This is a genomic window from Caballeronia sordidicola (genome assembly GCF_001544455.2).
GTDB lineage: Bacteria > Pseudomonadota > Gammaproteobacteria > Burkholderiales > Burkholderiaceae > Caballeronia > Caballeronia sordidicola.
In genome coordinates this window covers 1-57,671 of the sequence record NZ_FCOC02000012.1, presented here as the reverse complement: position 1 = coordinate 57,671, position 57,671 = coordinate 1, and the positions used below count along the sequence as shown (strand labels likewise).

General features: G+C 60.3%; 49 protein-coding genes and 1 riboswitch (1 of these 50 running past the window's edge). Of the genes, 27 read left to right on the top strand and 22 right to left on the bottom strand.

Annotation, left to right across the window (positions count from 1 at the left end; genetic code table 11):
• The 3 genes from AWB64_RS18945 to AWB64_RS18935 all read left to right on the top strand — a co-directional run.
• Nucleotides 1-11: the 3' portion of a c-type cytochrome gene (locus AWB64_RS18945; protein WP_060856971.1), read on the top strand. Its footprint begins 1,288 nt before the window's first position; the window shows 11 of its 1,299 coding nt (coding positions 1,289-1,299); its start codon lies beyond the left edge, outside the window; its stop codon occupies nt 9-11.
• 246 nt (nt 12-257) lie between these two features.
• Nucleotides 258-878, top strand: a complete 621-nt coding sequence (trhA, locus tag AWB64_RS18940) for a PAQR family membrane homeostasis protein TrhA (protein WP_060856970.1) — start codon at nt 258-260, stop codon at nt 876-878.
• A gap of 273 nt (nt 879-1,151) precedes the next feature.
• Entirely contained in the window at nt 1,152-2,618 is a 1,467-nt protein-coding gene (locus tag AWB64_RS18935; RefSeq protein WP_060856969.1) for a DEAD/DEAH box helicase, read from the top strand.
• A 54-nt stretch (nt 2,619-2,672) separates the two neighbouring features.
• Here the strand turns inward: AWB64_RS18935 and AWB64_RS18930 are convergent, their stop codons facing one another.
• Together AWB64_RS18930 and AWB64_RS18925 are read right to left on the bottom strand one after the other, a co-directional pair.
• Nucleotides 2,673-3,188, bottom strand: coding sequence for a hypothetical protein (locus AWB64_RS18930; RefSeq protein WP_060856968.1), 516 nt, complete (start codon nt 3,186-3,188; stop codon nt 2,673-2,675).
• Between the two features lie 76 nt (nt 3,189-3,264).
• Complete coding sequence (locus AWB64_RS18925; RefSeq protein WP_060856967.1) at nt 3,265-4,092, bottom strand: ferritin-like domain-containing protein; 828 nt, start codon at nt 4,090-4,092, stop codon at nt 3,265-3,267.
• Between the two features lie 512 nt (nt 4,093-4,604).
• On the opposite strand from AWB64_RS18925, the gene AWB64_RS18920 reads away from it, so the two are divergent.
• Together AWB64_RS18920 and AWB64_RS18915 are read left to right on the top strand one after the other, a co-directional pair.
• Nucleotides 4,605-5,384, top strand: a complete 780-nt coding sequence (locus AWB64_RS18920) for a DeoR/GlpR family DNA-binding transcription regulator (RefSeq protein WP_060856966.1) — start codon at nt 4,605-4,607, stop codon at nt 5,382-5,384.
• Nucleotides 5,385-5,701: 317 nt separating this feature from the next.
• Nucleotides 5,702-5,899 carry a hypothetical protein gene (locus tag AWB64_RS18915; protein WP_060857059.1) on the top strand — a complete coding sequence of 66 codons (198 nt, stop codon included), beginning with the start codon at nt 5,702-5,704 and terminating at the stop codon, nt 5,897-5,899.
• Nucleotides 5,900-5,947: 48 nt separating this feature from the next.
• On the opposite strand, the gene AWB64_RS18910 is transcribed toward AWB64_RS18915, so the two are convergent.
• Nucleotides 5,948-6,328, bottom strand: coding sequence for a hypothetical protein (locus AWB64_RS18910; RefSeq protein ID WP_060856965.1), 381 nt, complete (start codon nt 6,326-6,328; stop codon nt 5,948-5,950).
• Between the two features lie 255 nt (nt 6,329-6,583).
• Here AWB64_RS18910 and glpD point away from each other — a divergent pair, with 255 nt between their 5' ends.
• The 3 genes from glpD (at nt 6,584) to ribB (ending at nt 10,190) form a co-directional block, all read left to right on the top strand.
• Nucleotides 6,584-8,131 (top strand): glycerol-3-phosphate dehydrogenase, encoded by a 1,548-nt coding sequence (glpD, locus tag AWB64_RS18905; protein WP_060856964.1) that lies wholly within the window; start codon nt 6,584-6,586, stop codon nt 8,129-8,131.
• A gap of 127 nt (nt 8,132-8,258) precedes the next feature.
• Entirely contained in the window at nt 8,259-9,017 is a 759-nt protein-coding gene (locus tag AWB64_RS18900) for a helix-turn-helix domain-containing protein (RefSeq protein WP_082850543.1), read from the top strand.
• A gap of 103 nt (nt 9,018-9,120) precedes the next feature.
• Nucleotides 9,121-9,310: riboswitch (FMN riboswitch) on the top strand.
• Nucleotides 9,311-9,443: 133 nt separating this feature from the next.
• Nucleotides 9,444-10,190, top strand: coding sequence for a 3,4-dihydroxy-2-butanone-4-phosphate synthase (gene ribB, locus AWB64_RS18895; protein ID WP_060856963.1), 747 nt, complete (start codon nt 9,444-9,446; stop codon nt 10,188-10,190).
• Between the two features lie 58 nt (nt 10,191-10,248).
• On the opposite strand, the gene AWB64_RS18890 is transcribed toward ribB, so the two are convergent.
• The 3 genes from AWB64_RS18890 to AWB64_RS18880 form a co-directional block, all read right to left on the bottom strand.
• Complete coding sequence (locus AWB64_RS18890) at nt 10,249-11,097, bottom strand: hypothetical protein (protein WP_060856962.1); 849 nt, start codon at nt 11,095-11,097, stop codon at nt 10,249-10,251.
• A gap of 124 nt (nt 11,098-11,221) precedes the next feature.
• Nucleotides 11,222-12,400 (bottom strand): MFS transporter, encoded by a 1,179-nt coding sequence (locus tag AWB64_RS18885; protein ID WP_060856961.1) that lies wholly within the window; start codon nt 12,398-12,400, stop codon nt 11,222-11,224.
• Nucleotides 12,401-12,440: 40 nt separating this feature from the next.
• Complete coding sequence (locus AWB64_RS18880; protein ID WP_060856960.1) at nt 12,441-12,824, bottom strand: VOC family protein; 384 nt, start codon at nt 12,822-12,824, stop codon at nt 12,441-12,443.
• A gap of 102 nt (nt 12,825-12,926) precedes the next feature.
• Here AWB64_RS18880 and AWB64_RS18875 point away from each other — a divergent pair, with 102 nt between their 5' ends.
• The 15 genes from AWB64_RS18875 (at nt 12,927) to AWB64_RS18805 (ending at nt 28,302) form a co-directional block, all read left to right on the top strand.
• Nucleotides 12,927-13,892, top strand: a complete 966-nt coding sequence (locus tag AWB64_RS18875; RefSeq protein ID WP_060856959.1) for a LysR family transcriptional regulator — start codon at nt 12,927-12,929, stop codon at nt 13,890-13,892.
• A 124-nt stretch (nt 13,893-14,016) separates the two neighbouring features.
• Entirely contained in the window at nt 14,017-15,378 is a 1,362-nt protein-coding gene (miaB, locus tag AWB64_RS18870) for a tRNA (N6-isopentenyl adenosine(37)-C2)-methylthiotransferase MiaB (protein ID WP_060856958.1), read from the top strand.
• A 31-nt stretch (nt 15,379-15,409) separates the two neighbouring features.
• A complete protein-coding gene (locus tag AWB64_RS18865; RefSeq protein WP_060856957.1) occupies nt 15,410-16,486 on the top strand; it encodes a PhoH family protein in 1,077 nt (358 codons plus the stop codon).
• 13 nt (nt 16,487-16,499) lie between these two features.
• On the top strand, nt 16,500-16,964 hold the full coding sequence (gene ybeY / locus AWB64_RS18860) for an rRNA maturation RNase YbeY (RefSeq protein ID WP_060856956.1): 465 nt from the start codon (nt 16,500-16,502) through the stop codon (nt 16,962-16,964).
• Nucleotides 16,965-16,967: 3 nt separating this feature from the next.
• On the top strand, nt 16,968-17,642 hold the full coding sequence (locus AWB64_RS18855) for a gamma-glutamylcyclotransferase (RefSeq protein ID WP_060856955.1): 675 nt from the start codon (nt 16,968-16,970) through the stop codon (nt 17,640-17,642).
• 188 nt (nt 17,643-17,830) lie between these two features.
• Nucleotides 17,831-18,742 carry a CorC family transporter gene (locus AWB64_RS18850; protein WP_060856954.1) on the top strand — a complete coding sequence of 304 codons (912 nt, stop codon included), beginning with the start codon at nt 17,831-17,833 and terminating at the stop codon, nt 18,740-18,742.
• Nucleotides 18,743-18,869: 127 nt separating this feature from the next.
• Complete coding sequence (gene lnt, locus AWB64_RS18845) at nt 18,870-20,513, top strand: apolipoprotein N-acyltransferase (RefSeq protein ID WP_060856953.1); 1,644 nt, start codon at nt 18,870-18,872, stop codon at nt 20,511-20,513.
• Between the two features lie 8 nt (nt 20,514-20,521).
• Complete coding sequence (locus tag AWB64_RS18840) at nt 20,522-21,004, top strand: GNAT family N-acetyltransferase (RefSeq protein WP_060856952.1); 483 nt, start codon at nt 20,522-20,524, stop codon at nt 21,002-21,004.
• 150 nt (nt 21,005-21,154) lie between these two features.
• Entirely contained in the window at nt 21,155-22,162 is a 1,008-nt protein-coding gene (gene glyQ, locus AWB64_RS18835) for a glycine--tRNA ligase subunit alpha (protein ID WP_075643310.1), read from the top strand.
• 18 nt (nt 22,163-22,180) lie between these two features.
• On the top strand, nt 22,181-24,280 hold the full coding sequence (gene glyS, locus AWB64_RS18830) for a glycine--tRNA ligase subunit beta (RefSeq protein WP_060856951.1): 2,100 nt from the start codon (nt 22,181-22,183) through the stop codon (nt 24,278-24,280).
• An 11-nt stretch (nt 24,281-24,291) separates the two neighbouring features.
• Nucleotides 24,292-24,855, top strand: coding sequence for a D-glycero-beta-D-manno-heptose 1,7-bisphosphate 7-phosphatase (gene gmhB, locus AWB64_RS18825; protein ID WP_060857057.1), 564 nt, complete (start codon nt 24,292-24,294; stop codon nt 24,853-24,855).
• 41 nt (nt 24,856-24,896) lie between these two features.
• Nucleotides 24,897-25,670 (top strand): lysophospholipid acyltransferase family protein, encoded by a 774-nt coding sequence (locus AWB64_RS18820; RefSeq protein WP_060856950.1) that lies wholly within the window; start codon nt 24,897-24,899, stop codon nt 25,668-25,670.
• Between the two features lie 86 nt (nt 25,671-25,756).
• A complete protein-coding gene (locus tag AWB64_RS18815) occupies nt 25,757-26,713 on the top strand; it encodes a M48 family metallopeptidase (protein ID WP_060857056.1) in 957 nt (318 codons plus the stop codon).
• Between the two features lie 147 nt (nt 26,714-26,860).
• Complete coding sequence (gloA, locus tag AWB64_RS18810; RefSeq protein WP_060856949.1) at nt 26,861-27,247, top strand: lactoylglutathione lyase; 387 nt, start codon at nt 26,861-26,863, stop codon at nt 27,245-27,247.
• 122 nt (nt 27,248-27,369) lie between these two features.
• Nucleotides 27,370-28,302 (top strand): DMT family transporter, encoded by a 933-nt coding sequence (locus tag AWB64_RS18805; RefSeq protein WP_060856948.1) that lies wholly within the window; start codon nt 27,370-27,372, stop codon nt 28,300-28,302.
• A 3-nt stretch (nt 28,303-28,305) separates the two neighbouring features.
• On the opposite strand, the gene AWB64_RS18800 is transcribed toward AWB64_RS18805, so the two are convergent.
• The 6 genes from AWB64_RS18800 to AWB64_RS18775 form a co-directional block, all read right to left on the bottom strand.
• A complete protein-coding gene (locus AWB64_RS18800; protein WP_060856947.1) occupies nt 28,306-29,277 on the bottom strand; it encodes a LysR family transcriptional regulator in 972 nt (323 codons plus the stop codon).
• A 124-nt stretch (nt 29,278-29,401) separates the two neighbouring features.
• On the bottom strand, nt 29,402-30,565 hold the full coding sequence (locus AWB64_RS18795) for a porin (RefSeq protein ID WP_082850542.1): 1,164 nt from the start codon (nt 30,563-30,565) through the stop codon (nt 29,402-29,404).
• 260 nt (nt 30,566-30,825) lie between these two features.
• Nucleotides 30,826-31,638 (bottom strand): 16S rRNA (adenine(1518)-N(6)/adenine(1519)-N(6))-dimethyltransferase RsmA, encoded by an 813-nt coding sequence (gene rsmA, locus AWB64_RS18790; RefSeq protein WP_060856946.1) that lies wholly within the window; start codon nt 31,636-31,638, stop codon nt 30,826-30,828.
• A 32-nt stretch (nt 31,639-31,670) separates the two neighbouring features.
• Complete coding sequence (pdxA, locus tag AWB64_RS18785) at nt 31,671-32,654, bottom strand: 4-hydroxythreonine-4-phosphate dehydrogenase PdxA (RefSeq protein ID WP_060856945.1); 984 nt, start codon at nt 32,652-32,654, stop codon at nt 31,671-31,673.
• 11 nt (nt 32,655-32,665) lie between these two features.
• The gene (locus AWB64_RS18780; protein ID WP_082850541.1) at nt 32,666-34,027 is read right to left on the bottom strand and encodes a peptidylprolyl isomerase; all 1,362 of its coding nucleotides are present in this window, start codon (nt 34,025-34,027) and stop codon (nt 32,666-32,668) included.
• Between the two features lie 168 nt (nt 34,028-34,195).
• Nucleotides 34,196-36,583: an LPS-assembly protein LptD gene (locus tag AWB64_RS18775; protein ID WP_060856943.1), complete on the bottom strand. Its 2,388-nt coding sequence runs from the start codon at nt 36,581-36,583 to the stop codon at nt 34,196-34,198.
• A 282-nt stretch (nt 36,584-36,865) separates the two neighbouring features.
• Here AWB64_RS18775 and AWB64_RS18770 point away from each other — a divergent pair, with 282 nt between their 5' ends.
• Together AWB64_RS18770 and murU are read left to right on the top strand one after the other, a co-directional pair.
• Entirely contained in the window at nt 36,866-37,891 is a 1,026-nt protein-coding gene (locus tag AWB64_RS18770) for an aminoglycoside phosphotransferase family protein (protein ID WP_060856942.1), read from the top strand.
• A complete protein-coding gene (gene murU, locus AWB64_RS18765; protein ID WP_374728634.1) occupies nt 37,891-38,604 on the top strand; it encodes an N-acetylmuramate alpha-1-phosphate uridylyltransferase MurU in 714 nt (237 codons plus the stop codon). The genes AWB64_RS18770 and murU overlap by 1 nt, the downstream gene beginning before the upstream one ends.
• Nucleotides 38,605-38,633: 29 nt before the next feature.
• On the opposite strand, the gene AWB64_RS18760 is transcribed toward murU, so the two are convergent.
• The gene (locus AWB64_RS18760; protein ID WP_060856941.1) at nt 38,634-39,056 is read right to left on the bottom strand and encodes a type II toxin-antitoxin system VapC family toxin; all 423 of its coding nucleotides are present in this window, start codon (nt 39,054-39,056) and stop codon (nt 38,634-38,636) included.
• Nucleotides 39,053-39,307: a FitA-like ribbon-helix-helix domain-containing protein gene (locus AWB64_RS18755; RefSeq protein WP_060856940.1), complete on the bottom strand. Its 255-nt coding sequence runs from the start codon at nt 39,305-39,307 to the stop codon at nt 39,053-39,055. Before AWB64_RS18755 ends, AWB64_RS18760 begins: the two co-directional genes overlap by 4 nt.
• Nucleotides 39,308-39,460: 153 nt before the next feature.
• On the opposite strand from AWB64_RS18755, the gene purB reads away from it, so the two are divergent.
• Entirely contained in the window at nt 39,461-40,849 is a 1,389-nt protein-coding gene (purB, locus tag AWB64_RS18750) for an adenylosuccinate lyase (protein ID WP_060856939.1), read from the top strand.
• 96 nt (nt 40,850-40,945) lie between these two features.
• Here purB and AWB64_RS18745 read toward each other — a convergent pair whose 3' ends face one another.
• The 7 genes from AWB64_RS18745 to edd form a co-directional block, all read right to left on the bottom strand.
• Nucleotides 40,946-41,383 carry an Ig-like domain-containing protein gene (locus AWB64_RS18745; protein WP_157766659.1) on the bottom strand — a complete coding sequence of 146 codons (438 nt, stop codon included), beginning with the start codon at nt 41,381-41,383 and terminating at the stop codon, nt 40,946-40,948.
• Between the two features lie 339 nt (nt 41,384-41,722).
• The gene (locus tag AWB64_RS18740) at nt 41,723-44,422 is read right to left on the bottom strand and encodes an Ig-like domain-containing protein (protein WP_157766658.1); all 2,700 of its coding nucleotides are present in this window, start codon (nt 44,420-44,422) and stop codon (nt 41,723-41,725) included.
• A gap of 517 nt (nt 44,423-44,939) precedes the next feature.
• Nucleotides 44,940-48,491 (bottom strand): Ig-like domain-containing protein, encoded by a 3,552-nt coding sequence (locus tag AWB64_RS31625; protein ID WP_157766657.1) that lies wholly within the window; start codon nt 48,489-48,491, stop codon nt 44,940-44,942.
• Between the two features lie 653 nt (nt 48,492-49,144).
• Nucleotides 49,145-49,639 (bottom strand): gluconokinase, encoded by a 495-nt coding sequence (locus tag AWB64_RS18730; protein ID WP_060856935.1) that lies wholly within the window; start codon nt 49,637-49,639, stop codon nt 49,145-49,147.
• Nucleotides 49,640-49,649: 10 nt separating this feature from the next.
• Entirely contained in the window at nt 49,650-51,011 is a 1,362-nt protein-coding gene (locus AWB64_RS18725; RefSeq protein ID WP_060856934.1) for a GntP family permease, read from the bottom strand.
• A 189-nt stretch (nt 51,012-51,200) separates the two neighbouring features.
• Nucleotides 51,201-51,833 (bottom strand): bifunctional 4-hydroxy-2-oxoglutarate aldolase/2-dehydro-3-deoxy-phosphogluconate aldolase, encoded by a 633-nt coding sequence (gene eda / locus AWB64_RS18720; RefSeq protein WP_060856933.1) that lies wholly within the window; start codon nt 51,831-51,833, stop codon nt 51,201-51,203.
• Nucleotides 51,830-53,713 carry a phosphogluconate dehydratase gene (edd, locus tag AWB64_RS18715; protein WP_060856932.1) on the bottom strand — a complete coding sequence of 628 codons (1,884 nt, stop codon included), beginning with the start codon at nt 53,711-53,713 and terminating at the stop codon, nt 51,830-51,832. The genes eda and edd overlap by 4 nt, the downstream gene beginning before the upstream one ends.
• 257 nt (nt 53,714-53,970) lie before the next feature.
• On the opposite strand from edd, the gene AWB64_RS18710 reads away from it, so the two are divergent.
• Nucleotides 53,971-54,822, top strand: coding sequence for a MurR/RpiR family transcriptional regulator (locus AWB64_RS18710; RefSeq protein WP_060856931.1), 852 nt, complete (start codon nt 53,971-53,973; stop codon nt 54,820-54,822).
• Nucleotides 54,823-54,959: 137 nt separating this feature from the next.
• On the opposite strand, the gene AWB64_RS18705 is transcribed toward AWB64_RS18710, so the two are convergent.
• The coding region (locus tag AWB64_RS18705; protein ID WP_060856930.1) for a YadA-like family protein at nt 54,960-57,671 on the bottom strand (2,712 nt) is incomplete at its 5' end.

Sequence of the window (57,671 nt, the reverse complement as noted above, 5' to 3'; positions counted from 1 at the left end):
CGCTCGACTGATTGAAGAAGCAGGGCCGGCAGTAGCGTAAAATGCAGTGAAGGGCGCGGGCCTCGCATTCGGGGCGGCGCCCTTCTTCTTTTCATGCTGGCCTTTTTGTGTTGGCCATTGTGCTCAATCAAGCGGATCGGGATTGGCGAAACCTGCAACCGGTCTCGCGGTAAAATGCCGGTGATTTCGTGAATTCACAAAGCGGGTAAGCGCGGCGTTGCATGCGGGAAACGCAACGTGGTTGAGGATGTTTTTCGATGCACGTTGGTGAGCGGTTCAATAGCGTTACCCATCTTGTCGGCACTGTACTGTCGGTGGCGGGACTGGCAACGCTTGTGACCATGGCGTCGCTGGAACGCGATCCGTACAAGATCGTGAGCTTTGCTGTGTATGGCGCAATGCTGCTCGCCCTGTACACAATCTCGACGCTCTACCACTCCATCCGAAACCCGCGCGCCAAGGCGATATTGCAGAAATGCGATCATTCGGCCATTTATTTGCTGATCGCGGGAAGCTACACGCCGTTCACGCTCGTCACGCTTCGCGGCCCGTGGGGCTGGTCGCTATTCGGGGTAAGCTGGGGGCTGGCTGCGCTTGGCATTGTTCAGGAACTCACGCTCGGGCGCCGAACCCGCAGTGTATCGATGGTGATTTACGTGATGATGGGCTGGCTCGCGCTCGTAGCCATCCGTCCTCTCGTTACAGCATTACCGCCCGCCGGCACGGCGTGGCTGCTGGCAGGCGGCTTGATCTACAGCGCCGGCATTTACTTTTTCATCAACGACGAGCGCATCCGGCACGGCCATGGCATCTGGCACCTGTTCGTGTTGGGCGGCAGCTTGTGTCAATTCATCAGCATTGCACGCTACGTTGCGTGAGCCTGTCCTGATCGACACTCAATGCCTGATGATTTGAGGCGTGCGCGCTTCAAATGCAACTTAACGCCAGTCAGCGTGTCTTGATAGCGCGTTGATCTTCGCGGCAACTTTCCCGGCGCCCTGCTCTTTTCTTCGAGCGAGCGCCCCGATTGTCATGCCGCCCGATTTCCTCGATCGTCGTGCGTGCGCACCTCTTCCTGCGAGCCGCTTCCCTGGGCTTTGTTCGAGGCTCATGCGACAACGCCGGTCGGCATACAGAATCCGTGAACACTTATGTCTTTTGATTCCCTCGGCTTGTCCGAACCCTTGCTTCGCGCAGTCATCGAACAAGGCTACACAACTCCCACGCCTATCCAGTCGCAGGCCATCCCTGCCGTGCTGAACGGCGGCGACCTGCTTGCAGGCGCGCAAACCGGCACTGGCAAGACCGCGGGTTTTACGCTGCCGATCCTGCAACGCCTGTCCGAAACGCCGGCGCCCGCAGCAGGCGCGAAGCGCCCGGTTCGCGCGCTGATCCTCACGCCCACGCGCGAACTCGCGGCGCAGGTCGAAGAGAGCGTGCGCACCTATGGCAAATACCTGAAGCTGAAATCAACGGTAATGTTCGGCGGCGTTGGCATCAATCCGCAAATCGACGCGTTGCGGCGCGGCGTGGATATTGTCGTGGCTACGCCCGGACGATTGCTCGATCACATGCAGCAGAAGACCATCGACTTGTCGAAGCTCGAAATCCTCGTGCTCGATGAAGCCGACCGCATGCTCGACATGGGCTTCATTCACGACATCAAGCGCGTGCTCGCCAAGCTGCCGCCGAAGCGTCAGAACCTTCTGTTCTCGGCGACTTTCTCCGACGAAATCAAGACCCTCGCCGACAGTCTGCTCGACAAGCCGGCGCTGATCGAAGTGGCGCGCCGCAATTCGACCGTTGAAGCGATCGCGCAAAAGATCCATCCGGTCGATCGCGATAAGAAGCGCGAATTGCTTACGCACCTGATCCGGCAGAACAACTGGTTTCAAGTGCTGGTTTTTTCGCGCACGAAGCATGGCGCGAACCGGCTGGCCGAACAGTTGACGAAGGACGGCATCAGCGCGCTCGCCATTCATGGCAACAAGAGCCAGTCGGCTCGCACGCGTGCCCTGGCCGAGTTCAAGGACAACACGTTGCAGGTGCTCGTGGCGACGGATATTGCGGCGCGCGGTATCGATATTGATCAGTTGCCGCACGTGGTCAACTTCGATCTGCCGAACGTGCCGGAGGACTATGTTCACCGGATCGGACGCACGGGGCGTGCTGGGGCAACGGGCGAGGCGGTATCGCTGGTTTGCGTCGATGAACATCAGTTGCTGAAGGACATCGAACGGCTGATCAAGCGCCCGATTCCACAGGAAGTGATCGCGGGATTCGAGCCGGACCCGACTCAGAAACCCGAACCCATTCTTCGACGCAGCCAGGGCGGCGGCGGTGCGCGTCAAGGTGCGCCACGTCAGGGCGCGCCGAAGCAGGCAAATGGCGGTGGCCGTGGACCGGCGAAGCCGGCGCATGGCGGCAATGGCGGCGGCGGAGGCAATGGTTCGCGTTCGCCCAAACCCGTTGCGGCCAAGACGGGCGGCAATGGCGCCGCGCCGCGCAAGCCTGAAGGCGCGCGGCCAGCCGGCGCATTGCTCGGTGGCAAGCCTCGTAGTGAAGGCGGCGGTGCTGGCCGACGTGATACGCCGCGTACCGGGCAACGCGGACGTTGATTGAACTGCGGTAAGGTTTCAGGCAGCGGAGCTTACAGCTCCGCTGTTTTTGTTTCAGGGCGCCACGCTCGCGGCCCGCTTCAGTCCTTCCACTTGTAGACGCCAGCGTTCCAGCACGGCGTTCTCCTGACCTTCGGCAAAAGCAAATCCAATTCCTTGCACGAGCCGGGCATAAGCCACTTTCTGCCACTCGCCGCTTTCGATCGTCGCGATAAAGCACGTCACCGGCGAGTCCGCAAGCGGCACGGCCTTCGCCTGAAGCTGCACTTGGAAAAACGCTTCATCGAAGACGAAAGTCAGCGTCGCCAAGCCCGTCTTCGATATCACCCGCGCCGCCCTGGACTGCGGCCACAGCGAAAAACACAAGCTCCCCGGATCGGGCGCGAACAGTTCGCCCACGCTCAGCAGTGACGTCCGGATCCGGCCTTCGTCGGCGGCGAGCAGCGATGCGGTGAAACCGGTTTTTGTCTCGATCGACGTGCCGTCGAACAGCGCGCGCAGCGGCAACGGCCATTCGTCGAACGTACTGTGCTCGATGTTGCGTGGACCCGATGCAGGGGAATCGTTCATTGGGAACTCCGTGAAGGACGATGGCCCGCGAAAGCGGGCCATCGATCAAAGTGTCATGCCGGAACCGCGCAAGCGTTCAGCGGAAGAAGACATGCTGCGTGATCTTCGCGATCGGATAATGAACGCTCGGCTGGATGCGCGCGGGCAGATCAAGCGGTTTGAGCAGCATCTTGACGCACATATCCGCCGACAAATTGCGGCGCACCAACGCGTTCACCCGCGCCGCCAGTTCGCGATTGTGCGCTGTGTCGTTGGCGCGATCCGGATAACGTATGGCGAAAACATGGCGCAGCGCGATCTCGGAATCTTCGTTCTTGATTTCCATCACGCGTCGTAAAAGCGCGCCCAGCACGGCGAAGCGGCCGTTGCCCTCGATCTTGTTGTACTTCTTGAAGAAGCGGAAGAAATGCTTGTAGTGCCGGACTTCGTCAGTACGGATGTTGTCGGTGAGCTGCTTCAGGACCGGTTCGTCCGAGCATTCATTGATGGCCCGGTACAAGGTCGCGGTGCCGGTTTCCACCACGCATCGCGCGACCATTTCCAGAGCCCGCGTCTTTTCGAAATCCTCGACGGAACACGTCAGCGAGTATTCGGCGAAGAAGTTCTTGAACGCCGTGTCCCAGTCGAACTCCGGCCACACATGGTTGATGTACGTCTTCAACGCGCGGCCATGCTGCATCTCCTCCGGTTCCCACTCGGTGTTGAGCCAGGAGGAGACTTCGGGGTCGTCATTGAAATAGGTGCTCAGGTTGCTCGTATAAAGATCAGTGCCGCTTTCAATAAATGAAGCCGCGCAAAGCAACAAGAGCAGATGTTCGTTGGATGCCGCTTTACGCCGGTCGATCCGGGACAGGTCGATGTCTTCGATCCGCCAGGGCATCACATGGGTACTATCAGTGTGCATAAATATCGCGCTCCCAAATCTGTACTGAACGCGCCGTCAGCCAAACCGGCCGAAAATCAGGCAACGCCATGAACAATCGAGTCGTGGCGTTCTCATGTGGTTGAAGACTTCTTATAGCCTGCATCTTAGCCGGGTTGTAGCGAAGCTGCAGACACCAAGAGAGACCGTTCAAGCCATAGGTCAGTTCCGGACACTATTTAATTCAGCACGAATCATACCGAGTGATTGGCGGTATGTTGACCGGGCGCAAGCGCAACACTTTGATGGCGCTTACAAGCCCATTTCACCGAACTGCTGCGGCGAGCTTGTTCGCGAGTTGGCAGACAGGCCTATTGTAAAAACGGCGAAGGACGCCAGCAGAGCCTGGACACCACTCATCGATAATCAACTTTGACCTCCTCACGAGTTTGATGACGATGATAACGAGTCTGTGAGCGCCACGTTGTCCGGTCTGCCGGGCGTTTCCCTTACAATACCGCCACCTCACGAACTGAAGCGCACGCACAGACGCCATGACTCGAGATCCCCGCATCACCTTGAACGCACGGCAGCAAGAGCTGCTCGACTGGGTGCAACGCGATGGCTTCGTGACGGTCGAGGACCTCGCCACGCATTTCGACGTCACCCCGCAGACCATTCGCCGCGACGTCAACTGGCTCTCGGACATGAACCTGCTGCGTCGCTATCATGGCGGCGCGAGCCTTCCAACGAGTTCGGAGAACGTCTCCTATACTGCACGCCAGCGCATGTTTCACGACGAGAAGCGCCGCATCGCGGCGCTGGTCGCCTCGCACATTCCCGACCAGGCGTCGCTCTTCATCAACCTCGGCACCACGACCGAAGAAGTCGCCCGGGCGCTCAACCGGCATCGCGGCCTGCACGTGATCACGAACAACCTCAACGTGGCCGGCATGATGAGCGGCTACCCGGATTGCGAGGTGCTGATCACCGGCGGCATTGTCCGGCCCTGGGACAAAGGAATCGTGGGCGAGCTTGCGATCGATTTCATCCGCCAGTTCAAGGTCGATTTCGCGATCATTGGCGCGTCGAGCATTGAACCCGATGGCACGCTGCGCGACTTCGATACCCGCGAGGTCCGCGTGGCTGAAGCAATCATCAACCACGCTCGCACCGTTTTTCTCGCCGCCGATCATTCCAAATTCGGCCGCCCGGCGCTCGTCCGGCTCGGCCACCTGAACCAGATCGACGCGCTCTTCACCGATGCCCCCACGCCGCCCGACATGGCCGAAACGCTCGCTGCGGCGAACACGCAGGTGTACATCGCCGAATAACGTTTCTCTGAGCGCAACTTAAATTCTTGTGTGCGCTGCGGCACGAACTTCAGGTAATTTCTACGTTTTCCGGCTCCAGCCGAACCGCTTTCGCGTCCCTCAAAAGTCAAACCCAATATTTTCCGCAAGCGTTTGGCACGCGTGCGGCGCTTGCATACAATCAAATCCCGGCAACGCAACGCCAGCTTCCAGCACTCCGGAAGCAGCGGTTCGCCATAGGTCTGCCGGCTCGAAGTTCCTGCCTCGCGCAACGTTCCGAAGTACATGCACCGGTCGCCGACCGGTCAAAGTGCCGTTCGATCGTCATGGAGAACACGATGCTCAGTCCGCATGAATTTGCCACGCTGCTTCTGCTACAGGAAGCGCCCAACCAGATCGACATGGTTCGCGACGAACTCGACGCCCTCCTCGAGCGCCAACTCGTGCAACTCGAAAATCTCGCGTCAGGACGCCAGCTCTGGAGCCTCACGGCCTCGGGCGATTCCACCATGAAGGCAATCAAGCGGTACTCGTAAGCGTCATTCCCGCTGATCCGGTCTCGCTTCTACAGCTCGTCTTGCAGCTTAGCCAGCGCGCAACGTTGGATCGACGGCCGCGCGCCAGCTAAGCGCCTGCGCGCGCTGATCGGCGAAGAACGTAGCCCACGCGCTTCGTGCGGCGGTCGTGCGATTGGCCGTGAAAGCCGAATGCTGCCCGGCGATCCCCGCCTGGAACGCGCAGAATTGATCCTTCGATAACCCTCCGCGTTTTTGCGCCACATAAGCGTCGAACAGCGCCGAATACACGCTCTGCGAATCCGCACCGTAATCCACCGCCGCCGTACCGCACATGGACTGAAGCGCGCTTAACGAAGGCGCGCCCATTGCCCCGGACATGTCGGGCGTGGAGACGCATCCACTCAGCATCAGCGCTCCCACCGCGCCTGCCATCAGCAACTTTCGCATTCCGTTCACTCCTCGTTTGACTGGCCACATTCGCCACCGACAGTATCGGTCTGTCGCCGCCTTCACGCCACTCGGCCGAATGGCCATGAGTTGTGCAAGCTTCAGCCAGAATAGCCAAAGACGACAACGCCGATTTTCGCCAAAACACAGCGTTAGCCGTTAAGCCGACTTTACATTTTCGTTTTTGTTCGTTAAATTTCGAATTCGAACATTTATGTTGTGTCGGAGCGGGTGCGGCCATGAGGCGAACAAGCAATGCAAGGTGATCTCTACGATGTGCTCGTCGTAGGCGGCGGGGTCAATGGGACGGGCATCGCGCGCGACGCATCCGGCCGGGGCTTGAGCGTGCTGTTATGCGAGAAAGATGATCTCGCGTCGCATACGTCGTCATCGAGCACCAAGCTTATTCATGGTGGCCTGCGCTATCTGGAATACGGCGAATATTCGCTCGTACGCAAGGCATTGCAGGAGCGAGAGGTATTGCTGCGCGCCGCGCCCCACATCATGTGGCCGCTGCGTTTCGTGATGCCGCACATGCCAAACCTGCGGCCCGCCTGGATGATCCGCGCCGGCCTGTTCCTTTACGATCATCTCGCGCGCCGCCAGTTGCTGCCGGGATCGAGAGGAATCGACATGCGCAGGCACCCAGCCGGTGCGCCGCTTATCGATTCTATCAAGCGAGGCTTTGTCTATTCCGATGGCTGGGTGGACGACGCCCGCCTGGTCGTGCTGAACGCGGTCGATGCGCGGGAACACGGCGCCGTTATAAAAACGCGCACGCGGCTCGTGAACGCAAACCGGAAAGACGGTCTGTGGCACGCCACGCTTATGGACAGCCACAGCGAGACGTTCGACGTCCAGGCGCGCTCGATTGCGAACGCAGCGGGTCCGTGGGTCAGCGAACTGCTAAAAGGAACGCTCGGCAGCGGCACGCACACGCGTCACACCGTACGTCTGGTCAAAGGCAGCCATATTGTTACGCAGCGTCTGTTCGAGCACGATCACGCGTACATCTTCCAGAATCCGGACAAGCGCATCATTTTCGCGATTCCCTATGAGCATGACTACACGCTGATCGGTACGACCGACCTGGAGTACCACGGGGATTCGTCGAAGGTGACGATCAGCCCGGAAGAGACCGCGTATTTGTGCGAGTCCATCAACCGGTACTTCAAGAAACACATCGGTCCGGAAGACGTTCGGTGGAGTTATTCGGGCGTACGCGGCCTGCTCGAAGACGAGAACGCTGAAAACGCGTCGGCGGTCACGCGCGACTATCTGCTGGAACTCGATACACCCGCGAACCAGGCGCCGTTGTTATCGGTGTTTGGCGGAAAGATCACGACCTTTCGCAAGCTCGCGGAAGAAGCCGTCGACAAACTTGGCGAAGCACTTCAATCGCCCGCCAAGGGCAAGACGTGGACCGAAGGCGCGCCATTGCCGGGCGGCGATATCGCCGATGCCGATTTCGACCGGTTCTTAGCGTCCTTGCAGCAGAAGAACCCGTGGCTGCCGGCCGATCTCGCGCATCGGTACGCTCGAGCCTACGGCACACGCGCGCAGCGAGTGCTTGGAGATGCCACGTCGCTGGCCGATCTGGGCAATGCCATCGCGCCCGGGCTTTACGAAGCAGAACTGCGCTATTTGCGCGACAACGAATGGGCGACCTGCGCCGAGGACGTTCTCTGGCGCCGCTCGAAACTTGGTCTGCACGTTGGACCCGAAACGCTTGACGAGGTGACGCGCCGGATTGACGGATGGTTCGTCCAGCCGCTTCAAGCTTCGTCGTGGACTGCCGTGTAAATACCAATCCTGCCGCGCCTGATAACGGTGTGACGATATCTTCGTTTGAGGCACGTCAGGCCGATGCTAGTCTTTCCTCCACCGATGCCGCGCCGGTCCGCGCGGCACGTCCGAATGGAGGCTCATCATGGTTGCACCGGCTTATTCATCGCTGGAACTCGTGCGCGAGCCGTTCGATGCACGCGCGCCGGCCGAACGCGCCGAGGCAACGCGGGCGGCATCGGCGGAAATTCGTCGCGAGGAACATGTTCCTCAGACAAGCGCACAGGAAACAAACGACGCGCTCGAGTACCTGGTTGGCGTGAACCTGGCGCGGCTGCGCGCCGAGCGCCAATTATCACTCGACGCCCTCGCCCGCGCTTCCGGCGTTTCGCGGGCAATGCTCGCGCAAATCGAATCGGCGCGCAGCGTGCCATCCATCAAGGTTCTGCACAAGATTGCCGGCGCGCTGAAGGTGTCGGTCGCGGCATTCTTGCGTCGCCACGCGACAAATGGCATCGAGTTTCTCGCGGCCGATCAGGCGACGCGTCTCGTGACATCGAATGGGCGCTTTTCGGCGCGGCCGTTGTTTCCGCTGAGTGCGCCTGCATCGGCGGAATTCCATGAGTTGCGAATCGCGCCGCTGCACACCGAGACGGGCAGCCCGCGCGCGCCCGGAACCACGGTCAATCTGGTCGTGAGCGACGGCACGCTTGAGCTTCGCGTGCACGAGCGCACGCAGTTGCTCGGCACTGGCGACGCAATCGTGTTCGACGCCGATCAGCCTCACGCGCTGCGCAATCCGGGCAGCACGGAAGCGCGCGCGTATCAGGTGACGGTGAATGCGGAGACGCCGCCGCGCTGGCATGTGCCGGCGGACTCGCGCCGGATTGAAGAGACGAACTAAGTTCGTTCGTCAGCCAACGCGCAGCGCCCAGCGCCGCTGCAACATTGCTTGACATGTTGTATCCTGAAATAAGTCGCGGTTTTAAGTGTTCAGCGACAAATCAGTACGTCTTCAGGGCGGGGTGAAATTCCCCACCGGCGGTATGCGATCGGTGAGAAATCAATAAGCCAGTCGTGAGCCCGCGAGCGCCCGTGAACGTGGATCGCCGTGTTTTTGCGAACCATTTCATGGGGTCAGCAGATCTGGTGCGATGCCAGAGCCGACGGTCATAGTCCGGATGAGAGAAGATGTGCAGATAGTCATGTCCGTATCGCGTGGGTGTCGCGGGGCTTGTGCGCCCGTTGTCACGTTCCGCGTGCCGTTCTGCCTGTTTGCAATGCCCTGAAACGTTTTTCGCCCATTCCTTTTTGCGAGAGCGTTTCATCCATGTCTGTAGCTGCTTCCAGCCTCAACCGCTTGATTCCCGACGCATTTGCCGACTTCGAGCAACTGCGTTCCGGCGAAAACTCCGTCCCTATCCCTTCCCGAATCGCCGCCGCCTTGCAAGCATTGCGCGAAGGCCGCGCCGTCGCATTACTGGACGACGATGACCGCGAAAACGAAGCCGACCTGATCTACGCGGCCGAAAAACTCAGCGTGGAAGGCATGGCGCTGATGATCCGCGAATGCAGCGGCATTGTGTGCCTGTGTCTTCCCGACGACGCCGTTCGCGCGCTTCAGCTCCCGCCCATGGTCGCCGACAACGGCAGCAAATACGGCACGGCCTTCACTGTCTCCATAGAAGCGCGTGAAGGCGTGACCACGGGTGTATCGGCGGTGGATCGCCTGACGACGATCCGCGCGGCCATCGCGGATAACGCGAAACCAGGCGATATTGTGAGTCCCGGTCATGTGTTTCCGCTGCGCGCGCAGCCAGGCGGCGTCCTCACGCGCCGCGGGCACACGGAAGGCACGGTCGATCTTGCGATCCTCGCCGGACTCAAGCCCGCCGGCGTGCTGTGTGAACTGATGAACCCGGATGGCACGATGGCGCGCGGCTCTCAGATCGATGCTTTCGTGAAAGCGCGGAATATTCCGGTGTTGACGATTGCTGAACTGGCTGATTTCCGGATGGCGCTGGCTAACGCGCGGGAAACGGTGAACGAAGCGCAAGCGACGGAAGAAACCGTTTGAAGCGGGTATCGAGCAAAAAAATGCGGCCCGGAAGGCCGCGTTTTTCTTGAGCGTCATCTTAAGGTTGCGCCTTCAAACCCGCGCCAAACTTCTTGTAAAGCCATACCGAACAAGTAGCGGTCGTTGCCGTATAAAGCAGCGTGACGACGCTTTGCACGACCAGAAGACCCACGCTCAGGCTATCGATGGAACCTGCCGTGGCGAGCATCTCGGCAAGTACTGTGAACACCGTCGCAATTGCCACGATTGGCAGAATGGCGACCACCGCCGTAGACGCAATCGCCCAGAAATGCCCGCGCGTGTCTTCCCATGCAGCGCGCCAGGCAAGATGGCCGCCGGCCGCCGTGTGAGGAAACAGCAGCGCGAGACGGCCCGACACATAGCTCATGCCGCACAGCGCAAGCACGGCAAGCGTAGCGGTGGCCGCCATCGAAGTCCCGCTCGACAACCCCGCCAGCCGCATCAGGATCCACGCGATCACAACGACCACGGTCGCGCCCACATAGGCCGCGACCAACGCGATGCACAGCAGGAAATATCGGCGGAAACCGGCGTCCCAGAGGCGTGTTGCTTGGGCGGGCGCCGCCGCGTCCGGTTCCGGGTTCAACGTCATTGCAAAGCGGATCACTTGCACGGCCAGCACGGCGATCACGAGCGACTGCAAAAACGCGAGTCCGAGCGATGTCAGCGAATGGCCCAGCGCGGCGCTGTGCAGGGCGCTGCTATTGGTCATCGACGAAAGCGAGCTGGCTGACGGTGATTCTGAAAGCTGCTCCTGATATCCGGCAATGCCCGTGGCGAGCACCAGGACGAATGCCAGCAAGAAAAGCGTGGGCATGCGCCGCACGGACTCGGCAGCGTCGCGCCATGCGCCCTTCAGGCATTGGCTCAGCGTGATGTCTTCCATAAAACCCCAGTCGAAAAGCGTGTTGAAGCAATAAGCCGCGAAAAAATCCAGGTGATTGCGGCTGGCACGACACGCTAGTCGGTTGAGGCCGCCGGGTCAATGAGATCGGCCCGGCGTGCCGAAATCAAATCGCATCCACGGCGCCAGCGCTGGCATTTTCGGCGCGTCCGTCGAGCCGGGCTGCGTACCACGTCACCGCCAGCGCCACGATTGCCACCACCGCCGCGACCCACGGCAACGAATCCAGCGGATGCCCTTGCTGCAACACCACGCCGCCAAGCCACGCACCGCCGGCATTGCCCAGGTTGAACGCGCCAATATTGAGCGTCGACGCCAGATTGGGCGCGTGCTTCGCCTTTTCCACCACGCGCGTTTGCAGCGGCGGCACGGTCGCGAAAGCGGCAATGCCCCAGATGAAAATCGTGATCGCAGCGAGGAGCTGGTTGTGGCTCGTCCTCGCGAACACGGCCATGATGACGGCGAGCGCGACCAGAATGCCCATCAGCGACGGCATCAGCGCGCGGTCGGCGAGCTTGCCGCCAATCGTGTTGCCTATCGTGAGGCCAATGCCGAACAGCACCAGCACGAGCGTCACGCCATGCGGGCTGAAACCGCTCACTTGCTCAAGGATCGGCGCAATGTAGGTGAACACCACGAACACGCCGCCAAAGCCGAGCACGGTCATGGCGAGCGCCAGCCAGACTTGCGGCTCCTTCAGCACGCGCAACTCGTGGCCGAAGTTCGACGGTCCCGCATCGTGCTTGTTCGGCACGAGCGCCGCAACCCCGACGAGCGACAGCAACCCGAGCGCCGACACCACCCAGAACGTCGCGCGCCATCCGAACTGCTGCCCGATGAACGTCCCGAACGGCACGCCCAGCACGTTCGCCAAGGTGAGCCCGGTGAACATCAGCGCAATGGCGCTCGCCCGCTTTTCAGCCGGAACGAGCGACGCCGCCACCACCGCGCCGATGCCAAAAAACGAACCATGCGCGAACGAGGTGACCACGCGCGCCACCATCAGCATGGAATAACCGGGCGCGACCGCGCACATCAGGTTGCCGACAATGAATACGCCCATCAGCAATTGCAGCGAAAGCTTGCGCGGCAATTTCGCGGTGAGCACGGCGAGCAGCGGCGCGCCCACTGCCACGCCAAGCGCGTAGCCGGTGACGAGAAAGCCGGCAGACGGTATCGACACAGCCAGGTCGCGGGCCACATCCGGCAAAAGGCCCATGATCACGAACTCGGTCGTGCCGATGGCGAAGGCGCTGATGGCAAGCGCTAGAAGTGGAATAGGCATCGAAATGTCCTTGGGGGTTTTTGAATTGGGCCAGAGGAAATCAGTGAAGCGAGGTCACGAATTCGATGACCACGCCCGGCGCGAGCTGCACGAACACTTGCCGTTCGCCCGACACCGGCACTTCAGCTTCGGAAAACGGCACGCCGTGTTCATGCAGCCGGGCGAGCAACGCCTGCCACTCGGCCTCGCCGCTTACACGCAACGCAATGTGATCGATGCGTGTCGCCGCTCGGCCGCCCGCTGGCGCTGCCAGCACGGAACCGCTTTCGATCAGATGCAAGACGGGCGCGCCGTCCAGATAAAGCCAGCACCCGCCAATGCCGAATGGCGGACGCGGGCCGACCGTCATGCCGGCTATATCGGTGAAAAATTGGCGCATCGGCGCGCAGTCGGGCGCAACAATCGTGGCGTGATCAAGCTTCATGTTGATTTCCTACGCTGCAACGCGTCAATTTTCCGTCACCAGATCGATTTTGATAATTGGCGTAGCATTTGAAGCATTATCAAAATTCATTTGAGAATGGCGATGGATCGACTCGGCGATATGCGTTTGTTCGTTGAAGCCGCGGCGCTCGGCAGCTTGTCGGCGGCGGGGAGAAAGCTGGGGTTATCGCCGGCCGCGGCAAGTGCGCGCCTGCTCAAACTGGAAAAATCGCTGAGCGCGCGCTTGTTCGAGCGCACCACGCGCCAACTCAGGCTCACCGACGAAGGCCAGCTTTATCTCAGGCATTGCCGGATTGCGCTTCAAGCCATAGAAGATGGCGAAGCCGCGCTGCATGCCGGCCAGAACCTCGTGCGCGGCAAGGTGCGGATTTCCGCGACATCGGATTTCGGCCGCAACCTGCTGTGCCATTGGCTCGACGAATTCAGCCGGATCCACCCCGAAGTGAGCTTTGCGCTGACGCTGGCGGATTCGGTATCCAATTTGTTGCGCGAGGACATCGATCTCGCGATTCGCTTTGGCCTGCCGCCCGACGCCAGCCTCGTCGCGCGCCGCCTCGCGCCAAACCGGCGTGTGCTGTGCGCATCGCCGGAATATCTCGCGAAGCATGGCGAGCCGAAAACGCCCGCTGATCTCGCCGGGCATTCGTTCTCGGTACTGGTGACAGCGACTGCCACGCTCAACGAAATCCACTTCGTGCGTGGCGAAGAGCGTTATTCGCATGTAATCCCGCTCGACGACGCCTGGGAGACCAACGACGGCGCGCTGTCCCGCGCGTGGGCGCTGGCGGGCCAGGGCATTGCGCATAAATCGATATGGGATATCGCCGCCGACGTCCGCTCGGGCGCGCTGAAAATGCTTCTGGCCGATTGGTGTTCGCACGAGGCCGCCGTCCACGCGCTTTTCCACGCGAACCGATACATGGCGCCGCGCGTGCGGGTGCTGCTCGATTTCCTCACTGAACGCTTCGCCCGGGCGACGGAAGAACTGCTCGGCGACCTTGCCTACCCACCTGGACGGACGGGGCAGGAAGTCGAGCGAGCGCTATAATATCGAGTTACGCAGCGCGCAATTTCAAGCTATTTTCGGTCAAATGCGCGCTAAACCGCGAAAGAACCCTATTAACGCTTTAAAAACTGCGCCCCCAGACTAATCACTGCGACCGGCGAAATTCATGACCAAGAAAGTGTATGTAAAGACCTTTGGCTGCCAGATGAACGAGTACGACTCCGACAAAATGGTCGACGTGCTCAACGCAACCAATGGCCTGACCCAGACCAATACGCCCGAAGACGCGGACGTGATCCTCTTCAACACGTGCTCCGTGCGCGAAAAGGCGCAGGAAAAGGTCTTTTCCGACCTCGGCCGCGTGCGTGAACTGAAGGAAGCGAATCCGAACCTGATCATTGGCGTGGGCGGTTGCGTGGCGAGCCAGGAAGGCGCGGCGATCGTTTCGCGTGCGCCTTACGTGGATCTCGTGTTCGGCCCGCAGACCTTGCACCGCCTGCCGGAGATGATCGCGAAACGCCGTTCCAGCGGACGCTCCCAAGTCGATATCTCGTTTCCGGAAATCGAAAAGTTCGATCACCTGCCGCCGGCGCGCGTGGATGGGCCGAGCGCCTTCGTGTCCATCATGGAAGGCTGCAGCAAGTACTGCAGCTATTGCGTCGTGCCCTATACGCGCGGCGAGGAAGTATCGCGGCCATTAGACGACGTGCTCACGGAAATCGCCGGCCTAGCCGATCAGGGCGTGCGCGAAGTCACGCTGCTCGGACAGAACGTGAATGCGTATCGCGGGCCGGTGACGCAGCATTCCACCGACATTGCCGACTTCGCCACGCTGATCGAATATGTGGCGGAAATTCCGGGTATTGAACGGATTCGCTACACCACGTCGCATCCGAAGGAATTCACCCAGCGTCTTATCGATACCTACGCGAAAGTGCCCAAACTTGTGAGCCATTTGCACTTGCCCGTGCAGCATGGCTCGGACCGCATTTTGATGGCCATGAAGCGCGGTTATACGGTGCTCGAATACAAGTCCGTGATCCGCAAATTGCGCGCGATCCGCCCGGATTTGTCGTTGTCCACCGACATGATCGTCGGATTCCCCGGGGAAACCGAAGACGATTTCCAGAAGATGATGAAGCTCATCGACGAAATGAGTTATGACACGAGCTTCTCGTTTATCTACAGCCCGCGTCCCGGCACGCCAGCCGCGAACCTGCACGACGACACGCCGCGCGAAGTGAAGCTCAAACGCCTGCAGCATTTGCAGGCGACCATCGAGGCGAATGTCGCGAAAATCAGCCATTCCATGCTGGGATCGGTGCAGCGTATCCTGGTGGAAGGGCCGTCGCGCAAGGACCCGAGCGAACTGGCCGGACGCACGGAAAACAATCGCGTCGTGAATTTCCCCGCGCCGATTTCGTCGCACAAGCGGCTGATCGGCCAGATGGTCGACGTGGAAATCAACGTGGCCTATCCTCACTCGTTGCGCGGCGAACTCCTTCTGACGCCGGCCACGACTCACTAACTGAAGCTTCGACAGGACCCCGACTCTCGCCTTGAAGACCGCTCAGCAGCATATGGAATTCACCGCACCGCGCGACGACAACGCGCGGCTCGCCAACCTGTGTGGCCCGCTCGACGAAAACCTGCGGCAGATCGAGCAGGCGCTCGACGTGACGCTCACGCGCCGCGGTCACAAGATCACCATCCGCGGGCGCGGCGCGAAAGTGGCGCTCACGGCGCTCGAGAATTTCTACAACCGCGCGAAGGATTCGCTGTCGGTGGACGACATTCAACTGGCGCTCGTCGAAGCGCGCAATGCGGCGCGGCGCGACAGGCCATCGAATAATCTGAATTCGGAACCTGTCGATCCACGTTTTCGCGGCGACCCCGATCATCCTTTCGATGAACCCAGCGCGACCATAGACCTGGGCGACGAGGAAGATCCCGGCCCGAAGCTGTACACGCGGCGCGCCGACCTGCGTGGCCGCACGCCCATGCAGCGTGAGTACCTGAAGCAGATCATTGCGCACGACGTGACGTTCGGTATCGGCCCGGCGGGTACGGGAAAGACGTACCTTGCGGTGGCGTGCGCGGTCGACGCGCTCGAACGCGATCAGGTCAAGCGGATTGTCCTGACGCGCCCGGCGGTGGAAGCTGGCGAGCGCCTGGGTTTCCTGCCGGGCGATCTCGCGCAGAAAGTGGATCCGTATCTGCGCCCGTTGTACGACGCGCTCTACGACCTCCTCGGCTTCGATAAAACCGCGAAGATGTTCGAGCGCCAGATGATCGAAATCGCGCCGCTCGCGTACATGCGCGGCCGCACGCTGAACCACGCGTTCATCATCCTGGACGAGGCGCAGAACACCACGCCCGAGCAGATGAAGATGTTTCTCACGCGTATTGGCTTTGGCTCGAAGGCCGTTGTCACCGGCGACACCACGCAGGTCGACTTGCCACGCGGACACAAGAGCGGGTTGATCGAGGCGCAGCACGTTCTTGCGGACGTGCGCGGCATTGCCATGACGCGCTTCACGAGCGTGGACGTGGTGCGCCATCCGCTGGTCGCGCGCATTGTGGAAGCCTACGACGCGCAGCAACAGCGCGATGCCGACGCGGCAGCCGCCAAATAGCAGCGGAACAGTCATGCCGAAACTTGCATTGACGCTGCAATTTCCCGCCGCGAAGGCGTATCCGGAGCACAAGGCGCTGTTGCCGCGCGCAACGGTCGCGGCCTGGATCAAGGCGTCGCTTTTCGCGGACGCTGAATTGACCGTGCGTTTCGTCGATGCCGATGAAGGCCGGACGCTGAACCGGTCGTATCGGCAAAAGGATTACGCCACGAACGTGCTGACGTTCGCGTACGCCGAGTCGGAAGACGATCCGGTGAGCGGCGACCTGATCCTTTGCTGCCCGGTTGTGGAACGCGAGGCGCGCGAGCAGAACAAGCCGCTCGCCGCGCACTACGCGCACTTGATCGTGCACGGCACGCTGCATGCACAAGGTTACGACCACGAAGATTCCGCCGAGGCAGATGAAATGGAATCAATCGAAACCGGCATCATGCAAAAGCTCGGTTTCACCGATCCTTATTTGCCGCTGCTTGATTGAGCCGTGACCGACGATCCCTCCCCTCTTTCTGAATTACCGTCCGTAGACTGCGACTACCCGCCGGTCTTCGCGGAATCGCGCCTGCTCACCGACGCGGAACTTCTCGCATCGCGTGAAAAAGCGCTGGCGCACTGGGATCGCAAGACTGATCTCTGGCTCTTCGGCTATGGCTCGCTGATCTGGAATCCGGGCTTGCCAGCCGTGGAAACGGTGCGCAGCAAAGTGCACGGATATCACCGCGGACTGTATTTGTGGTCGCGCGTGAATCGCGGCACGCCCGAACAGCCGGGATTGGTCCTGGCGCTGGATCGCGGCGGTTCGTGCTCCGGCATGGCGTTCCGGCTCGCCGCCGAAGGCGCGGACGAGCACTTGGAAGTACTGTGGCGGCGCGAAATGGCGATGAATTCGTATCGCGTGGCCTGGCTGCCTTGCACGCTGATTGATGGCCGCCGCGTCGAGGCGCTCGCATTCGTGATGCGCCGGGAAGCGCCCACTTACACCGGCAAGCTGGGCGACCCGATCGTGCGCCGCGTGTTCGGCTGCGCGACCGGCCGATACGGCACCACGCTCGAATATGTCAGCCGAACCGTGGCGGCGTTACGCGAATGCGGCATGCCGGATCGCGCGCTGGAATCGCTTTTACAGCGATGCAAGGACGCGGATTCGTCGCAGGAATAAATTTTCCGGGCGAAAAACAGGCCGATCGGCCAACGTTGGCGGCTCGACATACTGCGCCCATATTTATCAGTTACGATGTTTGCACATGACGTTGTACGCGTTCGCGCTGTATCAATTGGCGCGAAATATCCTTGGTGTATTCTTAACTTTCCGTAATTTCGCGTTCGGAACACTCCGCACGCTCCACTATGAACGACGCCTATCCCAGTCGACGATATACCGACAAACCTGCTGAAAAACCTGAAAAGCGCACGCTGCTCGAGCGCCTGACGGATTTCATCTCGCACGAACCGGAATCGCGCGACGAACTGCTGGAAGTTCTCCAGGACGCCCACGAACGCAATCTGCTAGACGCGGATTCGCTCTCCATGATTGAAGGCGTGTTCCAGGTTTCGGAACTCTGCGCCCGCGACATCATGATTCCGCGCGCCCAGATGGACGCAATCAATATTGCTGAAACGCCCGAGCAATTCATTCCTTTCATGCTGGAAAAAGCGCATTCCCGCTATCCGGTATTCGAAAGCAATCGTGACAACGTAATCGGCGTGCTGCTTGCGAAAGACTTGCTGCGCTATTACCACGAGGAAGAATTCGATGTGCGCGGCATGCTGCGTCCCGCCGTGTTCATTCCCGAATCAAAACGCCTGAACGTGCTGTTGCACGATTTTCGCGTGAACCGGAATCACATTGCCATCGTCGTGGACGAATACGGCGGCGTGGCCGGCCTGATCACGATTGAAGACGTGCTGGAACAGATTGTTGGCGACATAGAAGACGAATACGATTTCGACGAAGAAGCCGGCAACATCATTACTACGCCGGACGGCCGGCATCGCGTGCGTGCGCTCACGGGGATCGAACAGTTCAACGAAGAATTCGGCACGCACTATTCCGACGACGAGGTCGACACCATTGGCGGACTGGTGACGCATCGCTTCGGGCGCGTGCCGCATCGCGGGGAAAAGGTGAAGATCGACGACTTCGTGTTCGAAATCCTGCGCGGCGACGCCCGCCAGATTCACGTGCTGCGCGTGCGGCGCGCGCCCAATATTCCCACGCACGATGGCCGGTCGCGCGACAGCGACGAAGACCACGATTAAGAACGGGCGTGAACACGGAAACGCCAGCTCAACGCTGTCATTAATCGTGTTCATGCTGTGCGCCAACATCATGACGAGCGACGGTCACGCCTCGCCATCCTTTTCCATCTGTTCGACTTCGTAATCCATGGCCGATTCCCGCTTTGCCTTCCGGCGCAATGCCCGGATCAGTAACGCCCAGTCCATGCCGTTCTGGCACTACCTCGTTGCGGCAGTGTTGGGCGGCGCGAATACGCTTTCATTCGCGCCGACGCCACACGGCGGTTGGGTGGAACTGGTCATTTTCACGCTGTTCTTCGCGTGGCTCACCAAAACCAGCGGATGGAAAGGCGCGGCGCTGACAGGATGGGCATTTGGCTTCGGCAACTTCGTCACGGGCGTATGGTGGCTTTACGTCAGCATGCACGACTACGGCGGCATGGCGGCGCCTCTTGCCGCTGCGGCCGTTGTGCTGTTCTCCATGTACATCGCGATCTATCCGGCGCTTGCGGGCATCGTCTGGTCGTTTTGCGCGGGCCGGGCCCGGTATGAAGACAACGGCTCGGTCGTGCCGGCTGCCGGCGAGCCGCGTTTCGTCCCGACATGGCATGGCGCGTTCGCCTTCGCAAGCGCCTGGGCGCTCGGAGAATGGCTGCGTGGCCTCGTTTTCACGGGCTTCCCGTGGCTGGCAAGCGGTTATGCTCAAGTCGACGGCCCATTGGCCGCCTTCGGCGCCATTGGAGGCGTGTACGGCGTCGGCTGGGTGCTTGCGCTCGTGGCCGCGTTGGTCGTGCAGGGTTTTTATACATTTCGACACAGCGCCGCGCCGTTTCCAAGGTTCGCGCCGTTCATTGTGGCGATTGTTCTGGTTGTGTCGGGCATGCTGCTGTCGCTGGTCGAATGGACGCTTCCCGCAAACGCCCCGCTCACCGTGCGGCTCTTGCAAGGCAACGTGAAGCAGGAGATGAAGTTCGAGCAGGAAGGCGTGAACCAGTCCTTGCAGCTTTACCGGAAGCTGATTACAGAGAAACCCGCTGACCTGATCGTGACGCCTGAAACCGCATTTCCCGTTCTCGCCGTGCAAGTACCGCAAGATCTGGCCTCAGCGCTGCGCAATTTCTCCGACACCACTAATTCATCCATCTTGTTTGGCGCTATCGGCGTGACCATTTCGCCCGAAGGCCGCGCGACGGACTACGCCAATAGCCTGTTCGGCATCACGCCGAACCAGAAGGACGTGTACCGCTACGACAAGCATCATCTCGTGCCCTTCGGTGAATTCGTGCCAACAGGTTTCCACTGGTTCGTCGCGCTCATGGGCATTCCGCTCGGAGATTTGGGACGCGGTCCCCCAGTGCAGAAATCGTTCTTCGTGCACAACCAGCCAATTGCCGTCGATATCTGCTACGAGGATATTTTCGGCGAGGAAATCGCGCGAACACTCCGCGAGCAGGAAGCGCCCGCGGGAATTCTCGTGAACTCGACGAACCTTGCGTGGTTCGGCAACACCATCGCGCTCGACCAGCATTTGCAGATGGCGCGCATGCGCTCGATCGAAACCGGCCGCCCGATGCTTCGCGCAACGAACACGGGCACAACTGCGGTGATCGCCGCAAACGGCGCAGTGGTGGCAAGGCTTCCGGTCTACACCACCGGTTCCCTCGACGCCACCGTGCAGGGCACGTCAGGCCGCACGCCGTATGTGACGAGCGGCAACATGACGGTGATCCTGGTGTCGTTGCTGCTGCTGGCGTTTGGGTTCGCGTTCGCGCCGGGACGCAGGAAGAACTGAACCGGAACATGCCATTTCCGTCCTTCAAGATCCGCAAAGCCACGCGCGCCGACGCGGACGCCGCGTGGCGCGTCCGCCGCGCCGCCGTGATGAGCGGATGCATCAGCGCGTATCCGCTGAGTCAACTCGATGAATGGACCGGCGGCGCGGCATCGAAAGCATTCGCCGATGCTGTCGAAGAGCGCTTCCTGGTCGCGACCGTGGACGACCGCGTTGTGGGAACCGGCATGATCGATGTCGCGACCGGCAGGATCGATGCAATCTTCGTGGATCCGGCGTACATGAAACGGGGCATCGGCGCGGGAATCGTCGCGCATCTCGAAACGCTTGCGCGTGCAGAGGGTTGCACGCGGCTACGGCTCGATTCCACGCTGAACGCCGCGCCGTTTTACCGCTCGCTCGGTTTTGAAGGCGACGAAATCGCGCAATACCGCTCGCCCCGCGGCCTGACGATGAATTGTGTGCCAATGAGGAAACGACTCGGCGCATAGCCGACGTTTTCCCGTCCGAACGGCCTATGGCTGCGGTGTTCCACCCCAAAAAGTCGCGCTAGCCCCTTATTCCCGCTAAAATTCAACGTTTTAGCCCTCCGGCCGTCGGAATTTCCGGCCTGACTTCGAAGGCACGCTTCAAAGGCATTCATGCTCACTTTTCAGCAAATCATCCTGACGCTGCAATCCTATTGGGACAACAAGGGTTGCGCACTTCTCCAGCCAATCGACATGGAAGTCGGCGCCGGCACGTCGCACGTGCACACCTTCCTGCGCGCGATCGGCCCGGAACCTTGGCGAGCAGCGTATGTGCAGCCGTCGCGCCGCCCGAAGGACGGCCGTTACGGAGACAATCCGAACCGTCTGCAGCACTACTATCAGTATCAAGTGGTGCTGAAGCCCGCGCCCGAGAACATTCTCGACCTGTATCTGGGTTCGCTCGAAGCGCTTGGCTTCGACCTGAAACAGAACGATGTCCGGTTCGTGGAAGACGACTGGGAAAATCCGACGCTCGGCGCGTGGGGCCTCGGCTGGGAAGTGTGGCTGAACGGCATGGAGGTCACGCAGTTCACGTACTTCCAGCAGGTGGGCGGTATCGACTGCAAGCCGGTGCTGGGCGAGATTACCTACGGGCTCGAACGGCTTGCCATGTATCTGCAAAAGGTCGAGAACGTCTACGACCTCGTGTGGACGGAATGGGAAGAAGACGGCCCGAACGGTCGTGAAACGCGGCGTCTCACTTACGGCGACGTGTATCACCAGAACGAAGTCGAGCAGTCCACGTACAACTTCGAGCATGCGAACGTCGACTTGCTGTTCACGTTCTTCAAGAGCTACGAAGCCGAAGCCAAGAAGATGATCGAGGCGAAGCTGGCGTTGCCTGCGTATGAACTCGTGCTGAAGGCAGGACACACGTTCAACCTGCTCGACGCGCGCGGCGCGATTTCCGTGACGGAGCGCGCGGCGTACATAGGCCGGATTCGCGATCTTTCGCGGCTTGTCGCGAAGGCCTATTACGAGTCGCGTGAGGCGCTCGGTTTCCCGATGCTGGGCAATCCCGTACACGCCGCAGCCGGACTCACCACCGACGCCGAAGACGCCGCCAAGCCCGCCTGGGCGCCGGCGCTGAAGGTCGAGCGCAATATCGATCAGGCCTGACCCGAGCACGACATAACAATGACCGAAACCAACCACGCATCGCTGCTCGTCGAGCTGCTGACAGAAGAACTGCCGCCGAAGGCGCTCGCGCGCCTTGGCACCTCGTTTGCCGAAGGCATCGTGCAGCGGCTTGCCGCGCGCGACCTGATAGAAGGCGAAGCGAATTTCGAAAAGTACGCCACGCCGCGCCGTCTTGCCGTGCTCATCAAGAACGTTCGCGCGGTCGCGCCCGAGCGGCAAGTGCGCGAGAAAGTGCTGCCCGTGTCCGTCGCGCTCGATCAAGACGGCCAGCCCACGCCGCCGCTCGCGAAGAAACTCGCCGCGCTCGGTTTCCCCGACTTCAAGCTCGAAGACCTGGAACGCGCGCAAGACGGCAAGGCCGAAGCTTTTTTCCTGCGCTATTCAGCACCCGGCGCAACGCTCGCCGAAGGCTTGCAAACCGCGCTGCAGGAAACGCTCGGCAAGCTGCCCATTCCAAAGGTCATGACATATCAGCGGCCGGACGGCAGCAGCGTTCAGTTCGTGCGTCCGGTACATGGGCTGGTTGCGCTGCATGGCCGTGACATCGTGCCGGTGAGCGCGCTGGGCATCGATTCAGGCGATACCACGCTGGGTCATCGCTTCATGTCGAGCGGTATCGTGGCTATTGGTCAAGCCGACGATTATTCGGAAACGCTGCGCTCGAAGGGCCGGGTTGTCGCGAATTTCGATGACCGCCGCGAATCCATTCGCACGCAATTGCTCGCGCTCGCAGGCGAGGATCGCGTGGTCATGCCCGAGTCGCTGCTGGACGAAGTGAACGCGCTGGTCGAATGGCCAGTCGTGTATCAATGCCGTTTCGACGAATCGTTCCTGCAAGTGCCGCAGGAATGCCTGATCCTGACCATGCAGACGAACCAGAAGTATTTCGCGCTGACCGACGATCACGGCAAGCTGCGCTCGCGTTTCCTGATCGTGTCGAATATCGATACCCAAACGCCGGCCGATATTGTGGAAGGCAATGAACGGGTCATCCGCCCGCGTCTCGCCGACGCCAAGTTCTTCTTCGAAGTGGACAAGAAAACGCGCCTCGCCGACCGCGTGCCGAAGCTCGCGAACGTGGTGTATCACAACAAGCTTGGTTCGCAACTGCAGCGCGTCCAGCGTCTCGAAGCACTGGCAGGCGAAATCGCCCCGATGATCGGCGTGGACGTGGCCGTCACCAAGCGCGCGGCTCTGCTCGCAAAAGCGGACTTGCTCACCGACATGGTTGGCGAGTTCCCGGAACTGCAGGGCACCATGGGCACGTACTACGCGCGCCACGACGGCGAGCCGGAAGAAGTCGCGCTCGCGTGTTCGGAACATTATCAGCCGCGTTTTTCCGGCGATGAAACCCCATCCACCGGCGTAAGCAGCGCCGTCGCGCTGGCTGACAAGCTGGAAACGCTCGTGGGCATCTGGGGTATCGGCTTGCAGCCAACGGGCGAGAAAGATCCGTTCGCGTTGCGCCGCCATGCGCTTGGCGTGTTGCGAATCCTGCTGGAAAAGAAGCTGGCGATCGATTTGTTCGACTTGCTGCGCACTGCGCAAAAGCAATTCGCCGATATGCCGCAAGTCGCCGATTCGACCGATGCAATCTACGCGTTTTTCATCGACCGGTTGCGTGGCGTGTTGCGTGAGCGCGGTTTCAACGCGGTGGAAATCGACGCCGTGCTGAGCCTGAATCCCACGCGGCTGGACGACATCGTGGCGCGCCTCAATGCTGTGCGCGAATTCGCGGCGCTGCCTGAAGCGGCATCGCTCGCGGCTGCGAACAAGCGCATCTCCAACATTTTGAAGAAGTCGGCCGAAGGCGTGCCGGCGAGCGTGCAACCCGCGCTCCTGCAGGAAGCCGCAGAAAAAGCGCTGTACGCACAACTGGAACAGGTCGCGCCGCTCGTGCAGAAGCAACTGGCCGAGCGCAACTACACGGAGGCGCTCTCGGCGTTGTCCGCGTTGCGTGACGCCGTGGACACTTTCTTCAACGACGTCATGGTGAACGCCGAAGATCCCGCGCTGCGAAGCAACCGCCTGGCTCTGCTCGGCGCGCTGCATCAGCAGATGAACTGCGTCGCGGACATCTCGAAGCTGGCTGCCTGATGCGACACACCATGCCGGCCAACGCAAACAAGAAACTGGTGGTCCTCGACCGCGACGGCGTGATCAACGTCGACTCGGACGCCTTCATCAAGTCGCCGGAAGAATGGGTTGCCATTCCCGGCAGTCTCGAAGCCATCGCGCGGTTGAATCAGGCCGGGTATCGCGTGGCGATTGCGTCGAACCAGTCGGGTATTGGCCGCGGTCTTTTCGACATGGCCGCGCTCAACGCCATGCATGAAAAGATGAACCGGGCGGTGGCGGCGGTGGGCGGGCGTATCGACGCCGTGTTTTTCTGCCCGCATACGCAGGAAGACCAGTGCGAATGCCGCAAGCCGAAGCCGGGCATGTTGCAGCAGATCGTGGAGCGCTTCGAGATCGATCCGCAAGGCACGCCGGTGGTTGGCGATTCGCTGCGCGACCTGCAGTCAGGCGCCCTGCTCGGCTTCGACCTGCATCTGGTGCTGACCGGCAAGGGACAAAAAACGCTGGCGGCAGGTAATCTTCCGCCCAATACAAAAGTACACGACGACCTGCGCACGTTCGCGCTCGATTTCCTCGCCAAAGATCACGACTGACGCGCCGGCATTTCGTCGATTCATAGAACTCATTCAAGCTGATGCGCTTCATTCGTTCGCTGTTGTTGATGATTTATTTTGTCGTGTACACGGTGCCGTACGCGTGCGCGTGCTTCATCGCGTTTCCGTTCCTGGGCGCTGAAAGGCGTTACTGGATGGCGGCGTTCTGGTGCAAGTCGTCCATTGTGGTGATGCAGTATCTGATTGGCATTCGCTACAAGATCGAAGGCATGGAGAACCTGCCCGACGGTCCCGCCGTGCTCCTGGCCAAGCACCAGTCCGCGTGGGAAACGCTGGCGTTCCCCGCGTTGATGCCGCGTCCGCTTTGCTACGTCTTCAAGCGCGAGTTGTTGTTCGTGCCGTTCTTCGGCTGGACCATGGGCATGCTGAAGATGGTTCATATCGATAGGCGTCAGGGCAAGGACGCGTTCGCTTCAGTGGCGCGGCAAGGGCGCGAGCGCATGGCCGAAGGCGCGTGGGTCATCATGTTCCCGGAAGGCACACGCACGCCCGTTGGCCGGCAAGGCAAGTACAAGTCGGGCGGCGCGCGTTTCGCGGTTGCGGCCGGCGCGCCAGTGGTACCCATCGCCCATAACGCCGGGCACGTCTGGCCGCGCAAATCGTTTCTCAAATATGCGGGTATAGTCACACTGTCCATAGGCCGTCCGATCGAGACAACGGGGCTCACCGCGGAAGAAGTCAACTTGCGCGTCGAGCAATGGATCGAAACGGAAATGCGCCGTATCGATCCGGATTCGTATGGTCCCGACGACCGTTTTGTTGTGCAATCCCAGGGCGCGGCCACAGGGCTGTAACTTTACGGCGCTGGTGTTCCCGGCACATGAATTCATTCGCTTCGTTTTTTTCGTCATTCCTGCGCCGCGTGCGCCAAGCTGAGCCGATGCAGAAGACTTCCACGCGACAGCAACAGGCTGCCGCGCTCGACAAACAGCAACTCGATTTGCCGCTCCATCTGCCGCTCGGCGCGCCGATGGAACATGTGTCCTCGCCCGCCGATTGCGCCGCTCCCGTCTTGCCTGCAACCTTGCGCGGCGACATTACGCCCGCCGATACAACCGCTACGCCCGCTCCGCCTTTACGTGCTCCCGACGGTACGCGATCCCGGCAACTGATGCTTGGCGCAAAGACGCTCGAATATAGGTTGAAGCGTTCGTCGCGACGCACCATCGGTTTCATGATCGACGGCACAGGTCTCGCGATTACCGCGCCGCGTTGGGTGACTATTGGCGCAATCGAAAGCGCGATTGTCGAGAAAGAAAAGTGGATCTTCAAGAAGCTCGAGGAATGGCAAACGCGTGTTGAACAACGCGTTGTGCCGCGCATTGTGTGGAAGGACGGCGCGCAGCTTCCGTATCTCGGGCAAAACATCACCGTGATGATGACCGCCGTGCCGGGCGCGACCGGCAAGAGCGCAACGCAACCACACTTCGATACCGTCGCCAACGTGCTCTGGCTTGGCCTCCCTCCGCTCGCCGATACAACGCTCATACGCGAGCGCGTGCAACGCTGGTTACACAAACAGGCGCTGGAAGTGTTCGGTCAGCGCCTTCCTGTGTACGCCGCGAAGCTTGGCGTTGAATTCAAGACATATGCGTTGTCCTCGGCAGCAACGCGCTGGGGCAGTTGTTCCAGCGAAGGCAGGATCCGCCTCAACTGGCGGCTGATTCATTTCCCGGTGCATGTCATTGACTACGTGGTCGCGCACGAACTCGCGCACCTTCGCGAGATGAATCACAGCGCGCGTTTCTGGAGCACGGTCGAATCGATTTTTCCGGATTTCAGGGAAGCGCGGCATACGCTCAAGCATCATCCACCTGAAGTGCTGCCGCTGCTTTGACGCCGAAGTTAGCCGGGGCTGCGCGCCTGCGAGCGTTCGCCGAGGGCGATACAATTTGACGCGTGGCCGTTTCGCCGTGCGCGCGCATAGATGAGACACGGTACGCGGCCGCTCCTGCCAAACGACAATCCTCACAGGAACCCCATCATGCGACTTCTTCACACCATGCTGCGCGTTGGCGACTTGCAGCGTTCTATCGATTTCTACACGCGTATTCTCGGCATGAAAGTGCTGCGCCAAAGCGAAAATACGGAATACAAGTACACGCTGGCGTTCGTCGGTTACGGCGATGAAAGCGAAAACAGCGTGCTGGAACTGACCTACAACTGGGGCGTCGACAAGTACGACCAGGGTTCGGCCTACGGACACATTGCGCTGGAAGTGGACAACGCCGCCGCGGCATGCGACCGCATTCGCGAAGCGGGCGGCAAGGTCTCGCGCGAAGCGGGGCCGGTGAAAGGCGGCACGACGGTTATCGCGTTCGTGGAAGATCCGGACGGTTATAAAGTCGAACTGATCGAGAAGCACGCTTGAGATGAATGACCGGGCTCCGTGCGGAAGCCGCGGAGCCTTCGCCGTTTAGACGACCTGTAGCACCGCAACGCCAACACAAAAACAAGCGCCATCTGCGCGGCGCATAAGAGACAAAATATTCCATGAGCACCGCCCTTCCCGTTCGCCGCGCGCCCGACGCCACCGCCATCCTGCTGATGATCGGCTTGTGCGCGGTGTGGGGATTCCAGCAGGTCGCAATCAAAGGCGCCAATGTCTCGTTCCCGCCGCTGCTCCAGGCGGGCATCCGTTCGACTATTGCGACGGTCCTGGTGTGGTTGTGGACGCGCTCGCGCGGCGTGGCGCTTTTTCGCCGCGACGATACCCTCGCGTCCGGCCTGCTCGCTGGCGTGCTGTTCGGCGGCGAGTTCGTGTGCATCTTCCTTGGATTGGCGCTCACGAGCGCCACGCGCATGGTCGTGTTCCTCTACACCGCGCCCTGTTTCATGGCGCTCGGGCTGCACTTCTTCGTGGCGGGGGAAAAACTCCGGCGCGTGCAGTGGATTGGCATTGCGCTGGCGTTCGGCGGCATTGCAATTGCTTTCGCTGACGGCTTTCTGCATCCGAATCCCGATACGGCATCAACCTGGCGCGGCACGGCGGGCGATGCACTCGGCGTTCTCGGCGGCGTGTTCTGGGCTGCGACGACCGTCGTGATCCGAGCCTCGCCGCTTGCTCGCGTCAGTGCGAGCAAGACATTGTTCTACCAGTTGGGTGTATCGGCGATTGTCTTGCTCGGGCTCGCCTGCGCGCTCGATCAGACCCACATCGGCACGATCACGCCGGCTGCGATTGCGAGCCTCGCGTATCAGGCGATAGTAGTGGCGTTCCTGAGTTATCTCACGTGGTTCTGGCTGCTCACGCGCTATATGGCATCGCGGCTTTCGGTGTTCTCGTTCCTCACGCCTATCTTCGGCGTCGCGTTTGGCGTGGTCTTGCTTGGCGACACGCTGACCACGCGCTTCGTGATGGCGGCCGCGCTGGTGGTGATTGGCATTGGGCTGGTAAATGCGCCGGCTGGCCGGGCGCGCGCTTGAGGTTCATCGGCTCCGGGTCATGGCTCGCGCGGGATGCGTCCCACGAGCCGCTCGCGCCGCGCGGCTGGCGTCGTTCATGATCTGAGCCGCGAGCGCGAGCGCGCCTTCGGCCGCCGCCGATTGTGTCCGGTCCGCAAGACAAACCAGCGCGAATTGCAAACCCAGCTTGCGTGGATGCACAATCGACACGCGCACGAGCCGCTCATGCAACGCGTCCCGTTGCACCGATGAAGCCGTGCAAAACATGATGGCATCCGTGCGCGCGACAACGCGCTTCAACACGGCGACGTCATTGCATTCCAGATGCAGCGGAATGGCTTCGTGCGCGCGAAACTTCAGCAGCCGGCGCACGGCGTCCGCCATGAAAGCCGAAAGCGTCACCGACACCAGCGGATACTCCCGGAGCGCCGCGAGCGGCACGGGCTCACGCGCAAGCAGCGGATGCCCGGGCCGCACGAACCAGCCGCCGTCGTGACCTGTCAGACGATGCATGGTTACGTCGGGCGCAATAGCCGTTTCCCGGCGATCCACCACCACAAAATCAGCGCGCTCGGCGCGTAGCTGTTCCATCAGCGTACCCGCTTCGGCTATCTCCAGCGATATCTTGATGGCCGGATATTTCCGCGCGAACTCGACAAGCAGTTCCGGAAACAGGATATCGGCAGCATGCGCCCCAAGACCGATTCTCACTTCGCCGAGCGCGTCGGAGCGGACGAGTTCGACATCGCGAAAAAGACAGCGGGCTTCGAACAACACGCGCCGCGCTCGCTCGACCAGCAACTTTCCCGCAGCAGTTGTAGCAACACCGCGTGCGGCACGGTCAAAAAGCTTGATATCGAATTCGTCTTCCAGCGCCTGGATGCTGCGGCTCAACGCCGGCTGGCTCAAATGCACGCGCTCCGCCGCACGCGCGAAGCTGCCCTCTTCGGCGAGCGCAACAAGGTGCGCCAGTCGGCGCGAATTGATCTCATGCATGATGTATGACGCAGCCCTAAATGTTTTCTGCCTGATTCAACGCCGGCTGGTTATAACATCCACGTCCGTTTCCTCAAAAGCGAAACGCCCCCTCATGCTCAGGCGACGTTTCGCCGGCACACGGTCAGAACCGGTGCCGAATGCCGACCATTACACCAAGTTGCGTGCTTTTCTGAGCGAGACTCACCGCATTCACGCCTTGCAACTGCGTGCCGATCAGATCGCCCTTATAGCGCGAATAATCGGTTTCTACATACACGTCGGTGCGCTTGGACAAGTCGTAGTCCGCAACCAGTTGATATTGCCATGCGGAGCCGTCCTGCGATTGCGCCTTGCCGTCCTGCAGCGTGCGCCAGACGTTTGCCGCGAAATGCCACGTGCTGCCCACATGCTGCGTGATGCCGCCAAGGATCATTCGGCGGCGCTTGAAGTCCGAGTACTTCAACGCGGCAAGCCCTGGTGCAGAGAACGGTCCGTTGGCGAACGTGGTAAAGCCCTTGTCGTTCTGGTTGACGATATAACCCAGCGCAAAGCGGGTCTTGTCCCACGTGTACGACCCGCCAACGGTCCACGCTTTTGCGTCGCTGCCATTGAGCGAGTCCTTGGTTTCCTTGAACGCGCCGCCGAGCGAGATGGGTCCGCCACCGGGCGCGTAGGCCGCGGCCACGCCATATTGGCTGCCGTACGACAGCTTGCCCGCGTTGCCGCTGAACGAATACGCGGTGGAGAAGCGAAAGTCCTTGATCTTGCCGTGATACTGGATCTGGTTGCTGCTCCAGATACCGCCCGTCATGGTGACTTCGGGCTGGAAATTGAAGTCGTACGGAATCCATGGATTGCTCGAATAGCCACCCATGGTGATGCCTTCGATCATCACGTTGTATTGGCGGCCAATCACAACCTGTCCATACGACGTGGATTGAATGCCGATCTGCGCTTCATTGAAGAACGGCATGGTCGGATCGCTTTGACCGTTACTCAGGAAGAAGCGGTTTTCCAGCTTGAATATAGTCGACCAGCCGCCGCCGAGATCTTCCACGCCCTTGATGCCCCAGCGGCTTTCACTCATGCCGCCCGGTCCCATGAGGAAACGGCCGTTGCCATGCGTGTCCGCATTGGAAAGATATCGCATGCTCACGTCCGCAACGCCATAGAGCGTGACACTGGACTGCGCGTGGCTCGATCCACAACTCAGCGCTGCGGGCAGAACCGCAAAACCCAGTTTGCACCACTGCGCACGCCACGCGCCGAATCTGCTTTTTTTCTCAAAAACACTTGAACTCTTCATGCGTCTCCCGTCTCCTTGTCGTCTCGTAGTGCGAATCAAACTCGCACGCGTCTCGCGCTGGCTGCGGCTGTGGCATGAAAGCCAGGCAGCCAGGCGCGTCGCTAATTTGAGGCTAAGGAGACGATTAACTCCAGTGCATTCCTTGCATCGAAAGAATGCAGGGAGCGCATGGAATCAAGAGGGGAAAAGCCTGGAAAACGACGTGGAGAGAGGAAGAAAAACGAACTGACGTTTAATTACAACCACACGACAACTACAACTCAGCGCGCCTGCGCCACGGTTTGCGCGAGCTTCACGAATTCGGCCACAGGTACTTCTTCAGCCCGCCGCGATAGATCGAAGCCAAGTGCATCGAAGTCAACCCGGTCACGATACACACCCAGTGTATTGCGCATCATCTTGCGACGCTGCGAGAAGGCAGCCAGCACGACCTCGCCGAGCACCTTGTCATCGACGGCGGGCAGTTCGTGCGGCGCATACGGAATCATGCGGACAATCGCCGAATTCACTTTCGGCGGCGGATTGAACGATTCGGGTGGGACATCGATCAGCTTGTCGATGGAATACCGGTACTGCAGCATCACCGTCAGCCGGCCAAAGTCCTTGGTTCCCGGCTCGGCGATCATGCGGTCCACCACTTCGTCCTGCAACATGAAATGCTGGTCGATGACCTTCGGCGCGAACGTCGTCAAATGGAAAAGCAGCGGGCTGGAAATGTTGTACGGCAGGTTTCCGACAATCCGCAACGACGGTTTTTCACCTTCCAGCGCGAGCGAGCCGAAGTCGAACGCGAGCGCGTCGCCCGCGTGCAGTGCGAGCAGATTGCCAAAGCGCTTCTCCAGCCGCCCGATCAGGTCGCGATCCAGTTCAACGGCGTGCAGCGGCGATTCAGGCGTGGAAAGCCGTTCGATCAGCGGCGCGGTCAGCGCGGCCAATCCCGGTCCAATCTCGACCATGCGTTCGCCGCGCTTCGGATCGATGGTGTCGACTATGGAATCGATCACGCCCTGGTCAACGAGAAAGTTCTGCCCGAAGCGCTTGCGCGCGAAGTGGCCCTGGTGCTTGATGGACATCGAAGAAACCGGTCAGGAACTGCAATAAGGGATCAGGCCGCGCGACGATGGCGCGCCATGGCAACAGCGGTATCGATGGCGGCAATCAGGCTGCCCGCGTCCGCCCGGCCCGTGCCGGCGAGATCGAGCGCGGTGCCGTGATCGACAGACGTGCGGATGATCGGCAAGCCGAGCGTCACGTTGATACCTTCGCCGAAAGTCGCGTACTTCAGGACCGGCAGGCCCTGGTCGTGAAACATGGCCAGTACGCAATCGGCGTCTTTCAGATAACGCGGCTGGAACAGCGTGTCGGCGGGATACGGGCCCGGCGCGTCGATACCCATTTCGCGCGCACGCACAAGTGCTGGCGTGATGACATCGATTTCCTCGCGGCCGAGATAACCGTTTTCGCCCGCATGCGGATTCAGTCCGGTGACGAGAATGCGCGGCTGGGGCAAGCCGAACATGGCTTTCAGGTCACGATGAATGATGTCCAGCGTGTCGACAATGCCATCCACCGTCAGCGCCGCCGATACATCCTTCAGCGGCAAGTGAGTGGTGGCGAGCGCGACGCGCAGCGGCCGTTCGCCCGAACCGGCGAGCATCATGACCACGCGCGGCGTGTGCGTGCGTTCGGCGAGATACTCGGTATGACCGGTGAAGGGAACACCGGCGTCGTTGATGGTGCTTTTCTGCAGCGGCGCCGTAACGATGGCGTCGAACCGTCCGCTCATTGCGCCGTCGATTGCTGTATCGAGCAGGCCGAGCACGTAGCGCCCGTTCGCGGCGTCGAGCGTGCCTGCCTTGGCTGGAACGCTCAGCGCGTGATGCTCTATCTCAATCAGCGCACTGCCCGAAAGCCACGCCGACGCACCCGCGCGCTCCGTCATCAGGTCACGGTCGGCCAGCACCGAGAACGTCACGCCGGGCCAGCGTTCAGCCGCTTGCGCCAGCGCCGCCACTGTCAACTCAGGACCCACACCGGCCGGTTCCCCGGTGGTGATGGCTATCGACAATACACGGCCGGCTGGTTCCATGCGGACAACCTTTACTGGTTCAGGGCCTGCTGAGCGGCCGCGCCCTTGTACTGGACGTAAGCGGTATCGCGCAGTTCGCGCAGCCAGTCGGAATACGCCTGCTCGGCCTTGCGCTGGCCGATCGCCTGACGCGCCAGATCGAGTTGCTGCTGCACCGAGCCTTCCGCTTCACGGCGTCCGAGCACCTGGATCAGGTGATAGCCGTATTCCGAACGCACCGGATCGCTGACTTCGCCGTCTTTCAGGTTGTTCATGGCGCGCTCGAATTCCGGCACGGTTTCGCCCGGGCTGATCCAGCCGAGATCGCCACCCTGCGAAGCCGAACCGTCCGAAGAGTACGTGCGCGCGTAGTTGGCGAAATCGCCGCCCTTTGCTACGTCCGCCTTGATTTCGAGCAATTTTTGACGTGCCGCCGGTTCCGACGTGCCGTCGGTCACGCGCAGCAGGATGTGGCGGACGTGCGTTTGCACGAGCTTCGGCGCATCGGCGGCTTGGCCCTGACCCGTGCGGCGCTCCACCAGCTTGATGATTTCGAAGCCGCCTGCGGTGCGAATCAGTTGCGGATTCACCTGGTTCGGACGCAGCGACGAAACCGCCGTCACAATCGACGGCGGCAACGAAGCCTGCGTGCGGAAACCGAGATCGCCGCCCTTGGCTGCATCGGTGTCCTGCGTGTTGTTCTTCGCAAGCTTCGTGAAGTCGGTCCCGCTTTGTGCTTCGTTCAACACGGCTTCGGCCTTTGCCTGAATAGCGGCAATGTCAGCCTGCGACGCGTTTTCCGGCACCTTGAACATGATGTGCTGCAAATGCAGGTCGTTGCCGCCGCCTGCGTTCGGTCCGCGCTGGCTTGCCACGTAGTTCGCGACTTCCGCGTCGGACACCGTGATCTTGCTGTCCACCTCTTTTTCACGCAGCTTCGAGAGCGTCAGCTCCGTGCGGGCGTCGCGCTGAAAAGTGTCCCAAGGCACGCCTTGCGCCTCGATGCGCGCACGATACACATCGAGCGTCATCTGGTTTTGCTGCGCGAGACGCTCGAGCGTGCGCTGCACGGTCGGGGCGTCGATGGTGATGTTGTCCTCGTTCGCCTTCTGCAACTGAATGCGTTCCAGCACCATCTGGTCGAGCACCTGACGCTGCAACTGCGCGGCCGGCGGCACCGGCGCGTTTTGCTGCTGCAAACGGCGCACGATGAGATTGCTGCGATCATTGAGCTCGCGCTCGGTGATCACGTCATTGTTCACAACCGCGACCACGGAGTCCGCTATCTGCACGCCGCCCGGTGTGGACAACGCCTGAGCGTGCGCCGCGGGGCCGGTCAGGAAAGCCGCGGCGCATGCGCTTGCCGCGAACGTTGTCCACTTAAACTTGTTCATGTTTGACACAGATACTCCATCGATTGCGGCCGGTGACCGGCCCTATTACCTTGCGCTGCTGCGTGCCCTTCGTGCCCTTCGTACCTTTCCAGCCGCACTCCAACCCACGAATATACGCCCTGTCGCGTACCGCTGGCACTTCTGCCGTAACCGGCTCTACCCGCGTGCTCATTCGTAATTGGTATAACGCGCAAGCGGCGCGGGCGGCGGTGGTGGCGGCGTATAACCGTTGACGCCGGCGCGGAACGCCGCGGTCAGGCCATTATCGACGTTCGAGAGGCCCTTGAACGTCATTTGCGCAAGCACGCGCGTGCCGGCGCTGTTACTACCGGTGCTATTGACGCCGTTTGCGTAACGCTGCACGCCGAGGCCGAGCGTCCAGCAGTCGGCATCGTACTGGAAGCCCAGCAGCCCGTCGACGAGACGATGGCTTGCCAGGTCGTAGTTCACCCGGCCGACGCTATAAATGTGTCGCGTAAGCGGCCATTGTGCCGAGATCAGAACCTGGTTGATCGGCTGGGTGGACAGCGTGGTTTCGTTCGCCCGCGTGTACCGGTAGCCAATATTGATGACCTTGCGCGCTTCGGGACTGAATCCGAAACCAATGCTCGAGCGCACGAGCTGGTTGTTGTCGGCATTATATTGGAACGCGGTTTCCTGCGAAAACCCGGCGCCCAGCTTGAACGACGCACCCAGGATCAGGTCGGAATGCTTCGCCTGGTCGAGCGGCTGGCCTTCCGTGATCGTGACGCGCTGCGGCTGGAAATAATACTGCTGCGCGATGACAAAACGCGCGCGTTCGTCGCCCGTCGCCGGGTTGATGAAACGCGAGGTCAGGCCAACCGTCAGGCGGTTTGCGTCGGCAATGCGGTCGTTACCGGCGTACGTGTTCGGCGTGTAGATTTCGGCGAGGCTGAAGTCGGCCTGGCCGGTATCGAAGATAGGCGCGAACTCCTGGTTCCGGTACGGCGTGTACACGTAGTACAGCCGGGGTTCCAGCGTCTGGATGTAATCCTGCCCGAACACCGTGACCGAACGGTCGAAGATCAGGCCGGTGTCGAAGCTGACGGTGGGAATGGATTCCGTCAGGCTCTTCGGCTGGCCCACGGGCGTGCCGGAAGCCACGCTGCCAAGCTGGGTCAGGTTGTACGACGCCAGATGGTACTGGACCTTCGGCGTGACGAAATAACCCGGACCCGTGATGCTGTAGCTCAAATACGGGTTGAAAACCGCGCGCTGGCCTTTCGTTGCGTCCTCAACGGTGGTAGTGAAGCGCGTGTAGTCCATCTCCGCGCCGTAGTCGAAGCCGCCTACGTTGTACTTGTTGTACAGCACGTTCAACTGCGGCTCGCGCGCATACGGCGCCACTGCCGGCGGCAGGGTCTGCCAGCGCTGCTCGCGGGCGATGATGGACCACGGGCCGTTGTTGTAGGTCAACCCGGCTTCCTGCTGATACAGCACTTGCGTGCCGTTCAGGAACTGGTTCGCGGCGTTGCCGAGGTCTTCCGGATACTGGCTGTCCGAGACCTTGTTGTAGTTGATGTAACCCGCGAAGCCGCCGCCGAAATTCTGCTGATGCTGAATGTAGATCGCATAGCGGTTCGTATGCGTCTGCATGTCGTTCGGCAGGAATTCGCCGGTAATGGTGCCCGAATACGTAGGCGACAAATACCGGAAGGTCGACTGCAACTGAAGCCCGCGCCGCGTCATGAGACGCGGTGTCACCACCAGATCGCGGTTCGGCGCGATATTGAAGTAATACGGCAGCGAGATTTCAAAACCGGTTGTTGAATTCAGCGATACCGTGGGCGGCAAGATCCCGCTGCGGCGTTCGCCGGTAAGCGGAAACGACATCCACGGGCTCGCGAACACCGGCACGCCCTGGAAGAACAGCACGCCGTTGTGGGCCACGCCTTCGTTCGCGCCGGTATCGAAATCAAACGATGTGCCCTTGATGTACCACGCCGGGTCCGTTTCGCACGAACATGCCGTGTACGTGCCGTGGTCCACGCGCGTCTGCTCGTCGTCGATCAGGTCCGCGCGCGCCGCGCTGCCCGAACCGTTCGACAGGTTGAAGCGGTACTTCGGGTTCGTCATGTAACCCTCGTTCGCTTCCACCTTCAAATGCGCTTCCGGGCCAACGAACCTATTGCCGTTGTTGAAGATCCTGACATTGCCGTAAGCGTCGGCCATGTCGGTGTCCTGGTCGTAGTGCAGCGCATCCGACTTGATCACCGACGTGTTGCGGCGCAACTCCGCGGAACCCTTCGCCGCCATGTCCTGGTCGGCTGTGCCGTTGGTGCGGTCGCCCAGCACGAACGTGGCCGGCTGGTCGCCCTGCCTGAGCGGCCGTTCTTCGAGCTGGGGCGCAAGCCGCAGGCTCCACGGGTCGCCGAGCGGCTGGGTGTCCGCGGCGGGGCCCGACAACTGGGCGTGCGCGAGGGCCGGCATGAGGCCCGGCACCGCAATCAACGCCGCGAACAGCCGCCGCCTGCGTGGCCGCGGATCACGCAATGGGCGCGATAAAACTGGTTTGGAAAGCTGTCGTGGCGGCATGTTTGAGTGCTGTTCAATCGCGTCACGCTCGGCGCTCGACGCTCGACACCTGAAGGCGCGAGCAGCCGGGCACAGCCACCGGAACTCGCGCCACCGGAGTTCTCGGTTCGCTGCGAACGAAAATGAATCGATCGATGGATGGTGCGGGCGGTAACTCCCGTCCTGCGCAAAGCCGTCATGGCTTCTTGCAGGCCGGGGCGCCGGGCGTTACACGCGATGCAAACGGAATGCTTAAAAAAGTCGTGGGGTATTATATGGCAAGACGTTTCACCCTTAGAATTTATGACGCCCCAAACCCCTGATTTTCGCCTTACACAGCTTCACGACTGGCTACAAACTGTGACTGGGCGGTATCGGCTGGATCTTTCAACGCTTGCACCCGCTTCCGCCGACGCCAGTTTTCGCCGCTATTTCCGGCTGACTGCCGAAAGCGGGTTTGGACATACGCTGATTGCCGTCGACGCCCCGCCGCCCGAAAAATGCCGCGAGTTCGTGCAGGTCGCGGGGTTGCTGCGCGACGCCGGCGTGCACGTGCCGCAGATTCTCGAGGCCGATTTCGATGCCGGCTTCATGCTGGTGACGGATCTCGGCACCACGACCTACCTCTCCGTGCTCAACGAAAAAAACGCCCGCCCGCTGATGCGCGCGGCCATAGATGCGTTGATCAGGTTCCAAGTGACATCGCGGGAAGGCGTTTTGCCCGCTTTCGACGAAGCGTTTTTACGCCGCGAAATGGAGTTGATGCCCGAGTGGTTCGCGGCGCGCCATCTTGGCCATACGCTGGAAGCGTCCGAACGCAAGGTGCTCGATGAGACCTTCAACGTGCTCGTGCAGAGCGCGCTGGCCCAGCCGCAGGTTTTCATGCTGCGTGACTTCATGCCGCGCAACCTCATGGTCGCCGAACCCAATCCCGGCGTGCTCGACTTTCAGGACGCGGTTTATGGCCCATTGAGCTATGACATTGCGTCGCTGTTGCGCGACGCGTTCATCAGTTGGGAAGAAGAATTCGAGCTCGATTGCTTCGTCTACTACTGGGAAGGCGCGCGCCGAGCCGGATTGCCCGTCGATGCCGACTTCGGCGAGTTTTACCGGCAGATCGAATGGATGGGATTGCAGCGCCATATCAAGGTGCTTGGGCTTTTCGCGCGGATTTATCATCGCGATGGAAAACCGCAGTATCTCGCCGATCTGCCGAGGTTTATCGGCTATGCCAGGAAGGTTTCCGAGCGCTACAGGCCGTTGCGGCCGTTCGCACGCTTGCTCGACACGCTCGAAGGCCGCGCGGTGGATGTGGGATATACGTTCTGATGAGCGCCTTGAATACTGCAATGATCTTTGCCGCCGGGCGCGGCGAACGCATGCGGCCACTGACGGATACGTGCCCCAAGCCACTGCTGAAAGTCGGCGGCAAGGCGCTGATTGTCTGGCAAATCGAACGGCTGGCGGCGGCGGGGTTTGAAGTCATCGTGATCAATCACGCGTGGCTTGGACGGATGCTTCAATCGAATCTGGGCGACGGTTCGCGCTGGGGCGTCGAGATCCGCTACTCGCACGAAATGCATGCGCTGGAGACGGCGGGCGGGATCGCGAAGGCGCGGCCGTTGCTGGAAACGCAAGACGAGCCGGCGGTTTTCCTGGCCGTCAGCGGCGACGTGTTCTGCGATTTCGACTATGCGAGTTTGCGAGCGCGCGCGCAGGCGTTGGCGCTTGCATCCGAGCCGGCGATGCATCTGGTCATGGTTCCCAATCCACCGTTTCACATGCACGGGGATTTCGCTCTCGAACTCAATGGAACGCTTTCTCTGGATGGCGCGCAACGCTACACGTTCGGCAACATCGGTCTATACGATACCCGCATGTTCCGCGATCTCGCACCGAACACCCGGCGCGCCTTGACACCGTATTACCAGGAAACAGTCGCGGCGGGACGCGCTACGGGCGAGCTGTATGAAGGGCGATGGGAGAATGTCGGGACAGCGGCGCAACTGGAAGCGCTGGATCGGGCGCTGCGGGGCAAGTGAACCGATAAGCGGAAACAGCCGCAAACATGCTACGCGGCGATCCACGGGTCGATGACAAAAACGCCCGTTCCTTCGAAGTCCTTGACGTTTCGCGTGGCAAGCATTGCGTCGCGGCTGTGACAGATGGCGGCAATTTGCGCATCGGCGGAACTGATTGGCCGGCCTTGCGCCTCGCGTTCAGCCACGAGCAGGGCGTACCGGTGCGCGGAAATATGGTCGAAAGGCAGCACCTTGCCTGCAAGTTCGCCCTCGAGCATTGTTTCTATGGCGCCGCGCAAGCCGCTTTTGCGTCGGCCATGCGGCAGACGCGCAACGCCATACAACAACTCCGCGATCGTGATAGCCGTGGTCTGCAAGTCCGGTACGTTTTGGGAGTCCAGCCAGGCGAGTACGTTTTCGTCAGGGTCGGCCCGCATGATTTCCGACAGGACGTTCGTGTCCAGAACGATCATTCCAGAAACTCAGCGGATCGCGGCTTTTCATTGCGCTCCGGCAATGTCAGGCCGGCGTCGGCCAAGTGGGCAAAACGTTGATGAATACGGCTGCCTAAACCAATCGAGCCAGTCGGGTTCGCGGCTCCCGTCAACGCATTCTGCAGGATCACTCGCACCTCCTCCTCCATGGAACGGCCATGCCGGGCCGCCTCCACACGGAGCAATGCCTTTACCTGGTCATCCAGATTCCGAATTGTCAGCGTTGCCATTGAAAAATATGCCTCGTTTGCTGTCATTGACTGCAATGCTAGCACACAATTAGGATTTAGACCAAAGGTCCTCGATCTACATGTCGTTCGGCGGCCGGTTTGCAAATGTTAAAATCTCTGCTTCCCCTTTCGCCTCTTTTCCGCGGCCCGCCCATGTCCGATACCCGTCCCGATACCCTTTTCGCGCTCACCGCGCTTTCGCCGCTCGACGGCCGCTATGCCGCCAAAACCGAAGCGCTGCGCGACTGGTTGTCCGAGTACGCGTTCATGAAACACCGCGTGAAGGTGGAAATTCACTGGCTGATCGCACTTTCGCAGGCCGGTTTCGATGAAATCCCGCCTTTTTCCGAAGCATCGGAAAACTTCCTGCTGCAACTCGCCGAACGCTTCACCGCGCACGACGCGGCGCGCATCAAGGACATCGAAAAGGTCACGAATCACGACGTGAAAGCCGTCGAGTACTGGCTCAAGGAATCCGTCAAGGGTCAGCCGGAACTCGAGCGTGCGAGCGAATTCATCCACTTCGCGTGCACGTCGGAAGACATCAACAATACGTCGCACGGCATGATGATCGCGGGCGCGCGCGAACACGTGATCCTGCCCGCGCTGCGCTCCGTGCATGACCGCCTGATCAAGCTCGCGCACGACAACGCCGCGCAACCCATGCTCTCGCGCACGCACGGTCAGCCGGCCAGCCCGACCACGCTCGGCAAGGAAATGGCGAACGTTGCCGCACGCTTGCAAAACGCCATTGAACGGATCGCGGAAGTGCCCGTTCTCGGAAAGATGAACGGCGCAGTCGGCAACTTCAACGCGCATCTTTCCGCGTATCCGGAATTCGATTGGGAAGCATTCGCGGAAGGTGTGATCGAGGACCGGCTGAAGCTGACATTCAACCCGTACACCATTCAGATTGAACCGCACGACTACATGGCCGAACTATTCGACGCCGTCTCGCGCGCCAACACCATCCTGCTGGATCTCGATCGGGACGTATGGGGTTATATCTCCGTCGGCTATTTCAAGCAGCGGACGAAGGCGGGAGAGATCGGTTCATCGACCATGCCGCATAAGGTCAATCCCATCGACTTCGAAAACTCCGAGGGCAACCTCGGCATGGCGAATGCAATGCTGCGCCATCTCGCCGACAAGTTGCCCATTTCGCGCTGGCAGCGCGACCTGACAGATTCCACCGTGCTGCGCAATATTGGCGTGGCGTTCGGCTATTCGCTGCTTTCCTATGATTCGCTGATTCGCGGACTGGACAAGCTCGAAGTGAACGCCGCGCGCCTGAATGAAGATCTGGATAACTGCTGGGAAGTGCTGGCGGAACCGATTCAAACCGTCATGCGCCGATACGGCGTGGAAAATCCGTACGAGCAATTGAAGGAATTGACGCGCGGCAAGGGCATTACGCGAGAAGGCCTGCAGGCGTTCATTAACGGACTTGCCATTCCCAATAACGCGAAGCAATTGCTGCTCGCCATGACGCCCGGATCATATGTGGGCAAGGCGGTTGAACTGGCGCAGCGGATCAAATAGCGGACACACAGCGCGCGTTTTAATCGAATTAATAGGGAAAGCCGTTCAAGCAATTGAACGGCTTTTTTTCGCTGCCCGGTCGCTCTGCAGTATTCCTTATTGGTGGCGCCCGCGGTGCGATGTAAAAGCATTGGGCGGGAAATACGGTGTCGCGTTGTCCAAAACCCTGTCATTCGACCGCGATGCGCTGCTGTACAAAATAGTTTCATCGAATGGTGATTGCGGTTCCTCCGGCGCAATAACGCTAATCGAAAAGTAGCTGGAAGTGCTTTTGAGGCCGAAGTCGCCGGCCTGCACCACCGAAAAATCGTGAATGCCGTCAGATAACGGCGCTGAAAGTTGCAGCGACCAGCCGCCTTGCCCGTTTGCTGAAACTACGCCAAGCAACGATGTACCGTCATACACGTCAATAGTCGCGTAAGGATCCGCTGTTCCATTGATTAGCGACCTGTAGCCGCTTGTCGTTCCGCCTCCCGTTACTCCATCAACATCTGTAATGACTGCCTGCATGCGGGCAACAAACTCAGAAGCCATTTTTGTATCCTTTTCTAGTAGGGAACCGAGGCGATATTCCGCTTGCGCGGTGTAAAGCCACCATAGATAAACAACGTCGCGCTTTCACGTTTCCTCAAACACGCAAGTCAAGCAACGTGTCCAGACAGCAATACGCTATCCATGTCTGCCCGGCCGCTCCATCACAACGTTGAAATAAGGGATTTCGCGTTTGAGTAAAGACGGTTTCGTACACTGGACCAATGGACGCCCCGATCACCAGCGCACAACAAAAAAAGCCGTTCCAAAACTTCCTGGAACGGCTTTCCGTGCAGCTTTCAACAATCCGCTTCCTTTCACCAGCGAAGCGGACTTCACAACTTAATGCACGACCAGATTCACGCCTTGCTGAACCAGCAATTCGGTATGTGCGCTCGAGTGCTCGTACACGTTGTACACCACGCCGCCCATTGTGGTGACGCCGTGCTGCGACCAACTGCCGTCGGACAGACCGGAGACATGCGCATTGGCCATGTCGACCACATCGCCGGCATGACCGTTCACCATCAACTGCTGCTTGCCGTCATGCTGGAACAGATCGGTTTCGCCCAGGTTCAGCACGTCCAGCACCGACAGCTTCAACGTGTTCTGATGACCGCCCAAATCGAACACTTCAACGCTCGAAATCTTCGCCGCGGCGGTCTTGCCCGTCAGCGAGGTCAAGTCGAGGACCTGATGGTCGCCAGCCAGATGCAACGTATCCGTGACACCGCTCGAACCCTGGATATGGCCGTTGTTCTGCTGGAAGAACGCAGCCGGATCGCCGCTCAGGTCGAACGTGTGGGTTGCCACCGGCGCAACAGCTTCCGTGTAGACCGTGATCCCGTAGGCAGCCGGATTGGACGTTACCGTTCCGTCGCCGTATGCCCGTACCGTGAGCGAATGTGCGCCATCGGCCAACGTGCCGAGTTGCACCGACCAGTTCCCATGCGAGTCGACCGTGGTGTGACCAACGGCCCAGCCACCATCCATTACGTCGATGCTGTCGCCAGCATGACCCGTACCGCTGACAACCGGACGATGGTCGTCAGTGATACCGCCCGACGGGACGTTGCCTTGCTGGGCGCCAAACGCGTCCAGGACGGCGGTGATTGCTGCCGTGTGATTCGAAGGAGCGCCCGCTTCGGTGAACCCAAAGCCGCTGCTGAACGCGCCAGCGCCCACAGCGCTTTCCACGCGTGCCGTGTAGACGTGATTGCCGGGGGTCACGCCCTGGTCGTTGAACGTCCACTTCGTGCCGTTCGTGCTTGCCGTACCCAGGAACGTGCCATCGCGATAAACCGAAATGGTTTCGCCACGAACCAGCAACGAAGACATCGTGCCCTGAACGGTCGGCGACGAATCGCTTGTGACGCCCTGATTGGAAATGTTGCCCACCGAGTGGTCAATCAGGTTCGTGATCACCAGCGTTTCAGCCGGCGCCGGCGTCACAGGCGCTGCCTGATAGTTGAACGCGTATGCGTTCGAAGCTGCGCTGACCGAACCGTTGGCGATAGAAACTGCCGTCAGCGAGTGCGCGCCGCCGGACACCGAACCCAGACCGATGTTCCAGTGACCGTATGCATCCACCGTTGCGTGGCCGACGATGTTCGAGCCGTCGCGCAATTCGATGATGTCGCCCGCGTGACCCGTGCCGCTGACCGTTGGGTGTGCTTCGCTCGTGGTGCCGCCTGCAGGCACATTGCCCGCTGCGCCAGCAATTGCGCTAATCACCGGAACGTGGTCGACAGCACCCGCTTCCATGAACGAAAAACCGCTGCTGAACGCGCCATTGCCCGCAGCGCTTTCCACGCGTGCCGTGTAGACGTGATTGCCCGCGGTCACGCCCTGGTCGTTGAACGTCCAGTTCGTGCCGTTCGTGCTTGCCGTGCCCAGGAACGTGCCGTCGCGATAAACCGAAATGGTTTCGCCACGAACCAGCAGGGACGACATCGTGCCCTGAACGGTCGGCGACGAATCGCTCACAGTGCCTTGATTGGCAACGTTGCCCGTGGAGTGGTCGATCAGGTTCGTGATCACCAGCGCGGCCGGCGTCGGCGTCACGGATGCTGCTTGATAGTTGAACGCGTATTCGTTCGAAGCCGCGCTGACCGAGCCGTTGGCGATAGCAACTGCCGTCAGCGAATGCGCGCCGCCAGCCACCGAACCCAGACCGATGTTCCAGTGACCGTATGCATCCACCGTTGCGTGGCCCACGATGTTCGAGCCGTCACGCAGTTCGATCATGTCGCCTGCGTGACCTGTGCCGCTGATGGTCGGGTGTGCTTCGTTCGTTGTGCTGCCTGCAGGCACATTGCCCGCTGCGCCAGCGATGGATGTAATCACCGGAACATGATCCAGAGTACCGGCCTCCACGAACGCAAAAACGCTGCTGAACGCGCCATTGCCCGCAGCACTTTCCACGCGTGCCGTGTAGACGTGATTGCCCGCTGTCACGCCCTGGTCGTTGAACGTCCAGTTCGTGCCGTTCGTGCTTGCCGTGCCCAGGAACGCGCCATCACGGTAGACCGAAATGGTTTCGCCAAGCGTCAGCAGCGACGACATGATGCCGTGGACTGTCGGCGCCGTATCGTTCGCGATGCCTTGATAGGGAACGTTAGCTCCCGAGTGATCGCTCAGGTTCGTGATCGTCAGCGTTTCAGCCGGCGCTTGCGCCACAGGCACGGCCTGATAGCTGAACTCGTACGCGTTCGACGTTGCGCTGGTCGAGCCGTTGGAAATTGAAACCGCTGTCATGGAGTGCGCGCCATTGGCGACCGCGCCCAGACCAATGGCCCAGTGACCGTCTGCTTCAACGGTTGCCATGCCGACAACCCGCGAACCGTCGCGAAGTTCGATCATGTCGCCCGGCTGGCCCAGGCCGCTGATGACCGGATGCGGCGCGGTTGTCATGCTGCCGAACGGGATTGGAGTCGCCAACGGATCCAGTCCGCTCGTGATAGCGGTGATGACAGGAACAACGCTTACGTTGTCGGATGATTTGAAACCCGCTTGTGCGGGGTTTTGGTAGTTTGATGCCATTTCATACCTCTGGTTGAATCGATCAAGCCCGGAACCAGCCCGGCATTCGTACATCGCGAAATGGCGTGCAGGCTGCGGGTCGCGCAAATGGACGCTATGCACACGGCTCATGCGCGTTGCAGATTCTGAAACGAGGTATGAAGCGTATAAACCGGAAAAATCCTAATTACATCAAGCTTACGCAGCGATTTATAGAATTTTTGACTTTGCTTGATCTTGATGCAGAAAACCGTGTTGTATCTTTAAATAAAAATAAAATAAAACCACTGTGATGACCTTTTTCAAGATGCCGGGGCGTCGTGGAATCCGACATAGGCAGCAGCGCGGTCGGGTGGTGTCAATGCGTTGTGCCCATCTATTTTTGTCAGGCAAGGTTCGGACCTTCGACCGGGAAACGCCGGTTGCGCAAGAACGAAAAAGCCGTTGCGGGATTGCTCCCGCAACGGCTTTTGTTCCGACTGTGCTGCTGTTTCGCTGGCGATTCTCTGGAGCAACCGCCAGCCGCTACAAAACTTGCTTAGTTATGCAGGGCGATTTGCACGCCTTGCTGAACCAGCAGTTCGGTATGCGCACCCGAGTGTTCGTAGACGTTGTACGTCACGCCGCCCACTTGCGCCGTCCCTGCCTGTTGCCATTGACCGTCAGCCACGCCCGCAATGTGCGCGTTCGACAGGTCCACGGTGTCGCCATTCGAGCCGTTCACCATCATCTGCTGGTGGCCGTCCTTCTGGAACAGGTCCTGTTCGCCCAGGTTCAGCACGTCCGAAAGCGAGAGCTTCAGGTTGTTCGAATGGCCGCCCAGGTCGATCACTTCAATACCCGAAATCTTCGCCGCCGCCGTCTTGCCGGTGAGCGAGGTCAGGTCGAGGATCTGGTGATCGCCTGTCAGGTGCAGCGTGTTCACAGCGGGCGCTGCACCCGCTGCTTCCACAGGATGCGCCGTGCTGCCCTGAATGTGAGCCGTCGATTCCTTGAAGTAGGCAGCCGGGTCCATGTTCAGGTCCACCGTGTCGTGACCGGACGTGCCGGTGAAGGACTGGTGATCGCCAACCGCGGTGTGCTGCGCCTGAGCGTCGGTTGCCGGATCGGCAGCCGCTGCCGCGCCTAACAGGCCGTGCGTGGTTGCCGTGTCGTCCGTGGCAACCGTGGTGTCCAGATGCACAGCGGAGACGCCGGTAGGGAGGGTACCTGAATCAAAGTTGTACCACACGCCTAGATGAGTAGCAAATTTTGCTAGATTGCCACTGTCAAGCGGGATATAAGTAGTACTTCCCGGAAGATAATAGCCAAATTTTGTTGTGAGCCCTACATAAACAGGCGACGCCAGACTCGGCTCCCAAGGGAAACCAAACACCGACGCGATCCATATACCTGGACTGACCTCCCACCCCCCCCCACCACCACTACTGAAGCCCGGGCCGAAGGAATATGGCCCGTAACCAGAGTCGACCGCGATGCCAAAGACTCCGCCAGAGGAGAATGCGTTGCCAACGTTTATGGCGTAATAAGCTTTATTATCTGCTGGGTTGTTGAAGGCCATGACCTGGCCCACAGTGCTGATCTCCGTGAAGGCATACGAGTTCGACACAGTGCCGTGGCTCGTCCCACTCACCACGTCGGCCGTGTACGTGTGGTTACCGACAGGTACATTTGAGTCCTGGAACGACCAGGACTTCCCGTTCACCGTGGCGGTGCCTACCTTGACCCCGTCCCGGTAAACCACGAGCGTCTCTCCGGTCTGCAGCGCGGTCGACACCGTACCGTTCACCGTGGGGTTCGCGTCAAACGTGGTCCCGCCGTTAGCGAGCGCCAGATGCGTGCCCAACGCGTTATCCACCATTCCCGTGATCGATACGGTTTCTGCCGGGGGTTGCGTGGTGACAACATTGAACGGCCAGTCGGCTGATGCAGGGCTTACCTTGCCCGTTGCCGCGTTCGTCTGCGTGGCCGTCATGTCATGCGCGCCGTCAGCCAGCGGCGTAGCCGGCTTGAACGACCAGTTGCCCGACGCGTCGACCGTTGCCGTGCCAATTTCCGTGCCGTTGTCCTTAATATGAACGACATCGCCCGCCACACCCGTACCCTTGATGGTCGGGTCGTTGTCGTCGGTCGTGCCGTTCTTCGGCACCGGACCCGTGATCGGCCCTACTGCGTCGTTCACCGAAACAATCACCGGAGCCGGCGCGGTTGTGTCGACCTTGAACGGCCAGTCCGTCGAGGTCGGGCTGGTTGCACCCGTTACCGCATCCGTTTGCATGGCCGTGATGTCGTGCGAGCCGTCAGCCAGCGGCGTGGCCGGCTTGAGCGACCAGTTGCCCAAAGCGTCGACCGTTGCCGTGCCAATTTCCTTGCCGTTGTCCATGACGTGAACGGTGCTGCCGCTGATGCCCCGGCCCGCAATAGTCGGGTCGTTGTCGTCGGTCGTGCCGTTCTTCGCCACCGGACCCGTGATCGGGCCTACTGCGTCCGTTACCGAAGTAACTGACGGCGCGGGCGGTACATACGTGTCCACGGTGAACGGCCAGTCGTTCGATACAGGACTGAGCTTGCCCGTTGCCGGGTTCGCCTGCGTGGCCGTAATGTCATGCGCGCCGTCAGCCAGCGCCGTGGCCGGCTTGAACGACCAGTTGCCCGACGCGTCAACCTTTGCCGTGCCGATTTCCTTGCCGTTGTCCATGACGTGAACCACGTCGCCCGCCACGCCCGTGCCCTTGATGGTCGGGTCGTTGTCGTCGGTTACGCCGTTCTTCGGCACCGGACCCGTGATCGAGCCTACTGCGTCGTTCACCGAAACGACCACCGGCGCAACCGGCGCGGTTGTGTCGACCTTGAACGGCCAGTCAGCCGAGGCCGGGCTGGTGGCGCCCGTCTTCGGATCCGTTTGCGTAGCCGTAATGTCATGCGAGCCGTCAGCCAACGGCGTGACCGGCTTGAACGACCAGTTGCCGTTGGCGTCAACCGTTGCCGAACCGATTTCCGTGCCGTTGTCCTTCACGTGCACCACGTCACCTGCCACGCCCTTGCCGGCAATGGTGGGGTCGTTGTCGTCGGTCGTGCCGTTCTTCGGCACCGGACCCGTGATCGGGCCTACTGCGTCCGTCACCGAATCAACCGACGGTGCTGCTGGTGCAGCGGCCACAGTGAACGGCCAGTCGGCCGATACGGGACTGAGCTTGCCCGTTGCCGGGTTCGCCTGCGTGGCCGTAACGTCATGCGCGCCATTGGCCAGCGGCGTAGCCGGCTTGAGCGACCAGTTGCCCGAAGCGTCAACCGTTGCCGTGCCGATTTCCTTGCCGTTGTCCATGACGTGAACCACGTCGCCCGCCGTGCCCGTGCCCTTGATGGTCGGGTCGTTGTCGTCGGTCGTGCCGTTCTTCGGCACCGGACCCGTGATCGGGCCTACTGCGTCGTTGACCGAAACAATGACTGGTGCAACCGGTGCGGTTGTGTCGACCTTGAACGGCCAGTCAGCCGATGCCGGGCTGGTGGCTCCGGTCTTCGGATCCGTTTGCGTAGCTGTAATGTCATGCGAGCCGTCAGCCAGCGGCGTGACCGGCTTGAACGACCAGTTGCCGTTGGCGTCAACCGTTGCCGAACCGATTTCCGTGCCGTTGTCCTTCACGTGCACCACGTCACCCGCCACGCCCTTGCCGGCAATGGTGGGGTCGTTGTCGTCGGTCGTGCCGTTCTTCGGCACCGGACCTGTGATCGGGCCTACGTTATCCGTCACCGAATCAACCGACGGTGCCGCCGGCGGAACAATACCGGCGTTGATCTGCACGCTCATCGGCACCGACGAGTCACCGTAGTTGCCATCGCTGTCATGGGCAATTGCCGCGAACGAGTGCGTGCCAGCCTTGATCGGCGTGGCAGGCGTGAACGACCATGTGCCGTTGGCTGCGACCACTGCCGAGCCAAGCCAGCGCACCCCATCGTAAACATCGACAATGTCACCTGCGTCCGCCGTGCCCTTGATGACCGGCGTGGTGCTGTCTGCCGTGCCACCGTTGAGCGCCCCGCCCACCGATGTGATCACCGCCCGGGACGGATCTTTTAATTGAATCGCCATCTTGAATTACCTTTATTGCTGAAGTTAAGGGGGGAAGTCAGGTCACTTGATGGGACATGCGGTTTCCCCGAGGAGGAATGTGCTTCAAGCCCATTTTGCAATGAGAGCGGTGCAATTCTCCTTGCGAATCAACTGCATCGATACCAGAGAAGTCTTAAAGCGCCGGCGGCCAGCGCTAAGCGTGCTTCTGGAAACACTGATGCAGAAGACAAGCGCGGCGGCGGCGCATAAAAACATTTACCAGCCGTTTCAGTTCGGAAAACCTTCGGATACCAAAACGTATTGCAAGGTCGGCCCCGCAACGCTTTTGGCGTTTTAATTAGAGACAGCGGCTTTTAGATGCAAACCTATCTCCTGTCCCCATTGCCGGGTTATGCAACGTTATCTGCACGTCTTGTTGAGTCAGCAATTCGGCACGCAAGCGTGAAGCTCGTACACGTTGCGCGTCACGCTGCATGCCGACGCCGTGGTTTCTACATGTCGCGAGCCTTGCGCCACGCCTGCAATGTGCGAGTCCGGCGGATCAACTGTGTCGCAGTCCGAACTTTTAACGTAGTCCGGATAACCGCAACCGGTCCAGCGTTGCACTGAACCGGTGTGGTATTTACAAAGCCTGCATGCCGCAGGCCTGAATCATGCGCTAAAAACCGGAGTTACCGGTAGTCCATTTCACTCAATACAGTATTCACTATTTTTTCCGGCGACCACGCAATATCCACTTCAATTGCTTCATCTGGGCCCGGAGCTTCCAGTGTGTCCAGTTGACTTTTCAATAACGCAGGATCAAAGAAATGACCCTTGCGCGTCTTGATACGCTCTTTCAGCAATTCCTCGGTTCCCTTTAAATAGACAAAGGTCACGTCCTTGTCGCCATTGCGAAGAATGTCACGATAAACACGCTTGAGCGCCGAACACGCATAGACATGCGTGGTGCCGTCAGCACGCTTTTCGACAATGGAAGCGCGAATCGCATTCAGCCACGGCCAGCGGTCGTCATCCGTCAAGGGAATGCCCTTGTGCATCTTGTCCTTGTTTGCCTGACTATGAAAACTGTCGGCATCAGCAAAATCACATTTCAGCCGTTCGGCCAGCATTTCGCCTATTGTGGTCTTGCCACAACCGGATACGCCCATCACGATCAATATCATAAATATCTCCTTATACGACCGTCGCAAGCGCAAAGGTCAAACCCAAACCCATGAGGGAAATAATCGTTTCGCAAAGCGACCATGTCTTGAATGTCTGGCCCACCGTCATGCCAAAGTATTCCTTCACGAGCCAGAAGCCGCCGTCGTTCACGTGCGAGAAAATCAGCGATCCACAGCCCGTGGCAAGCACCAGCAATTCAGCACTCACCGCGCCATGCGACGCCGCCGCTATGGGCGCGACAATTCCACATGCCGTGGTCATGGCGACGGTGGCGGAGCCTGTGGCAAGCCGGATCAGCGCGGCCACGAACCAGCCAAGCAGCAATGGCGACAAATGCGCGGCAGATGCAGTGGCAACCAGTTGCTGCGATATCCCGCTTTCACGCAGCACGTTACCGAAGCCACCGCCCGCTCCTACAATCAACGTAATGCCCGCAATGGGCGCGAGGCAGTCGCCGCAGAACTTCTGGATCTGCTCGCGATTGAATCCACGTGAAGCGCCGAAGCTCCAGAAACTGAACAACACCGCAATAAGCAAGGCAACGTCCGCGTTGCCTACGAATTTCAGCAGGTTATTGGGCAGCGATTTGGGCGCGGAAACCAGGTCGGCCCAACTGCCAACCAGCATGAGGATGACCGGGAGCAAGATGGTAAACAGCGTAATCCCGAAGCCCGGCAACTCGCGCGTTTCGCCTTCCTTGCGTGAATCTATAAACTGCGCCGCGAGCGGATTATTCTCAGGCAGCTTGATATGCCTGCTGATCAAGAGCGCAAACAGCGGTCCCGCGACTATTGCAGTGGGAATGCCAACTATCAGTCCATAAGCGATCGTGCGGCCAATATCCGCGTGATACGCCTGCACGGCGAGCAACGCGGCCGGATGAGGCGGAATCAATCCATGCACCACGGAAAGACCGGCGACCATGGGCAAGCCGATCAGCAACAAGGACTTGTTGGTTCGTTTAGCCACGTTGAAGGCAATCGGAATCAGCAGCACAAAACCGACTTCAAAGAAGACCGGCAGGCCGACGATGATCGCCACGCACATCATGGCCCAGTGGATATGCTTTTCGCCAAACCGGTCAATCAGCGTGTTCGCGATCCGCTCCGCGCCGCCGGACTCGGCCATCATCTTGCCAAGCATGGTGCCTAGGCCAACCACAATCGCAATGTGTCCAAGCGTGTTGCCGTTGCCGGTTTCGAACGCCTTGACAATGGTGTCCATTGGCATGCCAACGGCGAGACCCAGCAATAACGACACGATGATCAGGACAAGGAATGGATAGACCTTGAACCGCGTGATCATCAGTATCAGCAATGCTATGGCAATGACCGCGTACACCAGCAGCATGCTGCCGTGGACTGGCTCCATGAAAACGCCTCCGGATTTGTTCTAAAGAAATGCTGCGCCGCGGCGGACTCGCCTCATGCCTTCGCGCAGTCGAGGTTCAACCGGGGGGATTTTACTTGCAGAGGGAGAAACGTGCCTTCCGGTCGCGTCCCAATGTGAAAAAGCCCCCGCGCAGTGAACGCAGGGGCTTCGTAGCCATCTTTGTGCCCCTTACTGGGCCGGCGCCAGCGTGCTGGCGGCACGCGCGAGGCGCGTTACTTCCTCCCAGTTCTGCGAAGCCAGCGCTGCCTTCGGCGTCAACCACGAGCCGCCAACGCACACCACGTTCGGCAACGCCAGGAAGTTCGGCGCGGTTTCGGCAGTAATGCCCCCTGTCGGGCAAAATTTCAGACCGGGGAAAGGCCCGTTCAGCGCCTGGAGCATCGCAACGCCGCCCGCCTGTTGTGCTGGAAACAGCTTCACGATCTCATAGCCCAGTTCCAGGGCCACGATGATATCTGTCGGCGTCATGACGCCGGGTAACAAAGGCAAACCGGCATCGAGAGCCGCCGAATGAATGTCCTTCGTCAATCCTGGCGAGACGCCGAATTGCGCGCCTGCTTTCTTCGCTTGCCCGCAATGCTCGGGCCGCGTAATGGTGCCAACGCCCACGACTATGTCATCCGCCAGTCCGCAAGCGCGTTCGATTGCCTCGAGTCCCGCCTTCGTGCGAAGCGTGATCTCGAGGACCTTGACGCCGCCTGCGTGCAATGCGCGCGACACGTTCTCGCCCTGTTCCGCCGATTCAAACGCCAGCACCGGTATGACCGGCCCAAGCCGCACAATCTCACTTACTGATCTCATCTCTTCTGCTCCTGTGGTTCGGATTCTGCACTTGCCCGGTTAGCCTGCTCGCCGACCATGGGACCAAACACCGACGCGCCAAGTTCCGCCTGCATGGCAGCGGCGCGGAATACTCCGAACAGTTCCCGTCCGAATCCGACCTCGTTCTGCGCCTGATGTGCCGGCTGTTCGACCGGGCGAGCGTTCCATTCGCCTGCATCGATCTCTATGTCCAGCACGCCCCTGTTTGCATCGATGACAATGGTGTCGCCCGTGCGCACCTTGCCCAACGGCCCCTGCAGCAACGCTTCCGGAGATATGTGGATAACCGCCGGCACTTTGCCCGACGCGCCGGACATACGCCCGTCCGTGACAAGCGCAACATGAAAGCCCTGGTCCTGCAAGACGCCGAGAAGCGGCGTCAACCGGTGCAACTCCGGCATGCCATTGGCGCGCGCCCCCTGAAAGCGGACGATAGCCACGAAATCCCGTTTTAGCTCGCCTCGGTCAAAAGCCTCTTGCACCTGCTCCTGCGAGTCGAAAACAATAGCCGGAGCCTTGACCTGCCTGTGAGCTTCCGCCACCGCCGATATCTTGATCACGCCGCGTCCCAGCTTGCCCTGCATCAGGCGCAGGCCGCCGTCGGGCGCAAAAGGTTCCTTGTGGGTGCGCAGCACTTTCGTATCGTGGCTGGTTGCGGAACCTTCGATCCATTGCAACTTGCCGTCGATCAATTTGGGTTCGCGCGTGTAATGGGCGAGGCCGCGGCCCGCGACAGTTTGCACGTCCTCGTGCAGCAGACCGGCTTCCAGCAGATCCCGCACCAGGAACGCAATGCCGCCGGCTGCGTGGAAGTGATTCACATCGGCTTTCCCATTCGGATAAATCCTCGCGGTGAGCGGCACGGCCTGCGAGAGTTCGTCGAAATCATTCCAGTCGATAACAATCCCCGCCGCCCGCGCTATTGCCACCAGGTGCAAGGTGTGATTGGTCGAACCGCCTGTTGCCAGCAATGCAACAATGCCATTCACGATGGCTTTTTCATCGACCACATGGCCTACGGGCGTGTAGTGTCCGCGCTCAGCGGTCAACTCCAGCACTCGCCTCGCCGCCTCGGCTGTGAGCGCGTCCCTGAGCGGCGTGTGCGGATGAATAAACGCAGAGCCCGGCAGATGAAGGCCCATGACTTCCATCAGCATCTGGTTGCTGTTGGCCGTTCCGTAGAACGTGCAGGTGCCGTGGCCGTGATAGGCCGCGGCTTCTGCTTCCAGCAGCGCTTCACGGTCGCAGCCGCCGGTTGCGAACAACTGGCGGACCTTGGCTTTGTCGTCGTTGGTCAAGCCGCTTGTCATTGGACCGGCCGGCACGAAAATGGTCGGCAAGTGCCCGAATTGCAACGCTCCTATCAGCAAGCCAGGAACGATCTTGTCGCAAATACCGAGGCACAGGGCGGCATCGAACATATTGTGGGTCAGCGCCACGGCCGTGCTCATGGCAATGACTTCACGCGAAAACAGCGATAGCTCCATGCCGGCATTGCCTTGTGTCACGCCATCGCACATGGCCGGCACGCCGCCCGCGAATTGCGCAACGCCGCCGGCCTCCCGCGCCGCTTGCTTGATGATGTCGGGATAATTCTTGAAGGGCGCGTGGGCCGAAAGCATCTCGTTGTAAGACGAAACAATGCCAATGTTCGGCTCGCGAATTGACCGGATCGAAATCTTTTCCTGGCCCTCCATGCCGGCAAAACCGTGCGCGAGGTTGGCGCAGGAAAGCGCGCCGCGAGCTGGAAAATGGCCTTGTGCGCCGGCGATTCGGGCCAGATAGGCCGCGCGCGTCGGCCTGCTGCGCTCGATTACACGTTTGGTGACCTTGGCGAGATGCGAATGAGGGGAAACCATCGAGACTCCTTCGCCTGGGGTCGGCGAACATCCGGGCACGCCGGGATGAAATTTGCTCAAACGAGCGGATCAAACGGATCTTAGTAGAAAAACTACATTATCGCTATCTGGAAAACCCCTACGCGCCCTGTTTTAAGGAAGCGAAGCTCAACATCATGGCTTGACGCGAACTTCGAACTGCAATTATTCATGTAGTTTTTGTACATATCCACGCGTCAGCTATAGTCCCTCCAATTCCAGCATAGGCGAGATTCCTGATGTTGCTGTCCCAAGTCGAAGCAATGCGCGAGCAATTGCGCCCTTCCGAGCGCAAGCTTGCAGATTACGTGATCGACGCTCCGCGAGAAGTGGTGGACCTCGCAATGACCGATTTCGCGAGGCGCGCCGGTGTTAGCCAGCCGACTATCGCCCGTTTCTGCCACGCGTTGGGCTTTTCAGGTTTCCGCGAGTTCAAGATCCGGCTGGCCCAAAGCATTGCCTCCGATGTTCCCGCGCCCTCCGTTTTTCGCGACGTCCGGGCCGACGAACCCGCCGCCGGCGTGGCGGCCAAAGTTCTGGACCGGACAATTGGCGCGTTGTTGCAGGTGCGCAATAGCTTGTCGTCGGATAGCGTGGCGACAGCCATCTCGTTATTAGCCGATGCCCGGCGTATCGAATTCTATGGTGCGGGCGGCTCGGGTATCGCCGCGCTCGACATCCAGCACAAGTTCTTCCGGCTCGGCGTGCCGAGCGTTGCCTATTCCGATCCACACACCTACACCACCTCCGCCGCGCTTTTGAGTGCTGGCGACGTGGTCGTCGTGATTTCAAATACAGGACGTACCCGAGACATTCTGGATGCGGTGAAGTCGGCGCTGGCTGGCAATGCGAAAGTGATCGCCATTACGCATGGCAATTCGCCGCTCGCCCGTATGGCAAGCGTCAGCCTGTTCGCGAATGTAGACGAGGACACCGATATTTTTTCGCCGATGACTTCGCGGATTTCGCATCTGGCGATTGGCGACATTTTGGCGGTCGGCGTGGCGCTGGCGCGCGGACCCGATTTTGCCGAACGCCTGGCCGAGGCCAAGGACGTGCTCAACAAGAGACGCGTGGGTAACGCGCCATAGCGGCTGGTTTCAAATAAAAAAAGCGGGTTCCTCGAAAGAAGAACCCGCTGAAATTACTACGGTACAGCAGAACAATCTAAATTTTCAGGTCTTCGGAAACCCAGCTCTTCCGAACCGGGCTTCCAATCAAACCTTGCTTACCACTGGTACGAAGCACCTGCACCAACCGTCGTCCCTGCTGCGCTCCAGCCTGCACCCACGCGCACCTTGATGTTTTGCGTGATGCGAGCCGTGCCGCCGATAGCCGTTGCTGCATAGCCCTGGAACGTACCGCCGCCAATACCAATCGACAACGTCTTGTTCGCGTCGACGTCCGGGATCATGGTCAGCGCTGTGGCTGCCGCAATACCGCTGTACGCCTTGCGAGCAATACCGCCCACTGCCGAGTTCATCTGGTTCAGGTTGACTGCATCTGTACCTTGTGTACCCGCTGCCACGTTCGTGATCTGGCGTTCGTTACCTGCCGAGCCAACCGACACGGTGTTGTCACGATCCGCCACCGAATGCGCACCCAATGCCACAGCGTTGTCTGCCGGAGCCGAGGCGCCGTTGCCGATAGCGATGGAGTCCTTGCCCGACGCACCGGCGTTGCCGCCGATTGCAATCACGCCGTCATTCGTACCCGTCGCACCGCCGCCGATCACGATTGCGTGATCGCCGGAAGCCGAAGCATTGTCACCCATGGCGATTGCGTCGCTGCCATTGGCGGATGCTGCTGCCGCCGGTGCACCGTCCTTACCATCTTTACCGTTGATGCCAATACCCGCGGTCCCGGTGGTGTTGAAGTTCTGCACCGTGTTTTGCAGGGCAGCGACTTCTGCATTCGTAGCGTACAACTGACCGCCCGTTACAGCGTCCGTGCTGTCAGCCGACGAGATATCGCCAGCCGCCAGGCCCGTCAACTTCGTACCAGCCGTGCCGTTACCAGCCAAGGTGATCTGGTCGTGTGCCGACGAGTCATACGCCACCGCGTTCGGGTTAGCGATTCCGCCACCGTTGGTGATGTTATTCACCGTGGTTTGCAGATTCACCAAGCTGTCCGTGTTGGAAGTAACGCGGCCGTCAAGGTTGGTGATTGCGTCACCAACGTTATGTACCGTGTCGCCACCCACGCTGAACGAAGGCTGCGTGATCGAACCATCAGGGTTCATCATTGCGCCGCCGCCGATTGCAGTAGCGAAGCTCGATGAAACACCAGCCAGTTGCGAGCCATTGATGGCGTCGAAACTCGACGAGTTCACAGCACCGGCAGCTACACCGGTAATCGTACGCTGAACACCCGACGAATTTGTCATGTCGACAACCGTGCCGTCAGTCATCTTGCCTACGGTGATGTTTCTCGTCGTAGCGTCTTGAGCGACCAATCCTGCGCCACCCGTATCCGCCGTGATTGCTGCAACCGCGCTGTTCAAGTCCGACAAGCCTTGGTCCACGTCCTTGAATGCATCGCCCACGTTATACGATTTGTGGTTGTTGATACTGTACGTCGGACCGGTTACAACACCCGCCGCGGAAATCGCCGCGCCGCCGCCCAGTGCATCAACTACGGGCTTCAACTGCGAGAAGTTCACTGCGTCTGTTGCCGTGGTACCAGCCTTCACGTTCGTGATCGTGGTGCCGGCCGCGCCGCCACCCAGCGTGACCTTGTCCATCGCCGTGCTGTCGTACGCCACGAAGGAGTTCGTTGCATTGCCAGCCGTATCGACGTTCAAGCCTGCTGCCGTCAACTGCGCCAGGTTCACTGCGTCCGTTGCGGTTGTGCCTGCAACCAGGTTGTGAATCTGCGCGCCAGCCGAACCCGAGCCCAGCGTCACGCCAGTCTTGGCCGTGGTGTCATACGCCACAAACGCGTTGGTTGCGTTGCCGTTCGTGTCAACGTTAAAGCCTGCTGCCTTCAACTGCGCCAGGTTCACTGCGTCCATGTCAGCGGCACCCGCCTTCACGTTCGCGATCGTCGTACCAGCCGAGCCGCCGCCCAGCGTGATCTTGCCCTTGGCCGTGGTGTCATACGCCACGAATGCGTTGGTTGCCTTGCCGTTCGTGTCAACGGTCAAGCCTGCAGCCGTCAACTGACCCAGGTTCACTGCGTCCGTTGCCGTGGTACCGGCCTTCACGTTTGCGATCGTCGTGCCAGCCGTGCCGCCACCCAGCGTGACCTTGCCCATTGCCGTGCTGTCGTACGCCACGAACGAGTTCGTCACCTTGCCCGCCGTGTCAACACTCAGACCAGCCGCCTTCAACTGCGCCAGGTTCACTGCGTCCATGTCAGCGGCACCCGCCTTCACGTTAGCGATCGTGGTGCCGGCCGTGCCGCCACCCAACGTGACCTTGGTCTTCGCCGTGCTGTCATAGGCAACCGCGTTTGCATCCGTACCGCCGCCACTGACTGCTGCAGCATTGATGGCATCTGCAATCGTGTCATAGTTCTGACCGTTGACTTCGAACGTCGGCGCTACGACCTTGCCGTCCGGCCCAACTGCTGCGCCACCACCAATTGCTGCGGTCACGCCCTTCAACTGACCCACGTTCACTGCGTCTGTGTCATTCTGACCTGCGGCCATGTTGACGAGACGGCGGGTGTTAGCCTGGTTCTTGATGGTGTACGCAACGCCTTGTGCGTCGTACGCCGTGTAAGAACTCGTGCCGTCATTACCAACCGAAACGGTGTTCGCCGTGTTTGCCACCGAGCCTGAGCCCAAAGCAACCGCGTCAGCCGCCGACGTGTAAGCCTGTACGCCTACAGCCGTGGAGCTCGTGCCTTTGGCGTATGCATTCGAGCCAACTGCAATTGATGCAAGTCCTTCTGCACGCGCTACGTCCGAAGGCGGCGTTGAACCCGTAGCGTCACC

Coding starts and splice junctions, on each gene's coding strand:
- trhA (WP_060856970.1), top strand. CDS start 258: ATGCACGTTGGTGAGCGGTTCAATAGCGTTACCCATCTTGTCGGCACT.
- AWB64_RS18935 (WP_060856969.1), top strand. CDS start 1,152: ATGTCTTTTGATTCCCTCGGCTTGTCCGAACCCTTGCTTCGCGCAGTC.
- AWB64_RS18930 (WP_060856968.1), bottom strand. CDS start 3,188: ATGAACGATTCCCCTGCATCGGGTCCACGCAACATCGAGCACAGTACG.
- AWB64_RS18925 (WP_060856967.1), bottom strand. CDS start 4,092: ATGCACACTGATAGTACCCATGTGATGCCCTGGCGGATCGAAGACATC.
- AWB64_RS18920 (WP_060856966.1), top strand. CDS start 4,605: ATGACTCGAGATCCCCGCATCACCTTGAACGCACGGCAGCAAGAGCTG.
- AWB64_RS18915 (WP_060857059.1), top strand. CDS start 5,702: ATGCTCAGTCCGCATGAATTTGCCACGCTGCTTCTGCTACAGGAAGCG.
- AWB64_RS18910 (WP_060856965.1), bottom strand. CDS start 6,328: ATGCGAAAGTTGCTGATGGCAGGCGCGGTGGGAGCGCTGATGCTGAGT.
- glpD (WP_060856964.1), top strand. CDS start 6,584: ATGCAAGGTGATCTCTACGATGTGCTCGTCGTAGGCGGCGGGGTCAAT.
- AWB64_RS18900 (WP_082850543.1), top strand. CDS start 8,259: ATGGTTGCACCGGCTTATTCATCGCTGGAACTCGTGCGCGAGCCGTTC.
- ribB (WP_060856963.1), top strand. CDS start 9,444: ATGTCTGTAGCTGCTTCCAGCCTCAACCGCTTGATTCCCGACGCATTT.
- AWB64_RS18890 (WP_060856962.1), bottom strand. CDS start 11,097: ATGGAAGACATCACGCTGAGCCAATGCCTGAAGGGCGCATGGCGCGAC.
- AWB64_RS18885 (WP_060856961.1), bottom strand. CDS start 12,400: ATGCCTATTCCACTTCTAGCGCTTGCCATCAGCGCCTTCGCCATCGGC.
- AWB64_RS18880 (WP_060856960.1), bottom strand. CDS start 12,824: ATGAAGCTTGATCACGCCACGATTGTTGCGCCCGACTGCGCGCCGATG.
- AWB64_RS18875 (WP_060856959.1), top strand. CDS start 12,927: ATGGATCGACTCGGCGATATGCGTTTGTTCGTTGAAGCCGCGGCGCTC.
- miaB (WP_060856958.1), top strand. CDS start 14,017: ATGACCAAGAAAGTGTATGTAAAGACCTTTGGCTGCCAGATGAACGAG.
- ybeY (WP_060856956.1), top strand. CDS start 16,500: ATGCCGAAACTTGCATTGACGCTGCAATTTCCCGCCGCGAAGGCGTAT.
- AWB64_RS18850 (WP_060856954.1), top strand. CDS start 17,831: ATGAACGACGCCTATCCCAGTCGACGATATACCGACAAACCTGCTGAA.
- lnt (WP_060856953.1), top strand. CDS start 18,870: ATGGCCGATTCCCGCTTTGCCTTCCGGCGCAATGCCCGGATCAGTAAC.
- AWB64_RS18840 (WP_060856952.1), top strand. CDS start 20,522: ATGCCATTTCCGTCCTTCAAGATCCGCAAAGCCACGCGCGCCGACGCG.
- glyQ (WP_075643310.1), top strand. CDS start 21,155: ATGCTCACTTTTCAGCAAATCATCCTGACGCTGCAATCCTATTGGGAC.
- glyS (WP_060856951.1), top strand. CDS start 22,181: ATGACCGAAACCAACCACGCATCGCTGCTCGTCGAGCTGCTGACAGAA.
- gmhB (WP_060857057.1), top strand. CDS start 24,292: ATGCCGGCCAACGCAAACAAGAAACTGGTGGTCCTCGACCGCGACGGC.
- AWB64_RS18820 (WP_060856950.1), top strand. CDS start 24,897: ATGCGCTTCATTCGTTCGCTGTTGTTGATGATTTATTTTGTCGTGTAC.
- AWB64_RS18815 (WP_060857056.1), top strand. CDS start 25,757: ATGCAGAAGACTTCCACGCGACAGCAACAGGCTGCCGCGCTCGACAAA.
- gloA (WP_060856949.1), top strand. CDS start 26,861: ATGCGACTTCTTCACACCATGCTGCGCGTTGGCGACTTGCAGCGTTCT.
- AWB64_RS18805 (WP_060856948.1), top strand. CDS start 27,370: ATGAGCACCGCCCTTCCCGTTCGCCGCGCGCCCGACGCCACCGCCATC.
- AWB64_RS18800 (WP_060856947.1), bottom strand. CDS start 29,277: ATGCATGAGATCAATTCGCGCCGACTGGCGCACCTTGTTGCGCTCGCC.
- AWB64_RS18795 (WP_082850542.1), bottom strand. CDS start 30,565: ATGAAGAGTTCAAGTGTTTTTGAGAAAAAAAGCAGATTCGGCGCGTGG.
- rsmA (WP_060856946.1), bottom strand. CDS start 31,638: ATGTCCATCAAGCACCAGGGCCACTTCGCGCGCAAGCGCTTCGGGCAG.
- pdxA (WP_060856945.1), bottom strand. CDS start 32,654: ATGGAACCAGCCGGCCGTGTATTGTCGATAGCCATCACCACCGGGGAA.
- AWB64_RS18780 (WP_082850541.1), bottom strand. CDS start 34,027: ATGAACAAGTTTAAGTGGACAACGTTCGCGGCAAGCGCATGCGCCGCG.
- AWB64_RS18775 (WP_060856943.1), bottom strand. CDS start 36,583: ATGCCGCCACGACAGCTTTCCAAACCAGTTTTATCGCGCCCATTGCGT.
- AWB64_RS18770 (WP_060856942.1), top strand. CDS start 36,866: ATGACGCCCCAAACCCCTGATTTTCGCCTTACACAGCTTCACGACTGG.
- murU (WP_374728634.1), top strand. CDS start 37,891: ATGAGCGCCTTGAATACTGCAATGATCTTTGCCGCCGGGCGCGGCGAA.
- AWB64_RS18760 (WP_060856941.1), bottom strand. CDS start 39,056: ATGATCGTTCTGGACACGAACGTCCTGTCGGAAATCATGCGGGCCGAC.
- AWB64_RS18755 (WP_060856940.1), bottom strand. CDS start 39,307: ATGGCAACGCTGACAATTCGGAATCTGGATGACCAGGTAAAGGCATTG.
- purB (WP_060856939.1), top strand. CDS start 39,461: ATGTCCGATACCCGTCCCGATACCCTTTTCGCGCTCACCGCGCTTTCG.
- AWB64_RS18745 (WP_157766659.1), bottom strand. CDS start 41,383: ATGGCTTCTGAGTTTGTTGCCCGCATGCAGGCAGTCATTACAGATGTT.
- AWB64_RS18740 (WP_157766658.1), bottom strand. CDS start 44,422: ATGGCATCAAACTACCAAAACCCCGCACAAGCGGGTTTCAAATCATCC.
- AWB64_RS31625 (WP_157766657.1), bottom strand. CDS start 48,491: ATGGCGATTCAATTAAAAGATCCGTCCCGGGCGGTGATCACATCGGTG.
- AWB64_RS18730 (WP_060856935.1), bottom strand. CDS start 49,639: ATGATATTGATCGTGATGGGCGTATCCGGTTGTGGCAAGACCACAATA.
- AWB64_RS18725 (WP_060856934.1), bottom strand. CDS start 51,011: ATGGAGCCAGTCCACGGCAGCATGCTGCTGGTGTACGCGGTCATTGCC.
- eda (WP_060856933.1), bottom strand. CDS start 51,833: ATGAGATCAGTAAGTGAGATTGTGCGGCTTGGGCCGGTCATACCGGTG.
- edd (WP_060856932.1), bottom strand. CDS start 53,713: ATGGTTTCCCCTCATTCGCATCTCGCCAAGGTCACCAAACGTGTAATC.
- AWB64_RS18710 (WP_060856931.1), top strand. CDS start 53,971: ATGTTGCTGTCCCAAGTCGAAGCAATGCGCGAGCAATTGCGCCCTTCC.